This window comes from Nonomuraea sp. KM90, from assembly GCF_052246675.1.
Taxonomy (GTDB): Bacteria; Actinomycetota; Actinomycetes; order Streptosporangiales; family Streptosporangiaceae; genus Nonomuraea.
Genome location: NZ_JBQQCB010000097.1, coordinates 1 through 41,503, shown reverse-complemented (window position 1 = coordinate 41,503; position 41,503 = coordinate 1). Strand labels below are relative to the sequence as shown.

The 41,503-nt window shown below is 68.5% G+C and carries 31 protein-coding genes, 1 tRNA gene, 2 pseudogenes and 1 riboswitch; of the genes and pseudogenes, 19 read left to right on the top strand and 15 right to left on the bottom strand.

Annotation, left to right across the window (positions count from 1 at the left end):
• Positions 1 to 175: 175 nt before the first annotated feature.
• The 4 genes from ACTWPW_RS48215 to ACTWPW_RS48200 form a co-directional block, all read right to left on the bottom strand.
• Complete coding sequence (locus ACTWPW_RS48215; protein WP_364120869.1) at positions 176 to 715, bottom strand: DUF4956 domain-containing protein; 540 nt, start codon at positions 713 to 715, stop codon at positions 176 to 178.
• A gap of 88 nt (positions 716 to 803) precedes the next feature.
• Positions 804 to 1,466, bottom strand: coding sequence for a response regulator transcription factor (locus ACTWPW_RS48210; RefSeq protein ID WP_375113061.1), 663 nt, complete (start codon positions 1,464 to 1,466; stop codon positions 804 to 806).
• Positions 1,463 to 2,866 (bottom strand): sensor histidine kinase, encoded by a 1,404-nt coding sequence (locus tag ACTWPW_RS48205; protein WP_375113060.1) that lies wholly within the window; start codon positions 2,864 to 2,866, stop codon positions 1,463 to 1,465. Before ACTWPW_RS48205 ends, ACTWPW_RS48210 begins: the two co-directional genes overlap by 4 nt.
• An 18-nt stretch (positions 2,867 to 2,884) precedes the next feature.
• A complete protein-coding gene (locus ACTWPW_RS48200) occupies positions 2,885 to 3,265 on the bottom strand; it encodes a hypothetical protein (protein WP_443172754.1) in 381 nt (126 codons plus the stop codon).
• 119 nt (positions 3,266 to 3,384) lie between these two features.
• On the opposite strand from ACTWPW_RS48200, the gene ACTWPW_RS48195 reads away from it, so the two are divergent.
• Positions 3,385 to 4,170: an SDR family oxidoreductase gene (locus ACTWPW_RS48195; protein WP_375113058.1), complete on the top strand. Its 786-nt coding sequence runs from the start codon at positions 3,385 to 3,387 to the stop codon at positions 4,168 to 4,170.
• A 153-nt stretch (positions 4,171 to 4,323) separates the two neighbouring features.
• The gene (locus ACTWPW_RS48190; protein ID WP_443172753.1) at positions 4,324 to 5,151 is read left to right on the top strand and encodes an SCO6745 family protein; all 828 of its coding nucleotides are present in this window, start codon (positions 4,324 to 4,326) and stop codon (positions 5,149 to 5,151) included.
• A 40-nt stretch (positions 5,152 to 5,191) separates the two neighbouring features.
• Here the strand turns inward: ACTWPW_RS48190 and ACTWPW_RS48185 are convergent, their stop codons facing one another.
• Positions 5,192 to 6,388: a hypothetical protein gene (locus ACTWPW_RS48185; RefSeq protein ID WP_443172752.1), complete on the bottom strand. Its 1,197-nt coding sequence runs from the start codon at positions 6,386 to 6,388 to the stop codon at positions 5,192 to 5,194.
• A gap of 87 nt (positions 6,389 to 6,475) precedes the next feature.
• Between ACTWPW_RS48185 and ACTWPW_RS48180 the strand changes: the two genes are divergently transcribed.
• The 5 genes from ACTWPW_RS48180 to ACTWPW_RS48160 are packed head-to-tail and all read left to right on the top strand — an operon-like array spanning position 6,476 to position 10,962.
• A complete protein-coding gene (locus ACTWPW_RS48180) occupies positions 6,476 to 7,168 on the top strand; it encodes an ABC transporter permease (protein WP_443172751.1) in 693 nt (230 codons plus the stop codon).
• On the top strand, positions 7,161 to 8,336 hold the full coding sequence (locus tag ACTWPW_RS48175) for an ABC transporter ATP-binding protein (RefSeq protein WP_375113057.1): 1,176 nt from the start codon (positions 7,161 to 7,163) through the stop codon (positions 8,334 to 8,336). Before ACTWPW_RS48180 ends, ACTWPW_RS48175 begins: the two co-directional genes overlap by 8 nt.
• Positions 8,333 to 9,109, top strand: a complete 777-nt coding sequence (locus tag ACTWPW_RS48170; protein ID WP_443172750.1) for an ABC transporter permease — start codon at positions 8,333 to 8,335, stop codon at positions 9,107 to 9,109. The genes ACTWPW_RS48175 and ACTWPW_RS48170 overlap by 4 nt, the downstream gene beginning before the upstream one ends.
• Positions 9,106 to 10,062, top strand: coding sequence for a glycine betaine ABC transporter substrate-binding protein (locus ACTWPW_RS48165; RefSeq protein ID WP_443172749.1), 957 nt, complete (start codon positions 9,106 to 9,108; stop codon positions 10,060 to 10,062). Before ACTWPW_RS48170 ends, ACTWPW_RS48165 begins: the two co-directional genes overlap by 4 nt.
• A gap of 48 nt (positions 10,063 to 10,110) precedes the next feature.
• Positions 10,111 to 10,962 carry an SDR family oxidoreductase gene (locus tag ACTWPW_RS48160; RefSeq protein ID WP_375113054.1) on the top strand — a complete coding sequence of 284 codons (852 nt, stop codon included), beginning with the start codon at positions 10,111 to 10,113 and terminating at the stop codon, positions 10,960 to 10,962.
• On the opposite strand, the gene thiC is transcribed toward ACTWPW_RS48160, so the two are convergent.
• Positions 10,911 to 12,503, bottom strand: coding sequence for a phosphomethylpyrimidine synthase ThiC (gene thiC / locus ACTWPW_RS48155; protein WP_443172748.1), 1,593 nt, complete (start codon positions 12,501 to 12,503; stop codon positions 10,911 to 10,913). The two genes, ACTWPW_RS48160 and thiC, sit on opposite strands and share 52 nt — an antisense overlap.
• Positions 12,496 to 12,608: riboswitch (TPP riboswitch) on the bottom strand. (Overlaps the previous gene by 8 nt.)
• A 90-nt stretch (positions 12,609 to 12,698) precedes the next feature.
• On the opposite strand from thiC, the gene ACTWPW_RS48150 reads away from it, so the two are divergent.
• The 3 genes and pseudogenes from ACTWPW_RS48150 (at position 12,699) to ACTWPW_RS48140 (ending at position 15,040) form a co-directional block, all read left to right on the top strand.
• Positions 12,699 to 13,049 (top strand): hypothetical protein, encoded by a 351-nt coding sequence (locus tag ACTWPW_RS48150; protein ID WP_375113052.1) that lies wholly within the window; start codon positions 12,699 to 12,701, stop codon positions 13,047 to 13,049.
• A gap of 12 nt (positions 13,050 to 13,061) precedes the next feature.
• Positions 13,062 to 13,895: pseudogene (locus ACTWPW_RS48145) on the top strand (universal stress protein).
• 35 nt (positions 13,896 to 13,930) lie between these two features.
• Positions 13,931 to 15,040 carry a cellulose binding domain-containing protein gene (locus ACTWPW_RS48140; protein WP_443172747.1) on the top strand — a complete coding sequence of 370 codons (1,110 nt, stop codon included), beginning with the start codon at positions 13,931 to 13,933 and terminating at the stop codon, positions 15,038 to 15,040.
• Here the strand turns inward: ACTWPW_RS48140 and ACTWPW_RS48135 are convergent.
• The 4 genes from ACTWPW_RS48135 to ACTWPW_RS48120 all read right to left on the bottom strand — a co-directional run bounded on the left by ACTWPW_RS48135 (position 15,024) and on the right by ACTWPW_RS48120 (position 17,114).
• Entirely contained in the window at positions 15,024 to 15,521 is a 498-nt protein-coding gene (locus ACTWPW_RS48135) for a YbaK/prolyl-tRNA synthetase associated domain-containing protein (protein WP_375113049.1), read from the bottom strand. The genes ACTWPW_RS48140 and ACTWPW_RS48135 overlap by 17 nt on opposite strands.
• Positions 15,511 to 15,813 (bottom strand): ArsR/SmtB family transcription factor, encoded by a 303-nt coding sequence (locus tag ACTWPW_RS48130; protein ID WP_375113048.1) that lies wholly within the window; start codon positions 15,811 to 15,813, stop codon positions 15,511 to 15,513. Before ACTWPW_RS48130 ends, ACTWPW_RS48135 begins: the two co-directional genes overlap by 11 nt.
• A gap of 67 nt (positions 15,814 to 15,880) precedes the next feature.
• On the bottom strand, positions 15,881 to 16,549 hold the full coding sequence (locus tag ACTWPW_RS48125; RefSeq protein ID WP_375113047.1) for an AIM24 family protein: 669 nt from the start codon (positions 16,547 to 16,549) through the stop codon (positions 15,881 to 15,883).
• Positions 16,550 to 16,727: 178 nt separating this feature from the next.
• Positions 16,728 to 17,114: a response regulator transcription factor gene (locus ACTWPW_RS48120; RefSeq protein ID WP_375113046.1), complete on the bottom strand. Its 387-nt coding sequence runs from the start codon at positions 17,112 to 17,114 to the stop codon at positions 16,728 to 16,730.
• A 114-nt stretch (positions 17,115 to 17,228) separates the two neighbouring features.
• On the opposite strand from ACTWPW_RS48120, the gene ACTWPW_RS48115 reads away from it, so the two are divergent.
• A tRNA-Arg gene (locus ACTWPW_RS48115) sits at positions 17,229 to 17,300 on the top strand.
• Positions 17,301 to 17,422: 122 nt separating this feature from the next.
• Entirely contained in the window at positions 17,423 to 17,725 is a 303-nt protein-coding gene (locus ACTWPW_RS48110; RefSeq protein ID WP_443172746.1) for a hypothetical protein, read from the top strand.
• 387 nt (positions 17,726 to 18,112) lie between these two features.
• On the opposite strand, the pseudogene ACTWPW_RS48105 reads toward ACTWPW_RS48110, so the two are convergent.
• Both ACTWPW_RS48105 and ACTWPW_RS48100 read right to left on the bottom strand, forming a co-directional pair.
• Positions 18,113 to 18,580: pseudogene (locus ACTWPW_RS48105) on the bottom strand (recombinase family protein); the annotation flags it as partial.
• Between the two features lie 748 nt (positions 18,581 to 19,328).
• Positions 19,329 to 20,351, bottom strand: a complete 1,023-nt coding sequence (locus ACTWPW_RS48100) for a DNA methyltransferase (protein WP_443172745.1) — start codon at positions 20,349 to 20,351, stop codon at positions 19,329 to 19,331.
• 449 nt (positions 20,352 to 20,800) lie between these two features.
• Between ACTWPW_RS48100 and ACTWPW_RS48095 the strand changes: the two genes are divergently transcribed.
• The 7 genes from ACTWPW_RS48095 to ACTWPW_RS48065 are packed head-to-tail and all read left to right on the top strand — an operon-like array spanning position 20,801 to position 30,941.
• The gene (locus ACTWPW_RS48095) at positions 20,801 to 22,033 is read left to right on the top strand and encodes a hypothetical protein (RefSeq protein ID WP_443172744.1); all 1,233 of its coding nucleotides are present in this window, start codon (positions 20,801 to 20,803) and stop codon (positions 22,031 to 22,033) included.
• A gap of 5 nt (positions 22,034 to 22,038) precedes the next feature.
• Positions 22,039 to 23,685 carry a conjugal transfer protein TrbL family protein gene (locus ACTWPW_RS48090; RefSeq protein ID WP_443172743.1) on the top strand — a complete coding sequence of 549 codons (1,647 nt, stop codon included), beginning with the start codon at positions 22,039 to 22,041 and terminating at the stop codon, positions 23,683 to 23,685.
• A complete protein-coding gene (locus ACTWPW_RS48085) occupies positions 23,682 to 24,617 on the top strand; it encodes a PrgI family protein (RefSeq protein ID WP_443172742.1) in 936 nt (311 codons plus the stop codon). The genes ACTWPW_RS48090 and ACTWPW_RS48085 overlap by 4 nt, the downstream gene beginning before the upstream one ends.
• Positions 24,614 to 26,362 carry a VirB4 family type IV secretion system protein gene (locus ACTWPW_RS48080; protein ID WP_443172741.1) on the top strand — a complete coding sequence of 583 codons (1,749 nt, stop codon included), beginning with the start codon at positions 24,614 to 24,616 and terminating at the stop codon, positions 26,360 to 26,362. Before ACTWPW_RS48085 ends, ACTWPW_RS48080 begins: the two co-directional genes overlap by 4 nt.
• Positions 26,359 to 28,728: a type IV secretory system conjugative DNA transfer family protein gene (locus ACTWPW_RS48075; RefSeq protein ID WP_443172740.1), complete on the top strand. Its 2,370-nt coding sequence runs from the start codon at positions 26,359 to 26,361 to the stop codon at positions 28,726 to 28,728. Before ACTWPW_RS48080 ends, ACTWPW_RS48075 begins: the two co-directional genes overlap by 4 nt.
• A 15-nt stretch (positions 28,729 to 28,743) precedes the next feature.
• Positions 28,744 to 29,631, top strand: coding sequence for a replication-relaxation family protein (locus tag ACTWPW_RS48070; RefSeq protein WP_443172739.1), 888 nt, complete (start codon positions 28,744 to 28,746; stop codon positions 29,629 to 29,631).
• Positions 29,628 to 30,941 (top strand): C40 family peptidase, encoded by a 1,314-nt coding sequence (locus tag ACTWPW_RS48065; protein WP_443172738.1) that lies wholly within the window; start codon positions 29,628 to 29,630, stop codon positions 30,939 to 30,941. The genes ACTWPW_RS48070 and ACTWPW_RS48065 overlap by 4 nt, the downstream gene beginning before the upstream one ends.
• 1,586 nt (positions 30,942 to 32,527) lie before the next feature.
• Here ACTWPW_RS48065 and ACTWPW_RS48060 read toward each other — a convergent pair.
• The 3 genes from ACTWPW_RS48060 to ACTWPW_RS48050 form a co-directional block, all read right to left on the bottom strand.
• Positions 32,528 to 32,998, bottom strand: coding sequence for a hypothetical protein (locus ACTWPW_RS48060; protein WP_443172737.1), 471 nt, complete (start codon positions 32,996 to 32,998; stop codon positions 32,528 to 32,530).
• Positions 32,999 to 33,032: 34 nt separating this feature from the next.
• Positions 33,033 to 40,481: an RHS repeat-associated core domain-containing protein gene (locus ACTWPW_RS48055; RefSeq protein WP_443172736.1), complete on the bottom strand. Its 7,449-nt coding sequence runs from the start codon at positions 40,479 to 40,481 to the stop codon at positions 33,033 to 33,035.
• A 434-nt stretch (positions 40,482 to 40,915) separates the two neighbouring features.
• Positions 40,916 to 41,425 carry a hypothetical protein gene (locus ACTWPW_RS48050; RefSeq protein WP_443172735.1) on the bottom strand — a complete coding sequence of 170 codons (510 nt, stop codon included), beginning with the start codon at positions 41,423 to 41,425 and terminating at the stop codon, positions 40,916 to 40,918.
• Between the last annotated feature and the right edge of the window lie 78 nt (positions 41,426 to 41,503).

Below are 41,503 nucleotides of genomic sequence, written 5' to 3'. Positions count from 1 at the left end.
GCCCTCGACCCCCGCTTCACCCGACCGGCCCTCAACCCTCGCTCCATCCGGGCCGCCTTCGACCCCCGCCCCGCCCGGCACACCGTTGCGACCCCTGCCTCCACGGCTACCACCCTCTTCATCAGATTCATCCGGCAAGCCCCCACCGAACGCACCCCCACCCAGCGGCCGCGCGTCACCGCACGCCCACCCTCGGGTTCGGGGCCACGTAGCGGACGTCCACGACCGTCACGTCGCGTACGTAGTCGACCTGGGTGACCACGCAGTGCAGCACCCGCGCCCGCAGCCGGCTCTCGAGATCCACCCGCAGCAGCTCCGGATCGGCGTGTACGACATCCAGCGTCACCACCTGATGGCGCGTGCGGCCGAGCAGCCCGGGATGGTCGGCGATGTACATCACCACCAGCAGCACCCCGTTCAGCAGGAGGGCGGTCAGCGGCCACGATCCGGCGATGCCGTTGACCAGGCCCAGCACGATCGCGATGAAGTAGTAGGCGATCTCCTGCTGCGTGATCTCGCTCGACCGGAGCCGGATGATGGAGAGCACGCCGAACAGCCCGAACCCGACGGCGATGTCGACCCGCTGGACCAGCAGCAGCGACACGACCGCGAAGATGCCCACGTTCAGCGCGACGTAGGCGAACAGCAGGTCGCGCCGATGATGCCGCCGATAGTAGAGACCGTAGGCGAGGACGATGATCGCCACGAGGTCCATCACAAGCCCGGCTACCAAGACCGCTCCTTCCGTCGGTGCCTTGATGAACAGCTTGGCGGGGCACGGTGAAGCGGCGGTGAGCTGATGATTAGGCGACTCTCATCCGGTAGCCCGTGCCCCGGACGGTCTCGATCCGGTCTGCCCCGATCTTGCGTCGCAGGTAGCGCACGTAGACGTCCACCACGTTGGAGCCGGGGTCGAAGTCGAACCCCCACACGTGGCTGAGCAGCTGCTCCCGGGTCAGCACCTGGTCAGGATGGCGGCAGAAGATCTCCGCGAGCGCGAACTCCCTGGTGGACAGGTCGACCGCCCGCTCTCCCACGTAAACCCGCCGGGTGCGCAGATCAAGCGACAAATCGGACACTCGCAGCACCGTCACCTCGGGCGTACGCTCGGCCCGCAAGCGCAACCGCACCCGGGCCAGGAGCTCCTCGAAGGCGAAGGGCTTGGCGATGTAGTCGTCGGCCCCGCCCTCCAGCCCGGCCACCGTGTCGGTCACGCTGTCACGCGCGGTCAAGATGATCACAGGAATGCTCACCATGGCGCCCCGCAGCCGCCGCAACACCGTGAACCCGTCGCTCAACGGCAACCCGATGTCCAGGATGAGCAGATCGAACCCGCCCGCGCTGGCCAGGTCGTAGGCCGCCACCCCGTCGCCCACGACGGCTGTCACGAAGCCGTTGGCCCGCAGCCCCTTCTCCACGAAGGAAGCGATCCTGGCTTCGTCCTCGGCGATCAGAATCCGGTTCAATGCAGCCTCCACAGCTCCCACAGCGGAAGAGACATGACAAAACACGCCCCGCCGCCCGGGGCCTCGGTCACTTTCACGTTGCCTCCATGAGCTTGGGCGATGGATCTGACAATGGCCAACCCCAGGCCGGCGCCGTCGTGGGCGCCGGTGCGGCCGGCGCCGCGGACGAACCGTCCGAAGATCCGCTCGCGCTCCGCCGGCGCGACGCCGGGACCGCTGTCGCGCACCCACAGCTCGACGCGCCCGTCGCGAACGGCGGAGCCGACGGCGATCAGGTCGTCGTCGGCGGTGTGGCGCACGGCGTTGGCCACGAGCTGCATGAGCGCCTGCGTGAGCCGGTGCCGGTCGGCCGGCAGGCGCGCCTCGGCCACCTCGTCGACCCGCCACCGGCGCTCGCCGAGCGCCCGGGCCTTGGCCACCACGCTGACCGTGAGGTCGGCCAGCTCGACGTGGTCCAGCGCCAGGAACCCCGGCTGCTCGGCCTTGGCGAGGGTGAGCAGGTCGTCGACGATGCGGTTCATCCGCTCCAGCTCGTCGGTGACCAGGGCGAGGGTCTCGGCGCGGTCGTCGGGGTCGTCGCCCATGAGCTCCAGGTGACCCCGGATGACGGTGATCGGCGTGCGGAGCTCGTGCCCGGCGTCGTCCATGAAGTGCCGCTGCACGACGAAGGCCTGCTCGAGCCGGTCGAGCATGTGGTTGAACGTCCCCGCGAGCGCGGCCACGTCGTCGTCGCCCGGCACGTCGAGCCGGCGGGTCAGGTCGGAGGAGTCACTGATCTGCTCGGCGGTCTGCCGGACCAGCCGGACCGGCGCCAGCACCTGCCCCGCCACGAGCCATCCGGCCACCCCCGCCAGGCCCATCGCCGCCAGCGCGGACAGCCCGAGCACCCGCACCGCGTCCACGATCTCGTCGCGGTGCTGGTCGTAGAAGATGGCCACGACGAAATGCCCGCGGCGGGTGTCGCCGGCCACGGAGACCGGGATCACCGCGTATTGGACCGTTCCCTGGGTGGTCTCCATCTCGTCGCGGATGACCCGGGTCGCCGTGGCCATCCGCCCGACCAGCTCCTCGTCGGTGTCGAGGCGGACCGGCGGCAGCTTGAAGGGGACCTTGTCCGCCCTCCCGTCGATGATGCTGAAGAAGGTCTCCCGCTGATCGGGAGCGTTGAGCACCAGGTATTTCGTCAGCAGCTCCTGGACGCCGGTCACCGTGCCCCCGGTCTTCGGGTCGAGCGCGGAGCCGGCGTAGTTGCGGAGCTTCTGGACCTCGTTGCCCAGCTCGGCCGTCATGCGATCGTCGAGCCGGGCGAGCAGGATGGTCCAGGTCGCGAAGATCGCGACTGACAGGGCGAGGCCGACGACGGCGAGCATCCAGCCCACGATCCGGGCTCGGGCGCTCACCCGCATCTGGCCTCCCCATCAGTCGTCGCCGTCATCGTCGCCACCACCATCATCGTCGTCATCGTCGCCGCCGCCACCCGGTCTGGGAGAAGGCGGCTCGACCGGCTCGGCCTTGGACCTGCGTGCCGTGGGCCGCTCGCTCGCGCCCGGCTCCGCGCTGCCGCCGGGCTCGGCGCCCGCGCTCCCGGTCGGCGAACCGGCCTTGGACGTCGGCTCCCCGGCCCGCCGGGAGGGCACGGCCGAGGCCGGGGACGACGGTGACGGTGACGGTGACGGCGAGACCACCACGGGCTCGCCCAGATCAGGATTCTGACCCGCCGCCCGCACCAGCCCCATCGACATGACGCCCGCCACTGCCACCCCCAGGGCGAGGAGGATCATCGTTCCCCGATGTTTCATGAGCTCGACCCTGACGCCCTTCGAGGAGACCACGCTGAGGCCCAGATGAGAAACCTCTCATCTAAGTGCACCGCACCACAGTAGAATCTTGTTCTATATGCGGCCCGGGAGGAGCGCTCATGCGAGTACGGGACAAGGTCGTCGTCGTCACGGGCGGGGCGAGCGGGATCGGCCGCGCGCTGGCCCTCAGGTTCGCCGCGGAGGGGGCGGCCGGTGTGGTCGTCGCCGACCTCGACGAGGCGGGCGCCGCCGCGGTGGCCAAGGAGATCGGCGCCCGGGCGACCCCCGTACGCGTGGACGTCTCCGTGGAGGCGGAGGTGGCCGCCCTCGCCGACACCCCGTACGGCCCGGTCGACCTGTTCTGCTCCAACGCCGGCATCATCGGCGGTCACGGCCTGGACGCCCCCGACCAGGAGTGGAACAGCCTGTACGCGGTGAATCTCATGGCCCACGTGTACGCCGCCCGCGCCGTCGTCCCCTCCATGGTCGCCCGGGGCGGCGGCTACCTCCTCAACACCTGCTCGGCCGCCGGTCTGATCGGCTGCCCCGGCGACGCGCCGTACGCGGTGACGAAGGCGGCGGCGGTCGCGTTCGCCGAGTGGCTGGCCATCCACTACGCCTCCAAGGGCATCAAGGTCAGCGTCCTGTGCCCGCAGGGCGTGCGTACGGCGATGCTCGAACGCGGCATCGACGCCGACCACGTGACCGCCAGGGCGGTGCACGCCTCGGGGGCGATCCTGGACCCGGCGGACGTGGCGACGGCGGCCGTCGAGGGCCTGGCCGCGGAGCGTTTCCACATCCTCCCGCACCCGGAGGTCGCGGAGTTCGCCCGCCGCAAGGCCGAGGACCCCGACCGGTGGCTGGCCGGGATGTCGCAATTCGTCGACTCCCTGTCGGAGACCTGAGGCCGTGACCAGCCCCCAGCCGGAGACCTGAGGCCGTGACCCGCCCCAGCCGGAGGCCCGAGGTCGCGAACATCCCGGCCGGAGGCCCGAGGCCATGAACGTCCCCCATCGGAGGTCCCAAGCCATGAACATCGCTGACGGAGGCATGAGGTCATGAACACAGCAGCGGCCCGCCGGGCCTGGCGCCGCCTGGAGCCCGTGCACGGCATGATCTATTTCGTCCCGGAGGCTTCCAGCCGCTACACCAAGCTCGGCCTAACCGGCATGTCCGGATATTTCACCTCCCGCAGCGCCCCCTTCGGCCGCGCCTCCGCCGAGCTGGTCATCGCCACGTTCTACAACTTCTGCCCGACCCTCGTACGCCAGTCACTCCATGACGCCTGGACCATCGTCACCCCGGAGCAGGTCCTCCAGGCCCGCTACGAAGCGGCCGAGGAAGCCTTGCGCCGGGCGGGCCTGCACGAGCTCCCCGACCTCGACCAGACCCTCGCCCTGGCCCGCCGCGCCGCCGAAGCGGCCTGCCTGCACCCCCAGGGCCGCCCCCTCTTCGCCGCCCACGCCACCCTCCCCTGGCCGGACGAGCCGCTCATGCAGCTGTGGCACGCCCAGACCCTGCTGCGCGAGTTCCGCGGCGACGGCCACGTGGCCATGCTCCTCGCCGAGGGCCTGACCGGCCTCGAGGCCCTCGTCCTGCACGCCGCCTCCGGCACCGTCCCCACCCCCTTCCTCAAGATCAGCCGCGCCTGGCCCGAGGAGGACTGGGCGGCCACGGAAGCCGGCCTCCGCGAGCGCGGCCTCCTGGACGGCGACACCCTCACCGAGGCGGGCCAGGCCCTGCGCCGGCACATCGAGGACCGCACGGACGCCCTGGCGATGCCGGCGTACGAGGCGCTGGGCGAGGAGGGCTGCGAACGCCTCGCCGAGCTGGCCCGTCCCTTCGGCCGCCGGGTCGTCGACGCGGGCCTGCTCGGCCTGAGCTGACCGGCGCGACCCCGGGAACGCCGGGACGAGGCGGGCTTCGTCAGCCGATCGGAGCGACCCCGGCGAACGCCGGGCCGAGGCGGGCCTCGAGAGCCGGGGGCAGGGTCTTGAGCGCGGCCCTGATCCGCTCGGCTCCGGCCGCGCCGAAGCGCCCGCGGTGTTTGAGCGCGAGTTGCGCGGCCCTGCCCTGGACGGGGTACGACTCGTGGCCGAACGCCAGCACCAGGGCCGGTGCCAGGTCGTCCGCGAGCGCCGGCGACTCGCGTACCGTCTCGTCGAACCACGTGAGACCGGCGCGCACCAGCTTGGTCTCGGCCCTGAACAGCAGCCCTTCGAGCGCCTCCGTGACCTCGGCGGGATCGTGGGCACCGAGGCTGCGGAGGTGGTGGAGGGCGAGGTCGGCCACCGGGCCCGGCACCACGGGCAGGAGCCGCACGTAGTCGCGGCGGCGGCGCCCCACCTCGGCGGCGGTCGGCGCGAGCAGCTCGTGCAGGCGCGCGAAGAAACGCAGGTCCTGCGCCGTGCCGCCGCGCAGGAAGCGGCGGACGCAACCGTCGAGGATCTCCTCCCGGTCAAGGCCCCCGAGCAGCTTCAGCCAGCCCGTGGGCGGAGCCGCGCGCTCGTGCCGCAGCGCGCGCCCGACCCCCTCGGCCTCGAAGAGGCGGGGCACCAGGGCGGGCATGAGGGGATCGGACGAGGCGGCGACTCCGCCGGAGACCCACGCCACCACCAGCGGATCGTGCGGGGGCGGGGCGACGGCCGTGTGGCGGAGCAGCGCGAGGGCGAGCGGGGCCCCGGGATCCCGCGGGCCCCGGAGCCTGCCGGCCAGGCGGACGGCGAGGTCCGCCTGCCAGGCGGCGGGCCGGTGGCCGAGGAGGCGCACCATCGGCGCCGGGTCCCCGAAGCCGGCGGCCGGCAGGTGACGATGCTCGGTCAGGAGGTCGCGGCGGGTCACCCAGGCGGCCACGGCGGCGGCCGTGCCCAGCGTGCCCGCCCCCGCCAGGCGCGTCAGCTCGGCCCACTGCTCCCAGGGCTCGAGCGGCAGCTCCTCCCAGCCGTCCTCGTTCCACAGCGACGCCCGCCCGGACTCGGCCCGGGCGCGCAGGACGGGGAGGTGGCCGCGGAGCTCCGCGGCCACAGATCCGCGGTCGGCGGGGCTCAAGGTGACCAGCCGGTCGATGAGGTCGTCGGCGTCACCCGCGTGGATGAGGCGGCGGATCTCGTGCCAGGCGGTCATTCTCGGCTCCTCCGACGTCGTTGTGGAAAGAACTGTAGGGGTCCGCCACGACAAACGATCAAGAACCACTGACGAGCCGTTTGAGGCATGAGGCACCGGTTACGTACCAAGCTGATGAGCCTGTGGGAGTACATCGAGGACAGGTGGGATCTCATCGTCTTCGAGGCGGTCCAGCACGCCGCCATGGTCGCCCAATGCGTCCTGGTGGCGGCACTGATCGGCGTGCTCGCGGGCGTGCTCACCTACCGCCGCCCGAAAGTGGCGAACCTGGCGACGGCGAGCGCGGGGGTCCTGTTCACGATCCCGTCGCTGGCCATGCTGGGGCTGCTCATCCCCCTGCTCGGGCTCGGCGTGGCGCCTAGTGTGACCGCCATCGTGCTGTACGCGCTGCTCCCGATCGTCCGCAACACCGTCGTCGGCCTCCAGAGCGTCGACCCCATGCTGGTGGACGCCGCCCGCGGCCTCGGCATGAGCCGCCGCCGGGCGCTGGCCAGGGTCGAGCTGCCGCTGGCCTGGCCGGTGATCCTCACAGGCATCCGCGTCGCCACGCAGCTCTCCATGGGCATCGCCGCCGTCGCCGCGTACGTCTCCGGCCCCGGCCTGGGCGAGCAGATCTTCTCCGGGCTGGCCCGGCTCGGCGGGGCGAACGCCGTCAACTCCACACTGACCGGGACGATCGGGGTGGCGATCCTCGCGCTCGCCTTCGACGCCTGCTTCGTGCTGCTCGGACGGCTCACGACCACACGGGAACGTCCGGCCGCGGGAGGCGCGCGTGGCTGACCGGCCCACCGGCGGCGTGCCGATCGAGCTGCGGAAGGTGACCAAGGCGTTCCCCGGGGGTGAGGCCCCGGCCGTACAGGAGCTGGACCTGCACATCCCGGCAGGCGAGATCGTGGTCCTGCTCGGCCCCTCCGGGTGCGGCAAGACCACGACCATGCGCATGATCAACCGCTTGATCGAGCCCACCTCGGGCGACATCCTCATCGGCGGCCAGAACTCCCGGGACATCGACCCCGACCGGCTGCGGCGGCACATCGGGTACGTCATCCAGCAGGCCGGCCTGTTCCCCCACATGACCGTGGCCGCCAACATCGCCCAGGTGCCCAGGATGCTCGGCTGGGACAAGCGGCGGATCGCCGGGCGCGTCGACGAGCTGCTCACGCTGGTGGGCCTGGAGCCGGACACGTTCCGCGACAGCTTCCCGCGCCGCCTCTCCGGCGGGCAGCAGCAGCGCGTCGGCGTGGCCAGGGCGCTGGCCGCCGACCCTCCCGTGCTGCTCATGGACGAGCCGTTCGGCGCCCTCGACCCCATCAGCCGCGAACGCCTCCAGGACGAGCTCCTCCGCCTCCAGGACGACCTGGCCAAGACGATCGTCTTCGTCACCCACGACGTGGACGAAGCCCTCAAGATCGGCGACCACATCGCGATCATGGAGCGCCCCGGGCACGTCGTGCAGTACGCCAGACCGGCCGAGATCCTCACGAACCCGGCGAGCGAGTACGTCGAGCAGTTCCTGGGCGCCGGCTCCTCCATGCGCCTGCTGCGCCTGACCAAGGTGGGCGACATCGAGCTGGACCAGGTTCCGTACGCCTCCGAGGACGCCGACGCGCACGAGCTGCTCCACGAGGTCGAGCGCGACGGCCGCGGTTACGCGCTGATCACCGACGGGATGCGCCGCCCGCTCAGGTGGATCGCCCTGGCCGACCTCCATGGGCGCATCGGCCGGGTGGGCACGGTCGGCGACCCCGTCACCGCCTCCATCGGGCACCGGATGACGCTGCAGGACGCCCTGGAGGCGCTGCTCAACGCCGACACCGACATCGTGCCGGTGGTGGGCAGGCGGCAGGCGTACGCGGGGGCGCTGTCGCTGGGCACGGTGCAGAGCGCGATCCAGTCGATCAAGGCCCACGAGCGCGAGCGCCGCCTGCGGCGAGGCGATGCCACGTGACCATCGAGAGCGCGGCCGCCAAGGAGGCGGCGACGCCGGAGCCCCGGATCGGCCGGTCGTGGCACGCGTTCCTGCCCCCGCTGTGCTATCTGGCCGTGGGCGTCGCGATGGTGGCCTGCACGCAGGTCGTGCCGCTCGACAGCATCGAGCGCGGCTCGCTCGGCCTGCCGTTCATCCTCCGGCGCACGTGGGAGCACGTCCAGCTGGTGTTCTACTCGACCGTGCTGGTGCTGGCGGTGGCGCTGCCGCTGGGCGTGCTGCTCACCCGGCGCGGGCTGCGCCGGGTGACGCCGATCGTGCTGTCGCTGGTGAACCTGGGTCAGGCCATCCCGTCGGTGGGGCTGGTCGTGCTGCTGGCGGTGCTGTTCCGGATCGGGTTCTGGACGGCGGTGGCGGCGCTGTTCGCGTACGGGCTGCTGCCGACGCTGCGCAACACGATGGTGGGGATCGAGCAGGTGGACCCGCGGCTGGTCGACGCCGGCCGGGGCATCGGCATGTCGGCGGCGGGGGTGCTGTTCCGGGTGGAGCTGCCGATGGCGGCGCCGGTCATCATGTCGGGCGTACGGACCACGCTTGTGCTGAACGTGGGCACGGCGGGCGTCGCGGCGTTCATCGGCGCGGGCGGGCTCGGCGACCTGATCACCGCGGGTGTGAGCACCCAGCGCAACCTGGTCCTGGTAACCGGGTGCGTGCTGATGGCGGTGCTGGCGCTGCTCATCGACTGGCTGGGCGGGCTCGCGCAGCGGCTCCTCGCGCCGAAGGGGCTGTCGTGAGGGCTCTCACGGCCGTGCTGTTCCTGCTCACCGTCGCCGCGTGCGGGCTGCGGCCCGCGTCGTCGTTCGTGCCGCCGGTCGAGCCGGGCAGCATCCGCCCGGTGCCCTCGCTCCAGGGCACGACGGTGCGGGTGACGTCCAAGGAGTTCACCGAGCAGCTGGTGCTCGGCAAGATCGCGGTGCTCGCCCTCACCGCCGCCGGGGCGGACGTGGCCGACCAGACGAACGTCCAGGGCAGCGTGAACGCCCGCGCCTCGCTGACGCGTGGCGACGCCGACCTGATGTGGGAGTACACCGGCACCGGCTGGATCACCTACCTCGGCCAGGCCGACCCGGTGCCGGGGGCGGAGCGGCAGTTCGAGGCCGTACGCGACCTCGACCTGCGCAGGAACGGCATCGTCTGGCTGCCCCCGGCCCCGCTGAACAACAGCTACTCGATCGGCGTCACGCGCGCCACGGCCGGCCGATGGGGCCTGACGAAGATCTCGGACATGACCAGGATCCCCGTGGACCAGCGGACGTACTGCGTCGACCACGAGACCTTCGGCCGGGACGACGGCTTCCTCGGCATGCTGAGAGGCTACGGCCTGGAGTACGGCAAGGACGTCCCCAGGGGGAACGTGCGGCGGGTCTCGGTCGGCGTCCTGTACGACTCCGTCGCCCGCGGCCAGTGCGCCATGGGCATGGTCACCACGACCGACGGCCGCGTCAAGGCCCTCGACCTGGTCCTGCTGGAGGACGACAGGCGCTTCTTCCCCCAGTACAACGCGGCCGTGACCCTGCGGCGCGAGCTGGCCGACGCGCACCCGGAGATCGCGCGCATCTTCGCTCCCATCAGCGCCCGGCTGACCGACGACGTGATGCGCGACCTCAACGCCAAGGTCGACGTGGACGGCGACGTGCCGGTGCTGGTGGCCCGCGACTGGCTGAGGTCACAGGGCTTCGTGAAGTAGGCGATCCGCTGGCGTTAGCCATACCCGAACACGGGCAGGCCGCTGTTCATGTCGGAAACACCACCACCCCAGACCCAGCCGTACCCGGGTCGCACCGGCGAGATGGCGCCGGAGCCGCGTGACGAGATGCGCGACTACGTGGGCCGTGACCTGCTGAGCGGCAGGAAGGCCCTCATCACCGGCGGCGACTCGGGCATCGGCCGGGCGGTCGCCGTGGCCTTCGCCAAGGAGGGGGCGGACGTCGCGATCGCGTACCTGAGCGAGCACGAGGACGCCGCCCACACCCGCAAGCTGGTCGAGGAGACCGGCCGGCGCTGCGTGCTGCTGCCCGGCGACCTGGCCGACAGCGCCCACTGCGCGTCGGTCGTCGAGCAGGCCGTCGCCGAGCTGGGCGGCCTGGACGTGCTGGTGAACAACGTCGCCTACCAGGCGCCGGTGAGCGGTCTGGAGGAGCTGACCGACGAGCAGTGGGAGCGCACGTTCGCGGTCAACATCCACAGCTACTACCGCGTCACCAAGGCGGCCCTCCCGCACCTGCGGGAGGGCTCCGCGATCGTCAACACCTCCTCGATCAACGGCCTGCGCGGCAACAAGTCGCTCATCGACTACGCCGCCACGAAGGGCGCCATCAACGCCTTCACCTACTCCATGGCCCAGAACCTGGTCGAGCGCGGCATCCGGGTCAACGCCGTGGCGCCGGGGCCGGTGTGGACGCCGCTGATCCCGGCCACGATGCCCGAGGAGAAGGTGGGCAAGTTCGGCGAGCACGTGCCGATGGGCCGGCCGGCCGACCCGGACGAGATCGCCCCCTCGTACGTGTTCTTCGCCTCCGGGCGCATGTCGTCGTACTACACCGGCGAGGTGCTGGCCCCCGTCGGCGGGGAGACCCTGCCGGGCTGATCGACGTAGACGGTGCCGCCGCGCTGCCGGAACTCGGCCGACTTCTCCGCGAAGCCCGCCTCCCGGATGTCGTGGCTGATCCGCATCGAGCAGAACTTGGGCCCGCACATCGAGCAGAAGTGCGCGGTCTTGGCAGGTGCGGCGGGCAGCGTCTCGTCGTGGAAGGACCGCGCCGTGTCGGGGTCGAGCGAGAGGTCGAACTGGTCCTCCCAGCGGAACTCGAACCGCGCGTCCGACAGCGCGTCGTCCCACGCCTGCGCCTGCGGGTGCCCCTTGGCCAGGTCGGCGGCGTGGGCGGCGATCTTGTACGTGATCACGCCGGTCTTGACGTCGTCCTTGTCCGGCAGGCCGAGGTGCTCCTTGGGGGTGACGTAGCAGAGCATGGCGGTGCCGAACCAGCCGATCATGGCGGCCCCGATGCCCGAGGTGATGTGGTCGTATCCGGGGGCGATGTCCGTCACCAGCGGGCCCAGCGTGTAGAACGGAGCGTCGTCGCAGAGCTCGCGCTGCAGGTCCACGTTCTCCTTGATCTTGTGCATGGGCACGTGCCCGGGGCCCTCGATCATCACCTGGACGTCGTGCTCACGCGCGATCGCGGTCAGCTCCCCCAGCGTGCGCAGCTCGGCGAACTGGGCCTCGTCGTTGGCGTCGGCGATCGAGCCGGGCCTGAGCCCGTCGCCGAGCGAGAACGACACGTCGTAGCGGGCCAGGATTTCGCACATCTCGGCAAAGTTCTCGTACAGGAAGCTCTCGCGGTGGTGCGCCAGGCACCAGGCGGCCATGATCGAGCCCCCGCGCGAGACGATCCCGGTCTTGCGGCGGGCGGTGAGCGGCACGAACTCCAGCCGCACCCCCGCGTGCACGGTCACGTAGTCGACGCCCTGCTCGCACTGCTCGACCAGCGTGTCGCGGTAGACCTCCCACGACAGCGCCTCCGGCCGGCCCTTGACCTTCTCCAGCGCCTGGTAGATGGGCACGGTGCCGACCGGGACGGGCGAGTTGCGCAGGATCCACTCGCGGGTCTCGTGGATGTCGTCGCCGGTGGACAGGTCCATGATCGTGTCGGCGCCCCAGCGCGTGGCCCAGGTCATCTTCTCGACCTCCTCCTCGATGGAGGAGGTCACGGCGGAGTTGCCGATGTTGGCGTTGATCTTCACCAGGAAGTTGCGGCCGATGATCATCGGCTCGGACTCGGGGTGGTTGACGTTCGCGGGGATGATGGCCCGGCCCGCCGCGACCTCCTGCCGGACGAACTCGGGGGTGACGCCCTCGCGCACGGCCACGAACTCCATCTCCCTGGTCACCAGCCCGCGCCGGGCGCAGGCGACCTGCGTGACCGGCTCGCCCGCCGCCCCACGCTCGCGGATCCACCCCTCGCGCAGGCGGGGCAGCCCCTGCCGGAGGTCGGGCCGGAAGGACGGGTCGGTGTACGGGCCCGAGGTGTCGTACAGCGTCACCGCCGAGCCGTCGGACAGCCGCACCTCGCGCATCGGCACGCGCAGGTCGCCGCGGTAGATCTTGGTGAAGCGCGCGTCAGTCATCGCGCAAACTCCCTTCGCCGGCATTACCCGGAGCAGGTTCTGGCGGTCGGCGGCTGTCAGCCGTCCTCTCAGCCCGGTCTCCACCGGGCTCCCGCGTTGGACGGCGAAGATCGTACCCAGATGTGCCCCCGGCCGAAACCCGCGCGGCGAGGTTTGACGAGCGCCCTCGGCGGTAGGCTCCCCATCAGGGGAAACATGAAGAGAATCGCCGCTGTCGCAGGACTACTCGTCGTGATGGCCGCGTCCGGCGCCACCGCCGCCGCCGGGGACGGCATCGATCAGCACGAAGTAAGCCAGGAACAGTACGACACCCTGATCGCCCAGTGCCGCTACGCCGACACCGGGAAGGCGAAATGCCGGGCCGCGGTCAGAGAGATGTACCGCGTCGGCAGAACCGACAGAAGCCTCGACTGCCGGTCCTACTCCGGCGTGACCGTCTGCGGCACGCTGCGGCTCAGCAGGTCCGAACGCGCGTGCGTCCGTGACTCGGAGGCCCAGGGGCTGCCGTTCCGCCGCGCCGAGGTGGAATGCTACGCGCTGTCCTGAGGGGGCTGGGACGTGATCATCGTAGGGGTGGACGGCTCCCGCACCGGCCTTGAGGCGGCCGGCTGGGCCGCGGCCGAGGCTGAGCTGCGCCAGGCGCCGCTGACCGTCGCGCACGCCGTGCCGAAGTGGGTGTGCGAGCAGGGCGCCGTCCGCTACGCCGAGGTGGCCCGGTGGATGCGCGACGGCGCGAACACGGTGCTCACCTCGGCGGAGGAGCGGGCCCGCCGGGAGTGGCCGCAGGTGCGGGTGGAGGGCGTCCTGCTGCCCGGCGATCCCCGCTCCGCGCTGGTCAAGGCGTCCGAGGGGGCCGAGCTGCTGGTCGTCGGCAGCCGCGGGATCGGCGGCGTCCGGGGGTTGCTGGTCGGGTCGGTCGCGTACGGGGTGTCCGCGCACGCGCGTACGAACGTCGTACTGATCCACGGGCGCCCCGACACCCCGCGCGGCGAGATCGTGGCCGGGACCGACGGCTCGCCCGGCGCCGGGCGGGCACTGGAGTTCGCCTTCCACGAGGCCGAGCTGCGCGGCGCCCGGCTGCACGCCGTACAGGCGTGGGCCTGGCCGCACGTGAGCGGCTTCGAGCCGGCCGACCGCGAGAGCGAGCAGGACACGCTGCGGAGGTTGAAGGAGTCGCTGACCGCGCACCGGGAGCGGCATCCCGGGGTGGACGTGGTGGCGGAGGTCGTCCACGGGCACCCCATGTAGGTGCTCAAGGAGGCCGCTTCCGGCGCCGACCTGCTCGTGGTCGGCTCGCGCGGGCACGGCCAGCTCGCGGGCATGCTCATCGGCTCGATCAGCCAGGCCCTGCTCCACCACGCCCCCTGCCCCCTGGCCGTGGTCCGCGCCTGAAAGTTACATGCGTCGCCCCAGGTCACGCCCCCGCGATGATCGTCTCCCTTTCCGCCGCGAGCCCGCGCTCCTACGATCTGCGCAGGCTACGACGGGAGCAGACGATGCCCAAGACCGGCGCCGCGCTGGCCGCGATGCTGGCCCTGGCCGCCGCGGTGTTGTTCGCCACCACCGCATCGGCCGGCGCCGCCGCCACCAGGATCATGCCCCTGGGCGACTCGATCACCGGATCCCCCGGCTGCTGGCGGGCCCTGCTCTGGAACCGCCTCCAGAGCACCGGCCACACGAACGTCGACTTCGTCGGCACCCTCCCGCCCCAGGGCTGCGGGGTCGCGCACGACGGCGACAACGAGGGCCACGGCGGCTACCTCGCCACCAACATCGCCGGCCAGAACCTGCTGCCCGGCTGGCTCTCCGCCACCCGGCCCGACGTCGTGCTGATGCACCTGGGCACCAACGACGTGTGGAGCAACATCGCGCCGGCGACGATCCTCGGCTCGTTCACCACGCTCGTCAACCAGATGCGGGCGAGCAACCCCGGCATGAAGATCCTCGTCGCCAAGATCATCCCGATGAACCCGTCCTCCTGCGCGGACTGCGCCCAGCGGGCCGTGAACTTCAACAACGCCATCCCCGCCTGGGCCGCGGCCACCAGCACCGCACAGTCGCCGATCACGGTCGTGGACCAGTGGACGGGCTTCAGCACGGCCACCGACACCTACGACGGGGTGCACCCGAACGCCGCGGGCGACCAGAAGATGTCCGACAAGTGGTACCCGCCCCTGGTCGAGGCCCTGTCCGGCACCGCCACGCCCACCGCCACCACCACGACCCCGCCGCCGCCCGGCGGCTGCACGGCCACGTACAGCAACACCGGTCAGTGGCAGGGCGGCTTCCAGGGCGAGGTCATCGTCAAGAACACCGGCACCACGCCGATGAACGCGTGGACGGTGGCGTGGACGTTCGCCGACGGCCAGCGGGTCACCCAGCTCTGGGGCGGCACGCTTAGCGCGAGCGGCTCCTCGGTGACGGTACGCAACGCCGGCTGGAACGGCCTGCTGGCGCCCGGGGCCTCCACCGCGTTCGGCTTCCTGGCCTCCTGGAACGGCACCAACACGGCCCCCACGCCTAGTTGCTCAGCGTGATGTCCGCCATCCGGGGCGCCGCCAGCCGTACGTAGTCGTCGGTCGCCAGCGCCACGGAGCGGTCGAGCCGGGCGGCGTTGAAGTACAGCTCGGGCCGGTCCAGCAGCGAGGGATCGGCGACCAGCTCGAGCCGGGAGTCGTAGCTGAAGGGCAGCACGGTCCCGCTCACGCTCCCGGCCAGCTCCTCGGCCTTCTCCTTGCCGGCGAAGGCCACGTACGTGCCGTCGAGCAGCGCCTTGACCGCCTGGAGGTCGAGCCGGGCATCGCCGGGCACGACGGCCAGCACGTGCCGGGTCTGCTTCTTGCCGACCTTGACCATCACGATCAGGCACTTGGCGGCCTGCGCGACGTCGTGCCCGCGCAGCGCGCTGACCAGCTCCGTACGTCCCTCGGGCGCGTGGTCGATCACCCGATAGCGCGCCCCGGCGGCGTCCATGTCGGCGATCAGGCGCTCGTAGGCGGCGTTCGGCTCACCAGTCACTGCTCAACAACTCCTTCGCGGCGGCGATCCGGCCCTCGTCGCGCTGGTAGAACACCCACTGCTTGATCTTGCGGCCGCGGATCAGCCCCGCCTTGGCCAGCACCTTGAGATGCTCGCCGCAGGTGGGCTGGCTCACGCCGAGCTTCTCGGCGATGAACAGCGAGCAGACCCCGTCGCGTACGAGATCGCCGTCGCGCTGCGGCGGGAAGTGCCGCTCGGGGTCGCGCAGCCACTCCAGGATCAGCAGCCTCTTGTCATTGGCCAGCGCCTTGACCAGGTCGACGTCCAGCACAAAGGCATTATGGCAATTAGCTAATTACCTATCTACCGTCGCGTCTACCCGTCGCCCGGAGCCGCGGTCACTTGGCGGCCGTCACCACGGGAGCCCCCTCGCTGGCCTGCACCAGCACGAACCCCTGCCCCCTGAACGCCAGTTGCATGGCCTCCCCGCTCCCCCGCCCGATCAACGCCCCCACCTTCATCGTCCGGTTGACGCCGACCTCCAGCCCCGCGCTCCAGCAGACCGCCGACTGACCATCGGCGAACGTCGGCATGCGAGCCGCGTCGAGCAGCACCGGCGTGCCATGCGTGGTCACCGCCACCCACCCCGTCCCGGTGACCGTGGTGTTGAACAGCCCGCCGGCCGCGACCCCCGCACCCTGCACGCGCTGGATGTCCCAGGAAAGCTGCGGCTGGAAGGCCAGCAGGTTGCGCCCGTTGACCGTGATGCCCTCGTTCTCCAGGTAGAACAGGTGGATGTCGTCGGCGTTGTCAGCGAGATAGAGCAGCCCCTGGCCGCGTACGCGCATGAGCGAGCCACCCTCGCCCGTCATGGCCTTCTTGAACATCTTCCCGAGGCTGCCCGCGCCCTCGTAGTCGAAGTCCATCTGCCCCTGGAAGGCGACCATGGACCCCTGCTTGGCCAGCACCTCGTGGGGCAACTGGACGCGGAGCATCTTCCCGTTCTCCAGGGCGAAACCGGGGGGCAGTTGCTGGGGGTCGAGGTTGCCGAAGATCGAGCTGCGCACGTTTTCCAGCCTTTCGGAGAGAGGTGATGCGGCCAGCGTACGGAACAACCCACCCACGCGGATCGAGCCCCCGCTCAGCCCCGGCCAGCCCGACTGCCATCACCCTCGAACACGGCGACGCTCGCAAGCCCGCCGAGCCTCCTCAACACCCACCCCACCCACGCACGCACCCACCAGCTCAGGGCCGGGAACCCGCCGCCAGATCCCGAACAACCTGAATCAACTCAGCAGGATCGAACGGCTTGGTCAGATAGGCATCCACCCCGATGCCCCGCCCCCGCATCTTGTCGTCGTCCTGAGCCCTGGCCGTGATGAGCACCACCTTGATGTGACTGGTGGCCTCCTCCGTCCGCAACCTCTGCGCCGTCGTCCACCCGTCCAGGAACGGCATCATCACATCAAGCGTGATGACGTCGGGCATGACGTCGAGCACCCGATCGAGGCAGTCCTGCCCATCCGTGGCGGTCACCACCTCGAACCCCTCCAGGTTCAGGTTCACCGCGATGAGCTGCCGGATGACCTCGTCGTCATCCACGACCAGTACTTTCCCAAGAACCTCACCCACGGGCGCAAAGTTACCTGTAGCGGGCTGGTCACGGGTGGTTTTCGCTGGATGCGTTCAAGGAGCTCTAATCTGGTGCCGAGTGGTGTCGGGATGCTGATAGCCTTATCACTCGTCGCCCCCTTAGCTCAGGGGATAGAGCACCGGCCTCCGGAGCCGGGTGCGTAGGTTCGAATCCTACAGGGGGCACGCAGAACAAGGGAAACATCATCGGTCGCCGATCCTCCTCCGGGAGGGTCGGCGATTTTGCTTGTCAGAGCTTTGATCGCGGGCAAGTTGTCCTCCTTGACAGTGATGCGGATGAGCACCTCGTGGGTGTCCACTCGGTAGCGAAGTTCGAGGTTGAACGCGTCGAAGAGCTTGCGCTGCAGGTCCTCGCCAACAGTGCTGAGGTCAGCGGCGAGTCGCGGGAGCTCGTTGAGCAGCTCCGTATCCTCATCTGGCGGAGTGCTGGCGGCCAAGGTCTTAAGCTCTTCGAGCTTCGTCTTCCGGATGCGGGCGAGGTCGGCGTATCGGCGCTGAAGACGTTCGCGGAAGTCCTGGTCGATCTCCTCATCGCCGCTGGGGAGTTGCTCTTCGATCTGAGTCAGGACGTTGTCCTGACGTTTGCCTAGGTCAAGAATTTCCTTCTTGAGCAGGTCACCGCGGGTTTGACCTTCTGAGGGCTTCTTAGGGAGTTGTCGGCGCAGGCTCTCGATGTACGGGGCGCTGAAGACGCGGACGGCGAAGAATTCGTGCACCAGATCGAGTAGATCATCTTCGCGAACCCACAGGCTCTTGGGGTGGCTGGCGTACCAGTCGCGACGATCCTTGTGGTGACGCATGTCGGGCTCGCACGCGTAGTACTGGGTGTTCCTGCGGCTCTTGCCGTGCATGCGCCTATCGCAGATGTCGCAGATGAGATACGAGCGGAGCTCGTACGTGCGGTTGGTCTGGGGGTGGCTGCTGGCGCCTGGAGCCGTTCGCGAGCCTTGCCGGCCTCGGCCGATCGTGGAGGCTGACTGGAAGAGTTCCTTGGTCACCAGCGGCTCATGCGTGGGACGGGGCGACCAGACCCACTCGCTGATCGGGTTGTTCTTGCCGCCCTTCTTCGTGGCGCGGCGATTCCACACCATGTAGCCGGTGTACTTGGGATTGGAGAGGACCTCCCGAACAGCGGAGCCGCTCCAACGCCCCAGGGCACGTCTCGGATCCACCGGCATCGGAGGTGGATATTTCTCAGGCTCAAGGTTGAGTTTGTCGGCGATGGCGTCGTAGCCCAGCTTGTGGACGGCGCGGAGCAGGAAGATGTGTGTGACCGTCGGCCCTTCGACAGGGTGCGGTACAAGCCTGCTCTTGCTCTTGCCCTCCGCACGCTTGGCGGCCACCGGATGGGGGATCTTCTTGGCCCGGTAGCCGTAGCAGGCCTTGCCGACGTTCCAGCCTTGCTCGGTGTGCTCGCAGAAGGCGTCCCAGGACAGCTCCAGCATCTGGAGCACGTACCACTCGGCTACAGCCTGCTTGACGCGCCTGGTCAGCACCGGAGTAGCGCGCTTGCGCGAGCGGCCGCCCTTAGGGCGGCCGAGCTGCGGCATCGGTTCGTCAGCGGCCAGGAGCATGACGCCGGCCTGCTCCAGCTCGTACTCGATCTTCGTTCCGAAGTACGTGCGCCGAGCCACTCTTTCGACGGACTCGCAGATCACGGCGGCGAAACGGCGATCAGGTCGCTTCGCCTCCGCCAGAAGGTCGCGAATGCTGCCGTCGCGGGCGATCGGAATGTCGAATGCCTCATGTGCATGGCCGCGTCCACGCGCGGCGAGATCCATGCGCCCGGACTCCACGTCATAGAAGTGGGCGACGATCACGCATCCTTCCGGCAGTGCGTCACGGGAGGAGCGGAGTTGCCGGGGCAGCGAAAGGGTGGGGTCTTGCTGGTCATCTGTGGAGGTGCGGCCGAGCCAGGCCACCGAGAGAGGAATCCCGGAGGCCTGGACGGCTGCGACGCCATCGGCGTCATCCCAGGGGAAGGTCACGTTTTGTGGCGCTCCACCAGGCAATGCAGGACCTCCCAGATAGCGGCGAGCTGGCGCGCCTCGATCTCGTCGCCCTCAGCGCCGCTGACGGTGATGATCTCGATGCGCACGCTCGGCCGACGATTTCTCTGTCGGCCAGACCCTGAACAGTACGCTGCAGAAGCCGGTTCGGGAGGCCCTGAGCAGGCCCTTTGTAGCCCCTGAGTCACCCTTCCGGCTCCTCTGGACTCGACTCGGCCGCGGCGGCGACGATGCGTGCACGGGCCAGATCGCAGAACGGTTCGCTGATCTCGATCCCGATGAATGATCTGTCGAGTTGCCGTGCGGCAAGCGCAGTGGTTGCCGCTCCTGCGAACGGATCACAGACGGTGCCGGCAGGACGGCAGCCGGCGGCAATGGCCCGCAGCGGGATGTCGATGGGGAATGCCGCGAAGTGTGCCGCCTTGAGCGGACGCGTTGAGATTGACCACACGTCCCCTGGGTTCCTGCCGTTGGGGTGTGCCACCGCGTGTCTCCGCCCTGTGGGGAGCATGGCATTGCCGTAGTGCTTGCCGCAGAAGGCATCTCGGTCGTCCTGGTACTTGCCGTCGAGATGCCTGGAGGTCCGGACGTTGCCCCCTGGTTTGCCACCGCAGCGTGTTCGACGGGTCGAGGAGCGGGCTTCGCTGTGGGGCTCTCGGATGGCGTCCAGGTCGAACCAGTAACGCTGCTGCTTGACCATCAAGAAGATCATCTCGTGTCGGGTTGAGACTCTGTCCAGGACGGACTGCGGCATCGCGTTGGGCTTGTGCCAGATGATGGCATTCCGCAGGATCCAGCCGTCCTCCTGGAGGGCGAAGGCGACGCGCCATGGCATGCCGAGCAAGTTCTTCGGCGGCACGGACAGCCGGGAGCGGGGACGCACGACCGGTTGGTGTGGGTTGTAGTCGGCGCCACGTGCCCATCCGTCGGAGTTGGCGGCGTAGGAGTCTCCGAGGTTGAGCCAGAGCGTCCCGTCGTCGGCCAGCACCCTGCGCGCCTCGCAGAAGGTTTTTTGGAGCGTCTCGATATAGGCGGCCAGAGTGGGTTCTTGGCCGTACTGACCCTCCACTCCGTAGTCGCGAAGGCCGTAGTACGGCGGGCTGGTGACGATGCAGTCCACGGAGCCGGCGGGGAGTTCGGCGAGCACTTCGCGTGCGTCGCCGAGGTAGAGGGTGGAGGGGCCGTTGGTCCAGTAGGGCTGCCTCATCGCGCCGACCTTTCGTCGGCGTTGCCGCTGCGGCATACCCAGGTGGAGGTGATGGGCTGCCTTCCGACGGCCGGCGATAGCAGCCGCCGCGGCGGGATCGGGAAAGGCTCGGCCTTCTTAGAGCCATCCGAAACTGATTGATCGGTGGTGCTGAAAATCGGTGATGCGGCGTTGATTCGCGTCGTCATCGCCAGTTGGGGCGGGCCTCAGATCCGCAACGCCCACGCCGGTGTGTGAACCGTCGTTGGGCGCATTCACAGATGAACAAGGACCTTTGGCGACCCTCTGGCGCAGCTCCATCGCCTACTCGCCGACACAAGTTGATCTCCGGCGGAACGGAAATGCCCCGCCTTTGGCGAAGGCCATCAGAAATCGCTGCATGAGAGCTGCCAGAGGTTGCTCCTAAACCGGTTGCGAGTCCGAAATTCCTCTCGCCGTGGAGCAACTCGATGAGCACTGATCTTCCCCACGCAACCGATAACGGCCACGCTCCGCTCGAACTCGCCGAGCGCGTCTTCCGACTCCTCTCGAACGCTCCCGCCGGGCTCAGCCTCGATGGCAGGACTTTCTCCGCCGAGTTGCCCCAGCGTCAGATCTCGCTGACGGAGCTTCGCGATCTCCTGGCTTCGCCCACGGTGCCCATCGCCACACGCGACGCGGTCTGGCGCGAGCTCGTTACCCGAGCCCGCTGGGAGGGTCCGCAGTGGCGCATAGGAACGATCGGGATGGCTTTGCCGACCTTGCGGCGCATCTGCGGACGACTGTGCCTCTACTGGGTCGCAGGGAATCCCGCCTTCGTCGAGGCCACGGTTCTGAGCGCCTTCATCGCAGCAGTGCGGGACATCAACATCGACCTGCCGGACATCCTCCCGCGTATATGCACCACCGCCAGGTGCGCTGGCGAGCAGGCCCGCCAAAAGGCCGAGACCGACGTCGCCGGCTCGATACAGCGCCACGCCCGCGTGGGCGCCTCACCGGTGTGGCCCGACCCGGTTCTCGTCCTGGCCGAGGCGGTCGGCATGGACACCGCCGATGCGCTGATCGACCAGCTAGGACCGTTGAGCGACGGCATCGTTCCGGTTCAGGAAACGGCGAAAAGCCCGCGACGGCAATGTGAATCGATCTTGGCTGATGCCGTTCTGACAAGAGAGGTCGAGCCCACACGATCTCCGGCAATCGCGTCCTTTCTCCGGAGTAGGACGAAGGACACCCCCAAGGCTTCCGCGCGGGGCCGGATCACCTCAGATCCCAAGCCCATCATCATCCAATCGAAGGGAGGCCGGGGCAGCCCCACCGGCCCCGCGCGGATCCATATCTTGCTCCGGCGATGTCGCCAGCACCGTTTCCTCTGCGGTCTGCTGGTGGGGGCAGTAGTTGCCTTCCTCCTTGCCGTCGCTGTGACGGCAGCGTTCGCCGAGTCTGCGACGACCGGGTATGCCGCTCCGCCGAAGGATCTCAACGCGGTCTTCGACAACCTGCGGAACTGGCTCATCGGCCTGCTTGCCACGCTGGCAACTCTCATGCTGACCATCGGCGGTCTGCGCTACCTCGTGGCAGGCGGGGATCCGGGCGAGGTCCAGAAGGCAAAGGCGGCGCTGAAGGCCGCGGCTTTCGGCTACGGCCTTGCCGTGCTGGCGCCGCTGTTCGTCAGCGTGCTCAAGAGCATCGTGGGCGGCGGGTGACCAGGATGAGCCCTTCTCCCCTGGCAGTGGCAACGGTACGGGGCGTACTCATTGCCGCTGTTGCCGCGGCGGCAGTCACGATGGCGGCCAGCACCTCGTGGGCGCTTGCGGAACCGTCGGCTCCGCCGGAACTGCCGTCCCCACCGGGCGTGACCCTCAACTTTGGTGACTGGATCATCAAGCAGATCAATTCCTGGTTCGCCAGTCTGGTCGCCGCGGCCATGAAACCGGCCCTGGACGCACTCGCGGTAACGCTGCTCGCCACTCCCGACGTGGCCGGCAACGAGCGGCTCTTCGACCTGTGGACGGCCACTGCCGCCATCGCCAACTCCGCTTTCGTGCTGTTGGCCACGATTGGCGCCATCACGGCGATGGGCCATCAAACCGTGCAGACCCGGTACGCGGTCAAGGAGGTATTGCCGCGACTGGCCATGGCCATCCTGGCAGCGAACACCAGCTTCCTGCTCTGCGGGAAGGCCGTGGAGACGGTCAACGCGCTGTCCAGAGCGGTTGTCGGGGAGGACTTCGACAGCGAGCGGGCAGCGGCCCAGCTGCGTCAGCTCATCTTTCCGCCCGGCAACTCCCAGATCTTCTACATCCTGCTCGACCTCGTCGCGATCATCTTGCTGGTTCTGCTGCTGATCAGCTTCGTGATGCGGTCGGCGCTGGTACTGCTCCTGGTGGTGGCGGCGCCCCTGGCGCTGGCCTTTCACGCACTGCCGCAGACCGATGGGATGGCGCGGTTCTGGTGGCGGGCCTTCGGCGGTCTTCTGGTCATCCAGGTCGCGCAGTCCCTCACGCTCATTCTCGCTGTACGGATCTTCTTCAACCAGGACGGACGATTCCTCATTGGCGCCGCCCCGTCCGGGCAACTGACCAACCTGATCCTGGCACTCTGCCTCCTGATCATCCTGGTGCGTATCCCCTCCTGGATCTCACGCCGGATCTTCGCCCAGGGCGGCCGCGGCTCGACCGTGATGCGGATCGTGAAGTACGCCGTGATCTCCAAGCTGACCGCACCCGTGCTCCGCGCCATGCACCTCGGCCGGGGCGGCAGCGGTAGCGGGGGCAGGGGTGGCGTCGGCAAGACGGCAACCCGGGCAGTGACCGGCAAGGTCATTGCCACCACGATCGGTGGCCCGGCAGGCCCTGCCGCGGCAACGGCCCTCACTGCCGCCTCCGCAGCCCGCGGCGGCGCGGGGGCGGTTAGCCAGGGTGCCGCCCCGCCAGGTGCCCAGGGCAGATACCGGCCGGCCCACACCGGCACGCCATCAGCGCAGCCGACCATGCCGGGACCGCAACCGCGCTGGCAATCAGCCAACCGGCGCTGGATGCCGCCCGATCCCCAGGCGGCGGTCGCCTGGGGCATCCCCGACACACCCCAGGCCTCCCACCGCTGGTCGAACCCATGGTCGAACCCCGCCCAGCGATGGACGCCACCGGACAACTCCACCGCGACCCAGGCGGAAGCACACAGGCGCCCCACCCCTTCGACCAGCCGCCCCATAACGATCACGCCACCGCCCGTCGCCTCGACCGCATGGGTTCCGCCCAACAACAATCCCGCGTTCCCGCCCCCTGCCGGCGGCCGCTCCTCGTCAGCCAGTGATCAAGGACGCCGCACGCGACGCCCTGGAGGTGACGAACGGTGAGCTGGTTGCCAGCGGTGCGGATACCCACCGATGTGGAGCAGCCGGACAAGATCATCGGCTCGTTCACCGCCCGGCAGGTGGCCATCCTGGCCGGTACCGGAACTCTGCTCTACGCCGCCTACACCGTTGCCGCCGATCACCTACCCCCGCCGGTCTGTGCCGCGGTGGCCCTGCCGATCGCTCTCGCCGCGGTTCTGCTGGCCATCGGCTACCGCGACGGCATCTCCCTCGACCGCTACCTCCTGGCGGCCATCCACTACCGGCGCTCCCCCAAACACCTGGTCTCTTCCTGCGAGGACATCCCCATGCCACCTACCTGGCTAGCCGCCAGCAGCCGGCGCCCGCCCGCTCCGCTCAAGCTCCCCGCCCGCGGAGTCGCCGGAGACGGACTGATCGACCTGGGACCGGACGGCGTCGCCGCGGTGGCCGAGATTTCCACCGTCAGCTTCGCCCTGCGCACCCCAGACGAGCAGGACGCCCTGGTGGCGGTCTTCGGCCGCTGGCTCAACTCGCTGTCCGGCCCCGCCCAGATCCTGGTTCGTGCCGAACGCGTCGACCTATCCGACACGATCGCAACCCTGCAGGACAATGCCCGCCGGCTGCCGCACCCGGCGCTCGCCTCCGCCGCCCTGGAACACGCCGCCTTTCTCGACGACCTCTCGGCGCGCCATGACCTCCTACGCCGCCAGATCCTGCTGATCATCCGCGAGCCCGCCGTCGCCACGAATGGCCGGGACGCGGCCGCCGCCCGAGCGCTACGCCGTCTGGACGAAGCCTCCCGGGTACTCGGCTCCTGCGGGCTCACCGCACGACTGCTGGATGCCCGGGCCGTCGCCGCGCTCCTAGCTTCCTGCTTCGACCCCTCCGCTCCGCCCTTGCCCGACGATCTCGCTCTGCCCGGCGAGGTCATCACGACCGGAGGCCTCAGATGAGAATCCGCCGTACCGGCACAGCATCGTCGTACGGTCCCGAAGCCGTCACCGTCGAAGGCCGCCGTCTGACGGTCGGCGACAGCCTGTGCGCGACCCTGGCCATCACCGGCTACCCGCGCGAGGTCGCCCCCGGCTGGCTGGAGCCGCTGCTCACCTATCCCGGCCGGCTCGACGTCTCCCTCCACCTCGAACCCGTCCCCTCGCTCGTGGCCACCGACCGGCTCCGCAAACAGCTGGCCCGGCTGGAGTCGGGCTTGCGCTCCGACCACGAGCACGGCCGCCTCCTTGACCCGGGCGCCGAGGCCGCCGCGGAAGACGCCCAGGACCTCGCCGCCCGCCTCGCCCGCGGCCAGGCCAAGCTCTTTCGCGCCTCGATCTACCTCACCGTCCACGCCTCCTCCGCCACCGAGCTCGACGACGCCTGCGCCCAAGTGCGCGCGCTGGCCGCCTCCCTCCTGCTCGACGCCCGCCAGGTCACCTTCCGCCAGCTCCAGGGCTGGGTGTCCACCCTTCCGCTGGCCTACGACAACCTCTGCATGCGGCGGACGTTCGACACCCCGGCGCTAGCCGCGGCGTTCCCCTTCACCAGCCCCGACCTGACCGCCGAGCTCGGCCCCACCGCCGTCCTGTACGGCGCGAACATGGCCAGCGCCTCCCTGGTCGCCTGGGATCGCTTCGCCCAGGACAACCACAATTCCGTCACCCTGGCCCGCTCCGGCAGCGGCAAGAGCTACCTCACCAAACTCGAGGCCCTGCGTTCGCTGTACGCGGGCATCGAGGTGGCCGTCATCGACCCCGAGGACGAGTACGCCCGCCTGGCCCACGCGGTCGGCGGCGCCTACGTCCACCTCGGCGCCCCCAAGGTCCGCCTCAACCCGCTCGACCTGCCACCGCACAACCAGCGAGGCGAGGACCCGCTCACCCGCCGCGCCCTGTTCCTGCACACCCTGATCGCGGTCATGCTCGGCGAACCGCTCACCAACACCGGCAAGGCGGTCCTCGACCGCGCCATCCTCGCCACCTACCGGCAAGCGGGCATCACCACCTCCCCGCACACCTGGAACCGCCGGGCCCCGCTATTGAGCGACCTGGCCGCGGTATTGGCCGAGGACGCAGACCCTCAGGCGAAGGAACTGGCCGCCGGGCTGTCCCCGTACGTCTCCGGCAGCCACCGCCAGCTGTTCGACGGTCCCACCACCACCCGCCCCGACTCCCACCTCATCGTCTTCTCCCTCCGCGACCTCCCCGACGAACTCAAGGCGGTCGGCACCCTGCTGACCCTGGACGCCATCTGGCGCCGCGTCTCCGACCCCTACAACCGGCGTCCCCGCCTGGTCGTCGTCGACGAGGCCTGGCTGCTGATGAAGATCCCCGAGGGCGCCCGATTCCTGCTGCGCATGGCCAAGTCCGCCCGCAAGCACTGGGCCGGCCTGTCCGTGGTCACCCAGGACGCCGCCGACCTGCTCGGCTCCGACCTCGGCCAGGCCATCGTCGCCAACTCCACCACCCAGATCCTGCTCCGCCAGGCACCCCAGGCCATCGACACGGTCGCCGAAGCGTTCCGGCTCTCCGACGGCGAACGCCAGCTGCTGCTGTCCGCCGAACGCGGCACCGGCCTGCTCACCGCCGGCACGGGCGGGCAGCGCTGCCCGCTCCAGGTGATCTCCAGCGCCCGCGAGCACGAACTCGTCACCTCCTCCCCCCAGGAGCTGGCCGAACTCGACTACGAGGAGGCGGACCTGTGATCTACGACCTCCTCCAGAACCCCGAGGCCGTCCTTCGGCAGATCATCAGCTGGCTACAGGCCCACGTCTGGCAGTTGCTCGCAGCGTACTTCGGCGCGGAGATCCTCGCCGTCCTGGCCCGGGCGTCCATCGTCCGGTTCTGGCACCGCCGCCTCGTCCGCGGTGCGCGATGCGTGGAGATCCTCGCCCCTCCTGCTGCGAACATGCCGGGCGCCGAAGCCCTCTGGAACAACCTGATCGGACTCCTTAGGCCGGCGTGGAAACGGCTGCTGCTCGGCCAGCCACACCTCAGCTTCGAGTACTGCTTCGGCACCGGCGGCGTGACCATCCGCCTGTGGGTGCCCGGCTCCGTCCCGCAATACCTCGTTGAGCACGCCATCGAAGCCGCCTGGCCCTCCTGCCGCACCACCATCCGACAGGCCGAGCCGCCCGTACCATCCAGCGGCTACACCACCGGTGGGCAACTCGTCCTGGCCCGCACCGAACAGCTCCCGACCCGGCACAATCACCCCACCGACCCACTGCGCGCCCTCATCGGCGCAGCGGTCGGCATGCCCGGCTGGCAGCACGCCTGCGTGCAAGTGCTCGCTCGCCCAGCAACCGGCAGCCGCCTGTCCACCGCCTGCGGCGGCGCCGCGGCCCGGCTGATCAGAGCGCTCCTCGACCTCACCGTCCCCGGACCACGCACCCCGCGCCGGCCCTCCGATGACCGCGTCGATCGGTTGGAGGAGTCGTCCGAGGCCCGAGCCATCAGGGACAAAGCCCACCACTCCCGCTACGAGGTCGCGATCCGCTACGCCGTCCAAGCGGACGAGCCCACCTCCGCCGACGTGACGGCTGTCCAAACCGCCCGCGAAATCCGCCGCAACGCCATCCGCGGCCGCGCCCACGCGATCGCCTCGGCCTTCGCCCTATACAGCGGCCACAACCGGCTGGAACGCCAACGCCTCTTCCGGCCCGCCGCCCGCCTGGCCACCCGCCGGATGAACTGCGGCTACCTGCTCTCGGTACCCGAGCTCGCCGCCATCGCCCACCTCCCGCTGGACGCCGCCGTGCCCGGACTCCAGCGCGCAGGCGCCAACACCGTCCCCCCATCCCCGAAAATCGCCCACGGCGGCGCCCACGCTAAGGTGCTCGGCTTCTCCGACGCCGGCCACGAACGCCCGACCGCGCTGCGCGTCGCCGACTCCTTCCATCACGTCCATGTGATGGGCCCGAACGGCACCGGCAAATCCACCCTCCTGGCCCAAATGATCCTCTCCGACATCGAAGCCGGCCGCGGCGTCGTGGTCATCGAGGCCAAGGGCGACCTTGTCCGCGACCTGCTCGGCCTGATGCCCGAAGACTGCGGCGACAGGCTAGTCCTGATCGACCCCGACGACCGGCACCCCCGCCCGTCCCTCAACGTCCTGGGCGGATCCGACCTCGCCATGGCCGTGGACAACCTGGTCGGCATCTTCCACCAGATCTACACCGACAACTGGGGCCCGCGGACCGACGACATCCTGCGCGGCTGCGCCCTCACCCTGGCCCGCACCAACGGCACGCTCGCCGACATCCCCACCCTGCTGTCGGACACCGCCTTCCGCCAGCGCCAAATCGCCACCCTCGACGACCCGCTCCTGCGCGGCTTCTGGAGTTGGTACTGCACTCTGTCCGAATCCGCCCAAGCCCACGTCACCGCCCCCATCATGAACAAGCTGCGCGCCTTCCTGCTGCGCCCCTTCGTCCGCGACGTCATCGGCTCCACCACTTCGACCTTCGACCTGAACGAGGTCCTGAACGGTGGCATCCTCCTCGTCCGCCTCCCCAAAGGCGTGCTCGGCGACGACTCGGCCCGCCTGCTCGGCTCCATGATCCTGGCCCAGGTCTGGCAGGCCGCCTCCCGCCGCGCCAAGATCGGCCGCTCACGCAGCCCCGCCGCGCTCTACGTGGATGAATGTCACAACTTCCTCACCCTGCCGCACGCCCTGTCCGACATGCTCGCCGAGGCCCGCGCCTACCGCATCTCCGTCACCCTGGCCCACCAGCACCTGGCCCAGCTCCCCCGTCAGCTCCGCCAGGCCATCTCCGCCGACGCCCGCAACAAGATCTACTTCTCGCTCTCCCCCGAGGATGCCCGCGAGACCGAGCAGCACTTCACGCCGTTCCTGACCTCGCACGACTTGGCCAACCTCGACGCCTTTCAGGCCGCCGCCCGCCTCGTCGTCCGCTCCGCCGAAGCCCCGCCGTTCACGCTGCGCACCCGGCCCCTCCCCGAACCCTCCCGCGACATCGCCGACCGCCTGCGCGCCGCCGCCGCACACGCCCACGGCCGTACGACCACCACAACCACCCCCAAGCCGGACGCCCGGCGCACCTTCTAGAAAGGGAGAACCACCATGTCCGTCCGCTACACCCCGACCATGCTCACCCAGCTGGCCGCCCGCCTCACCGACCGCGACCGCAAGCTCATCCGCCTGACCCGCGACTTCCGCGTCCTCACCTCACCCCAGGTCAGCGAGATGTTCTTCGACACCGACGACGCCGCCCGCCGCCGGCTGCTCGCCCTGACCCGCATGGGCGTCCTGGAGCGCTTCCGCCCCAACCTCCCACCCGCGATGGGCACCGCCCCGTACCACTACGTCATCGGCGAGACCGCCGCCGCCGTGCTCGCCTCCGAACAGGGGGTCGAGCTGAGCGAATTCGGCTACCGCCGCGACCGTGTCCTCAGCATCGTCTACAGCCAGCGCCTGGCCCACACCGTCGGCACCAACGGTATCGCCACCAGCCTGTACGGCTACGCCCGCCGCCATCCGGAAACCGAACTGACCACATGGTGGCCCGAACACCGCTGCGCCACCGAATGGGCACCCATCACCCGGCCCGACGCCTACGCCCGCTGGACCGAAGGACCCCACAGCATCGAGTTCTTCCTCGAATACGACACCGGCACCGAACCCCTCGACCGGGTCGCCCACAAGCTCGACGGCTACGCCCGCCTCACCGAATCCAGCCGCATCGTCACCCCGGTCCTGTTCTGGGTGCAGGGCGAACGCCGCGAAGCCAACCTCCGTAAGAAGCTCAAGCACCACCCCAGCACCATGTTCGTCCCGATCGCCACCGGCCACGCCGCCGCCAACAGCACCGTGGACGACGGACCGGCCGGCGCCCGCTGGCTGCCCACCGACCTCGACCACCCACGCTGCCAGCTCGCCGAACTCGTTCAACACTGGCCCGGCCTCGGGCCTCAGGTCGCCCCAGAACCCGCAGAGGAGGACAGCGAATGATCCTCGAAGCCGGACTCGCCAAGGCCATCGCCGCCGGGGGCGGCCTCGTCTCCAGCGTCGCCCTCATCGGCGGCATAGCCGGCGGCAGCCAGCACGCCACCACCACAGCCGACCCGAAGCGTCTCGCATCAGCCGTGTGCGCCTACGTCGGCAAGGAACACAAGCCCTCACCTCCGCGAAAGCACAACAAGGCCACCTCACTCACACCCAAGCAGGCAGCCAACGCACGCATCATCATCGCTGTAGCCCAGGACATGGGCTTGCCGACCCAAGCCGCCGTCATCGCCCTCACCACCGCCCTGCAGGAATCCACACTCAGCAACGAGACCATCGGGGACCACGGCCAAGCCTTCGGCCTCTTCCAGCAACACCCCCAGTACGGCTGGGGCACACGGACCCAGGTCTCCAACCCCCGCTACGCCACCAGGACGTTCTTCACCCGCCTACTCAAGATCAAGAACTGGGAGAGCAAATCCACGGCCACCGTGGCCCAAGCCATTCAACGATCAGCTTTCCCGGACGCCTACACCAAGCACGAGGCCCGCGCCGAGCACCTCTTCACCACCCTGACGGGACAGCCCGCGACGCCAAAACCCTCCAGAAAGCCGCACGACGACGACCTGGAACTGTCCCCGCAAGACACCCAGGCCGTCCGCGACAGCCTCGAACTGGCGACATCACTCGGAGTACCACGCGCCACCATCGTGGCCGACGTCCAAGAAGCCCTCAACGCCGGCAAGCTACCGAGCGCCCACCACGACCCGAAGCGCACGAACGAAGCCGCCCAACTGGCCGAGAAAATCGTGACAACCGTCGCCAAAGGCGCCTGCGACGAGCTCTCCCAGAAGATCAGCGCCGCACTCGACCCGGAAACCCTCGCCGCTATCCGAGGGTCTGGCCGCGGAGCAGTCGCCCTGACAGCAGCACTCAAGATGATCGGCGTGCCCTATTCCTGGGGCGGAGGAGGCCCTAAGGGACCCAGCCTCGGCATTGGCCACGGCGCCGGGACCAACGGCTTCGACTGCTCAGGACTGGCCGAATACGCCTGGGCAAAGGCCGGCGTGCGGATCGGCGGCCACACCTCAACGCAATGGAACGCGGGCGCTCGCATCCCGCGCTCCCAACTCAAGCCCGGCGACCTGCTCTTCTTCGCCACCAACCCCAAGAACCCCTCCACCATCCACCACGTCGTCCTCAACATCGACGGCAAGCGGTACGTACACGCACCCACCACCGGCAGCAAAGTCCAGATCGGCCAATGGACGGCAACACGTGAAACCGAATACGCAGGAGCCGTCCGGCCCGGATAACTCGGCGTACGCTCTCACCTTTGACTAATCGGCAAGAGCAGGTCCGTCAGGAAGAGCTCGCGCATTAGCGCGGGCCCTTCCTGCGCCAGATCCATCGTGGACATCATCTGCGTCTACCCTCGCATGCCCTGAGCCGTCGCACGATGGGGATCGGCACGGGCAAATCCGGGTCGCTTAGCGAGTCGCCGACGTGGGGCCTCTGGGCCGTGCCGAGATGTGGGTCGGCAGGACCCGAACGAAGGACGGCAGGTTCGGCTCTCTGCCACCCGTCCAATGCTAATTAGGGACGGTGCAATTTCAACTAATTCGACGACCAAGGCCCAACCGATGTCCACGCGGCGCAGGGCAGGCAGGACGCTCTGATGCTGATCGCATACGTGAAGGCGCTGCCCTCGAAAATCGATGCTTTGCTTTTTGATCGCCTCCATTACCTCGGGTTGATCCCGCTCCCCCGAGTGTCGTAACGCGCTAACATCAAGGCGAGCACCTTTCCATTTGGACGAGTCCATGAATACATTGACCGGAGACTTATCTAGAGAAATGGTCCAACTCTTGCTACGGAGAGACGCGGCCGCCTCCTTGAGCGACACTTTCCTCAGTGTCACCACCGACGTTAACGACGAAAACATGGGTCACTACGGTCTCGTCCCCCAGCCAACTCTCCTCCCGCTTTCCCAGACAATCGTGCCGACCTTGCGCACTTCTTCAAGCGCGCCGGCATCGACCTCGTCGGGCTGTTTTGCACACCCCGGCGATAAGAGAGACGACAAGGGCAATTACTGTCGCTTTTCGACCTTTCATGGTGCCCCACCTTTCCATCTCTCCTCGCCTTGCGACATCGGTCGACAAGTGTTGCTTTTCACTGACTGGTCCAGCCTGCAGCTTTCCGCATCTCCGGAGCTCATAGGCGGCTGTCCGGTGGTGCTCCAGCAGATAATTACGGCGCTGCACTGCACGATCCCTGTTTTCCGGCGCCGAGTTCCTGGACGACGGGAGGCATGACCGCGGGCGCCTCCTACTCCTGACCTCACACCACCGGGCGGCGCGCCAGCGGGCGCATGAACGAGGAGTTCGCAACACCGTTGGACTGTGTGTCCTCCCTCTCAGACCCGAGGTGGATCTTGGGGATGAGATGCACGAGCAGGGGTGACTCGGCGGGTGTGCGCGAGCTTGATGCTGGAGTCATGTGCTCCCGTCGAGCAGGACGTGCGCCGCGGTCGCGGCGGGGGTATCGAACGACGCTGAGCGATGGCGCCAAGCCGCCGCTCAGCAGGACCGGCTCATCTCCAGTCTCCCGTCCGTCAGCAGCCGGTTCAACGCGATCGCGACACCGCCGACCGCGGCCAGGTCCCCGAGCGGTAGCGGGTGGTGTCGGGGTGGACCTGCAACCGAACCGGAACGTACGGGAAACGCTCTCCTCCAGGGCCGGTGCTCCGGCCAGATCACGCGCCCGCTGTACAGGACTGGCACGGGATACAGCTCGAGTTCGGGGGCGGTCACCACCGCAATTCCCCGCCACCGTCATGTCCGCAGGCGCCCACCAGCCGAGAATGCTTCGGCCCTGACCCCGGCCCGAACTCAGTGGCTCACTCTTCCGCCCTCGATAGTGAAGCCACTATATAGGTGTCCGACTTGGCTGGATCAGCTTGCAGTGCTTGTTGCGTCTTCGGCTCCAGCTCGGCCCCAAGCGGGCCAATATCCGCTAGACGACCAAACCTTGCGGTCGTTCCATTCCAGCGACTCGACGTCATGATGACAGTAACGTCATTGTAGCTACTCACGCTCCATCCGCGTTGCTGCAGACGGCTACGCGCTACACTGAGCGCTTCCAAAAAATTAGAAGCGCCAACATCGAGCACCAAAATCTCTATGACTTGTACCGTTCCTTCATAAAATGGATCTGCAGTGGTCTGTGCCACGATGCGGCCGATACTGCCCACTTCATTCACCACCGCAGGAGCAACCTTGATCACGGTCAGATCCTTGGAGAAGGATGACGCCCCACAACCTGGAATGGCAACTAGTATGCACAATACCGCCAACAGGTGCCTGATCATCTCGACGTCATCCTCTCGGTGCGTGGCGATGAGCCTATCCGCCCCATATTTTCCAGTATTCCCTAGAAGCCTCATAGGCAGCTCCGCCTTCATGCATGTTTCTGTACCGCCTGAAAGCCTCCTCCTTGTCTTTTGTGCGCAAATCCGCACCACCCATCCAGTCAGTGAAGGCGACAGTGCTCCACTTTCCTGTGCTTTTGCTCTCTGTTACTCCGGCACATCCACAATAGGCGACCGTCGCCTCTTCCCAAGTGATCGCTCGCGGCTCGTATCCCCCACGGTCGGAGGTCGCGCGGACCGTAAGTGTGTCTTTCAAGAACCTAAGGTACATCGCGGCATATTCGAACGAACCTTTAGGAGTGAGTAGCTCATCAATAATAGCCTCGACGCCCTGTTTGTCTTTCTTGAAGTGCGCTAAGGCTCGCTGCACCTTGTAAGGCTCTAGCTGCGCCAGCCCATAGGATGTCGTTCTATCTATGCCAAGAACCTTTTTCACAGCTTCTTTTGCGCCCAATGTTACCGCGATATGAGTACCCTTTGCTTCGAGATCTATATACTCATAAATTATTACGGCAGCCAGCGCCTCCTTCGGCACACCCCACTTTTTGGCAGCAGCCTTCATCTCCGGGCCATGGCTTAGAAGGGCTTCGTACATGAAATAGAACTTGCCGCGAGGGTCATTTGTGGAGGTGCTCACGCCGGCGACCAGGCAGCCACGGCAGCCGCCATTTCGCGGTATACCTAGTGCGAAGCCAGCGAGTCGCGGATCATTGGGGTTCGCCGCCGCAGCTCGTTCCATCGCCCTGATACTGGCTAGTCCGCCTGCCCCCACCCAACTGGCTGCCAAGTCCGTGTCCGTCATCCCTATAGTCCAGGCGGACAGGTACTTGTTTTGCACCTTTTCGCTGGCGAACCAGAAGTTCGGCTGGTCTACAGGTCGGCCGTTGGGCATGACTTCCAAGCCGAGTCTCTCGACTTCGTCTTGGCCGAGCCAGAATTTCTTTTCGTTCTCCAGCTCGATCATCCGGGCCCACTCCGGGTCCACGGTTGCGCTGCCGCAGGACTGGATATCGCAGGCAATGGCTCCGCCACCGATGTCTTCTCGGGAGCCGCAGCCGCCGATGCACTGGCCGCCTCCCGAAGATCCGGAACTGTTGTAACTGCCGGCCGGCACGGTGGTGTAGCCGCCACTCGAACCGGAGCCACCGTAGCCGGATCCGGCGAGTGAGCCGCCGCCGATGATGGTGGCGTGACCAGTGGGGTCGGTGCCGGTCAGGGGCGAGGCGTTGGCGTAGGTGTAACGGTTGGCCTGGATGGACGGGCTGGGGGTGAGGGTTGCGGTGTCGCGGCTGGTGAAGGTGCCAGTGCCGGGCTGGTACCAGCGGGCGTGCATGTTGACCTTGCCGGTGTCCGGGTCGGTGTACTCGCCCTGGTAACCGAGCTGGGTCTTGGTTCCGGTCTGGGCGGTGACGGTGCCGAACGGGTCGTAGGCGGTCGAGGTCTGTAGGGTGGTGGTGAAGGTGGCCACCAGGTCGCCGTGCAGGTCGCTCAGCGCTGCCACTGCGGCGGCGGTGCCTTCCTTGAGGCCGAGCAGGCCGCCGCCGAGGTCGCGGGAGTACTTGGCCTGGACGGCGCCGCCGCTGTCGGTGATGGCGGCCAGGTCGTTGCCGAGCCCGGAGTAGGCGAAGGTCTGCTTGGCGGTGCCGCGGATACGGCTGGTCATCCGGTCCGTGGTGTCGTAGCTGTAGAGGCTGTCGCCGTCGGCGATGAGCCGGTCGAAGGCGTCGAAGGTGTAGATGGTGGTGGCGCCCGCCTTGGTGCTGGTGGCCAGGGTGCCGCGCGCCGTGTAGGTGTGGTCGGTGCCATCGCCTGAGGTGAGGCGGTTGCGCTCATCGTAGGTGAAGGTCGCGTTGCCGGCCTTGGTGCGGTTGCCCGCCGCGTCCCACTCATACGCGGTCGTGGCGCCGCTGGGGGCGGTCCAGGAGGTGAGTCGGCCAGTGTGGTCGTAGCCGTAGGTGTTGGTGCCCGCCCCGGCGGTGCCGGCGGTGGTCTTGGTGGTGAGGTTGTCATCCTTGTCCCACACGTAGCTGATCTGGGCGAGCTGGGTGCCGGAGCCGTTCTTCAACGTCTGGCTCTTGACCCGGTCCATGCCGTCGTACTCGATGATCTGGGTGCTCGCCGTGCCGCTGGCGGTGATCGTCGCCAGCCTGCTAGCCAGGTCGTAGCCGTAGGTGAGAGTGCGACTGGTGACCGGGTCCGTCGCCGTGGCCAGGCGGTTGGCGGTGTCGTAGGTGAAGGTGGCGGTGCCGGCGGCGTCGATGCGCTGGGTGGCGTTGCCGAGCCCGTCGTAGGCGTAGGCGGTCTCCTGGACGGTGCCACGCGAGATCTTCAACGGCAGGCCGCGGTCGTTGTAGTCCACCGTCAGGTCACCGGCGCTGGTGCGGCGGCCGGCCAAGTCGTAGCCGAAGGTACGTTCCGCTGTCGTAGCGCTGCCCCCCGCGCCGGTCTCCTTGGTGAGCCGGCCCAGGTGGTCGTAGGTGCGATCGGTGCGCACCCCGCCCGGCTGGATGGTGGCCGTCGAGTTTCCGGCCGCGTCGTAGACGTGGGTCCAGCTGCGGTCGGCCGTGTCCGGGTGTGCCGTAGTGGAGGGCTCGGTCACCGTTTCCGCCAAACCGAGGCTGTTGTAACTGGTCCAGGTGGCATTCCCGCGCCCGTCGGTGAGGCGGGTGCGGGCTCCGGTGGCATCGTAGCCGAAACTGGTGGTGATCGACTCGCTGGCCGAGACCGGCTCGACGAGTGCGGTCAGACGACTCAGCGCGTCGAAGGTCTGCCGGGTGATATGTCCCTCGGGCGAGGTGGCGCTGATCTGGTTGCCCGCCAGGTCGTAGCCGTAACCGTAGCTGCGCAGTACCGTCTCGACGGTGCCGTCCGTCTTCAGATGCACGTCCTGGGCGGCGACCTTGCGGCCAGCCAGATCGTACTCAGCGACGCCCGCGTTACGGTTCACGTCGGCGATCTGCACCACGCGACCGGCCAAGTCGTACTTCATGGTGCTGACGCCGGACGGGTCAGTCACCTTGGTGATCTCACCGGCCGCGTTGACCTCGAAATTGGTCTCCTTGGTGCCCGCGCCCGGGCCGGGAACGATCTGCTTGACCAGCCGGCCGGCGTCGTCGTACTCCATCTTCGTGGTGTAGGCGGCGCTGGCGGGCTTGCGCTCGATCTGAGTGGCGGTGATCTGCCGGCCGAGGTCGTCGTAGGTGGCCTGGGTGCGGGCGCCGGTCGGATCGACGGTGGTCAGTTTTTCGCCCGCCATGGTGTACTCGCTCACCCACGTGCCTGGGCTCTGGCCGGCGGGGGCCGGGTCGGTGACGCGGACCTGCCGGCCGAGCTGGTCGTACTCGTAGGAGGTGACGTAACCGCGCGCATTGGTGGTGCGAAGAAGCTGTCCAGCCTTGTCATACGCGTGCTGAACGGTCGAGGTGATCGCGCTCCCGCCGGGCGGCGTGTAGGCGGGCGCGGTGGCGCTGAGCAGCCGGTCGGCCTTGTCGAAGGCCGAGGTGAAGGTACGGCCTTCGGCGTCGCGCTGGTGGGTCTGGTTACCCACCGTGTCGTAACCAGCGAGCGCGGACGGACGTGCCGGGGCGGCGGCGCCGTTCTTGTCCACCTGCACCTGCGGCGCCTTGCTCTCCACCAGCCGCTCTAGCACGTCGTAGCGCATGGTGGTGGTGTAGTCAGCGGCGTTCGCACCGTCGGCGTTACCGCGCGGATCGGTAGTGGCGATGGGTAGGCCGCGGTCGTCGTAGGCGGTGGTGGAGACGATATCCTGAGCGCCGTTTTCGATGGTCTGCCGGGTCTGCTGATTCAGCTTGTTGTAGGCGTAGCTGGTGATCTCGGTGCGGCCGTTGGCGGCCGCCGCGGTCCGGGTCGTCTTGGTGATGTTGCTATTAGCGTCGTAGCCGAACTCGGTGACGCGCTCCAGCCCATTCGGGTTTTGGGCCGAGCGAGGGTCCAGCACCTGGACGCTGAGTCGGCTCGCCTTGTCGTATTCGAAGATCGTGACGATGTCGACGCCGTTGGCCTGCTTGCCGGTGATCTGCGCGGTCAGGTTGCCCGCCGCGTCGTACTCCTCGGCCTTGACCACCACATTGCGTGGCGTGGTGGAGCCGTTCAGCTTGGCACCCTCGGCGATCTGCTCATGAAGCCGGTTGTCCATCCAGTACTTGTTGGTGGACTTGCGGCCCATCACATCCACCATGGACGTCGACCGTCCGCCCGGGTCGTAGCTGCGGGTTTCCAGCAGCACGTCCCTGGCCGGCTGGGGGTTGACCGGGCTGCCGGTCCAACCCTTCAGCGTGCTCGTGTACAGCTCGCCACGCTCGGTGTAGGCCTGTTCGATCACCGTGCCGCGCGCGTCGGTGGTGCGGATCACCTGGCCGCGGTGATTCCAGTCCTGCCGGGCCACCCCACCCTCGGGGCCAGTGATGGAGTCCTGACGTCCGTACGTGTCGTAGGTGAACGTTGTGGTACGCTCCGGCTCGCCGCCGGTCAGGTCGGCGATCGTCTGCGTCAGCACGTTGCCGTCCGGGTCGTACGCGGTACGGGTCTGCGCCGTGTGCGTGACGCCGCTGATCTCGTTCTCCACCCCAGGGGCGGTGCTGGAGATCAGGCGGTTCCACCCGTCGTAGACGAAGGTGGACCTCGCCCCGTCCGGCACCGCAGCGGAGACCCGAGTGCTGGCCACCATGCGGCCCAGCACGTCATAGTCCAGTTTGATGACCATACCCTCAGGCGCGGTCTGCTCGGCCAGGTCACCGGCCGCGGTGTAGCGGTAGGTCCAGGTGTTGGTGCGGGCGTCGGTCTTGCTCTTCATCAGCCCGGCCGGAGTGGTGCCGCCGCCCACCGCCGGCTCGCTGCCGTCGGTGTAGGCGATGCTCTCCGAGCGGCCCTGCGGGAAATCGTCCGTCGCCGGGGTGATCACCTTGGTCTGCTCGCCGAAGCTGTTGTACTCGGTGCTGGTGGCATAGGCAGGGTCGGTGTCGCTCGCCGACCGACCGTCCCGATACACCCTCACCTGGTCGTTGCGCGGGTCGAACGGGTCGTTCTCGTTGACGTGGTACGTCCAGTACTCGATCGCGCACTCGTTCGGCGCCCGGCAGTACTTCCGGCCCAAAGTGTTGCCGCGCTTGTCCTGGTATATGTCATTGGCGATGTCGTTGCGGTCGATCACCTTCGTCAGGTAGCCCGCCTGGTCGTACTCGTACCAGGTGGTGAACTCACGCTGGTCGGTCACGCCCCGGATGCGGTAGCCGCGCCAGGCGTCATACAAGTACTTGAGCGTGTCGTTGCCCGGGTCGGTCACCGTCACCTCGGCTTCGCCGGACTGCTGCTCGATCCCGACGGTGCCGATCTTCCAGGTGCCGCCGTCGCGGTCGACGTGGGTGGCGATCCGGTCGGTCTTGTCGTCGTAGGTGTTGACCGCATGCACCCGGCCGGACGGCAGGATCACCTTGGTCATCTTGTGCGGCGCGCCGGTGCGGGCGGCGTGATGCCGCTGCACCTCGTACGCGGTCAGCGGCCGGTCGTAGATGGCGACCTCGTCGACCAGGCCGGCGATCCCGCCCACCGTGGTGACGTACCGGGTTTCGGTGCCGGTGATGGGCTGGGTGAGCGTGCCGACGACCGCGCCGTCCAGATAGAGGGTCTGCAGGTTGTCGGCGACGGTGAGCACCGCGTGGTGCCAGGCGCCGTCGTTGACCGGTGCCGCGGTGGTGATCGGGGTGGTGGTCGGCTGGTAGGAGCTGCGCAGCTTGCCGTCGGTGCCGACCCCGAACACCTCCTCCTTGGTGGCGGTGGGGGAGGTGCGCAGCGACATGACGGTGCCGCCGGAGGTGGTCTTGAACCAGGCCTCCATGGTCGCGGACGTGCCGATCTTCGGCACGATCCCGTCCTTGGGCCGCACCCCGGTGCTGGTGGTCAGCTCGACCGCGCCGTCCGTGGTGCCGGCCAGCGCGCCGGGCTGGGCGCGCTTGGCGGTGCTGTCGTAGGTGGCATCGCCCGCACCCCAGCCCAGGTCGATCGCGTTGCCGGTGGCCTCGCTCAGCCGCCAGTAGCCGAACGGGTCCGAATCCAGCACGCTGCTGCGATACAACGACCCGCCACCGTACTCATACGTGGTGCAGTTCGGCGCCTCCACCGGCGCGCACACCTGCGTCAACCGCCCCTGGTCATAGCCGTAGGTCCAGATCAACGGCTGGCCATCGACCGGGTCGCTCGACACCGTCGCGACCTGGTTGCCCTGCCAGGTGAACGTCACCGACCGGCCCCCGACCCCGGTCACCTTCGACAGCTTCCCGCCGGTGTCGTAGGTCAGGTCGCTGCTGCGTCCCCGCTGGTCGGTCATCTTCGTCAGCCGCCCGGCGGCGTTGAACAGGTAGGTGGCGTTGGTCTTGTCGCGCAGCCGCCAGGTGCCGCCGCTCTCCTCGGCCAGCGTCGCGTACATCCCGGGCGGCGGCTGGAACGTCCCATCCCCGTTCGCCACGAACCGCACCTGCCGCCCCTCCGGGTAGGTGACCAGCGCCGACGTGGCGGTGCCGCGCACCTCCTTGACGACCTTCATGTCCCAGCGGGTCGACCAGCCCGCCCCGAACATGCCATCGGTGCGCGGGTCCATGCTGTTGAAGGTGCGCACCACCGACAGCGGCGGTCCTGCGGTTGCCACCTGCAGATCCGTCGAGGTGGTGGTGTAGTTGCCGGTCTGCTGGTTGAACTCCTGTCCGGTCACACCGGAGGAGGCCAGCTGCGAGGTCACCGTCGGCTGCCGCACCCCGGTGAGAAACGTCAGCTTCGGCGAGGTGGTGGTGGAGTTGTCGTAAGAGTCCTTGACCGTGACCGTCCACCAGTACTGCTTGCCCCAGGCCAGCTTCCCAGCCGCCGGAACGCTCCAGCTGTTGCCGTTGCCCGCCACATACGTGCCGGAGCCGGTGCAGCCGGTCGTCATGGCCTCGTTATCGCACAGCTTGAACAGGTACGACACCTTCGAGGTACTGGAGTTGGCGCTCTGCCCCCAGGCCCGCAAGGTCGGGGTCTGCGAATCGACCAGATGCCCCTGCGTCGGATACCAATGCGCAAGGGTCGGCACCGCCATGACCGCCCGGTCGGCCGCCTCGGCCCGCAACGTCCCCGCCGGCAGGCCGGCCTCATCAGACGCGGACGCCTCCGCATCCACCGTCCGGTCCTCCAGCGGCACCGCTCCCTCGGGCGCCTTGACCTCAGCCCGCCATCCATCCGATGGCTCCGCCACGGCCGGCACCTCGGTCGCGGGCACCAGCGGCGGCAACCCCGCGGCCGATCCCCTCATCTGCTGCGGCAGCGCCGGTAAGGCGCCGGCATCCGCAGCCGCGGCCGCCGCCGTAGTGGCCGCCACCGGCGACGCCTGCACCATCAGCAGACCGGGTGCCAAACCGGTAAGCGTCAGAATCATCCCAGCCGAACGACGCCATGACGGGACTCGGCGCATGCGCCATCACACTCCGAACTACAAACGAAAAGACACCGGCCGGACACAATCGGTGCGGGGTCGCCCTGCGGGCACGTGCCAACCTGGCAGCCGCTCTACGCGACGCGGTTTAACCGGTCGGCCGAAGCTTTGGGCGCCGGGCACTGCGGCGTGTTGGCGATTCTGGCGAACCCAGCCGCGGTGGAAACTGAGTTCGCGAGGCCTGACACAGTGTCGAAAGGCCTACGCCTGAACCTCGATAGGCGGCGGCGCGGGTACTGCTCAAGATCAGCTTTCTATCCCGATCGCTGGCGAGCAGCTTCGCTCGCCGCCGTGCTGATCGAGCCTGACACCCCGGCGACAGTGAAAGACAAGAACCCATAACACACGTGGCTCGTCACTCTGATGGGGAGAGTTCCTCATTCGCCTAACTGTGGTGGCGTGCCTAAGTTACGCGGGAAATATGCACCAAGGAGTGCATAGCCAGGCATGTTCTCGGCTGGACGTACCCCGATCCTGAACATCTCTGGCTCATCGAACACAGGCTCCCCGGTCGGCCTGCGGATGTAGGGCACACGCCCGTAGTCCACGCCGTCGCTCAGATCGAAGCTCATCCAGGTGATCGCTTCTTGTTCCCCGTCACGTAGCGGATGGTTGGACACTGCGCGGCTGAAGACCTTGTCCGAGGTGATCGTCCATACCTGGGGGACGGCGAAAACCCAGCGCGTTGCCGCGAGTTCCTGTGCTTTGGTGGCGGCTCGTCGTTCAAACGAGGTGGCCGTCTGCTGGTCGCGAAGGTAGTCGTAGTCACTGAGGACGAGCAGGCGCTCTCCTTGGATCGCGACAATCGCGGGGCACTCACGAGCGATGATGCTCTTCTCGAGCCGGCCGACCACGTCGAAGAGCAGCGCGGCTGTCTCGTCGTTCACGATGCCCTCCGAACCTGGCGGTCTCCCAGATCCTGCCACGGCAAGGTGAAGTGTGGCACCAAGATCGGTGCCTCACCT

Bases quoted from the DNA above. Each gene is read 5' to 3' on its own strand.
- ACTWPW_RS48215 (WP_364120869.1), bottom strand. From the start codon at position 715: ATGGACCTCGTGGCGATCATCGTCCTCGCCTACGGTCTCTACTATCGG.
- ACTWPW_RS48200 (WP_443172754.1), bottom strand. From the start codon at position 3,265: ATGAAACATCGGGGAACGATGATCCTCCTCGCCCTGGGGGTGGCAGTG.
- ACTWPW_RS48195 (WP_375113058.1), top strand. From the start codon at position 3,385: ATGCGAGTACGGGACAAGGTCGTCGTCGTCACGGGCGGGGCGAGCGGG.
- ACTWPW_RS48190 (WP_443172753.1), top strand. From the start codon at position 4,324: ATGAACACAGCAGCGGCCCGCCGGGCCTGGCGCCGCCTGGAGCCCGTG.
- ACTWPW_RS48185 (WP_443172752.1), bottom strand. From the start codon at position 6,388: ATGACCGCCTGGCACGAGATCCGCCGCCTCATCCACGCGGGTGACGCC.
- ACTWPW_RS48180 (WP_443172751.1), top strand. From the start codon at position 6,476: ATGAGGCACCGGTTACGTACCAAGCTGATGAGCCTGTGGGAGTACATC.
- ACTWPW_RS48160 (WP_375113054.1), top strand. From the start codon at position 10,111: ATGTCGGAAACACCACCACCCCAGACCCAGCCGTACCCGGGTCGCACC.
- thiC (WP_443172748.1), bottom strand. From the start codon at position 12,503: ATGACTGACGCGCGCTTCACCAAGATCTACCGCGGCGACCTGCGCGTG.
- ACTWPW_RS48150 (WP_375113052.1), top strand. From the start codon at position 12,699: ATGAAGAGAATCGCCGCTGTCGCAGGACTACTCGTCGTGATGGCCGCG.
- ACTWPW_RS48140 (WP_443172747.1), top strand. From the start codon at position 13,931: ATGATCGTCTCCCTTTCCGCCGCGAGCCCGCGCTCCTACGATCTGCGC.
- ACTWPW_RS48100 (WP_443172745.1), bottom strand. From the start codon at position 20,351: ATGAGGCAGCCCTACTGGACCAACGGCCCCTCCACCCTCTACCTCGGC.
- ACTWPW_RS48095 (WP_443172744.1), top strand. From the start codon at position 20,801: ATGAGCACTGATCTTCCCCACGCAACCGATAACGGCCACGCTCCGCTC.
- ACTWPW_RS48090 (WP_443172743.1), top strand. From the start codon at position 22,039: ATGAGCCCTTCTCCCCTGGCAGTGGCAACGGTACGGGGCGTACTCATT.
- ACTWPW_RS48080 (WP_443172741.1), top strand. From the start codon at position 24,614: ATGAGAATCCGCCGTACCGGCACAGCATCGTCGTACGGTCCCGAAGCC.
- ACTWPW_RS48070 (WP_443172739.1), top strand. From the start codon at position 28,744: ATGTCCGTCCGCTACACCCCGACCATGCTCACCCAGCTGGCCGCCCGC.
- ACTWPW_RS48065 (WP_443172738.1), top strand. From the start codon at position 29,628: ATGATCCTCGAAGCCGGACTCGCCAAGGCCATCGCCGCCGGGGGCGGC.
- ACTWPW_RS48060 (WP_443172737.1), bottom strand. From the start codon at position 32,998: ATGATCAGGCACCTGTTGGCGGTATTGTGCATACTAGTTGCCATTCCA.
- ACTWPW_RS48055 (WP_443172736.1), bottom strand. From the start codon at position 40,481: ATGATTCTGACGCTTACCGGTTTGGCACCCGGTCTGCTGATGGTGCAG.